46 protein-coding genes, 1 tRNA gene and 6 pseudogenes (1 of these 53 running past the window's edge) are annotated in these 57,671 nt (G+C 37.3%); 20 read left to right on the top strand and 33 right to left on the bottom strand.

Features of this window, described 5'->3' with window-relative positions; translation table 11 throughout:
* The 3 genes and pseudogenes from ACFIKU_RS06285 to ACFIKU_RS06275 all read left to right on the top strand — a co-directional run.
* A pseudogene (locus ACFIKU_RS06285) lies at nucleotides 1-108 on the top strand (YfjI family protein) (its annotated part extends 1,393 nt beyond the left edge of the window); the annotation flags it as partial.
* A gap of 536 nt (nucleotides 109-644) precedes the next feature.
* Nucleotides 645-857 carry a hypothetical protein gene (locus ACFIKU_RS06280; protein ID WP_375656991.1) on the top strand — a complete coding sequence of 71 codons (213 nt, stop codon included), beginning with the start codon at nucleotides 645-647 and terminating at the stop codon, nucleotides 855-857.
* Nucleotides 791-1,027 (top strand): annotated as a pseudogene (locus tag ACFIKU_RS06275) (type ISP restriction/modification enzyme); the annotation flags it as partial. The gene ACFIKU_RS06280 and the pseudogene ACFIKU_RS06275, both read left to right, overlap by 67 nt.
* 1,456 nt (nucleotides 1,028-2,483) lie before the next feature.
* On the opposite strand, the pseudogene ACFIKU_RS06270 reads toward ACFIKU_RS06275, so the two are convergent.
* The 18 genes and pseudogenes from ACFIKU_RS06270 to ACFIKU_RS06185 form a co-directional block, all read right to left on the bottom strand.
* Nucleotides 2,484-2,588: pseudogene (locus ACFIKU_RS06270) on the bottom strand (transcriptional regulator); the annotation flags it as partial.
* Between the two features lie 18 nt (nucleotides 2,589-2,606).
* Nucleotides 2,607-2,684 (bottom strand): annotated as a pseudogene (locus tag ACFIKU_RS06265) (Killer protein); the annotation flags it as partial.
* Between the two features lie 13 nt (nucleotides 2,685-2,697).
* Entirely contained in the window at nucleotides 2,698-3,630 is a 933-nt protein-coding gene (locus ACFIKU_RS06260) for a DMT family transporter (RefSeq protein ID WP_144755783.1), read from the bottom strand.
* 11 nt (nucleotides 3,631-3,641) lie between these two features.
* Nucleotides 3,642-4,385 (bottom strand): SDR family oxidoreductase, encoded by a 744-nt coding sequence (locus tag ACFIKU_RS06255; protein WP_375656990.1) that lies wholly within the window; start codon nucleotides 4,383-4,385, stop codon nucleotides 3,642-3,644.
* Nucleotides 4,386-4,537: 152 nt separating this feature from the next.
* Entirely contained in the window at nucleotides 4,538-5,296 is a 759-nt protein-coding gene (locus ACFIKU_RS06250) for an HAD family hydrolase (RefSeq protein ID WP_375656989.1), read from the bottom strand.
* Nucleotides 5,297-5,380: 84 nt separating this feature from the next.
* Complete coding sequence (locus ACFIKU_RS06245; protein WP_330167542.1) at nucleotides 5,381-6,211, bottom strand: hypothetical protein; 831 nt, start codon at nucleotides 6,209-6,211, stop codon at nucleotides 5,381-5,383.
* 23 nt (nucleotides 6,212-6,234) lie between these two features.
* Nucleotides 6,235-7,038, bottom strand: a complete 804-nt coding sequence (locus ACFIKU_RS06240; RefSeq protein ID WP_375656988.1) for an AfsA-related hotdog domain-containing protein — start codon at nucleotides 7,036-7,038, stop codon at nucleotides 6,235-6,237.
* 291 nt (nucleotides 7,039-7,329) lie between these two features.
* Nucleotides 7,330-7,950 (bottom strand): hypothetical protein, encoded by a 621-nt coding sequence (locus ACFIKU_RS06235; protein ID WP_375656987.1) that lies wholly within the window; start codon nucleotides 7,948-7,950, stop codon nucleotides 7,330-7,332.
* A gap of 86 nt (nucleotides 7,951-8,036) precedes the next feature.
* A complete protein-coding gene (locus ACFIKU_RS06230; protein ID WP_375656986.1) occupies nucleotides 8,037-8,525 on the bottom strand; it encodes a carboxymuconolactone decarboxylase family protein in 489 nt (162 codons plus the stop codon).
* A 3-nt stretch (nucleotides 8,526-8,528) separates the two neighbouring features.
* Nucleotides 8,529-8,630 (bottom strand): annotated as a pseudogene (locus tag ACFIKU_RS06225) (carboxymuconolactone decarboxylase family protein); the annotation flags it as partial.
* 32 nt (nucleotides 8,631-8,662) lie between these two features.
* Nucleotides 8,663-8,857: a hypothetical protein gene (locus ACFIKU_RS06220; RefSeq protein ID WP_375656985.1), complete on the bottom strand. Its 195-nt coding sequence runs from the start codon at nucleotides 8,855-8,857 to the stop codon at nucleotides 8,663-8,665.
* A 773-nt stretch (nucleotides 8,858-9,630) separates the two neighbouring features.
* Complete coding sequence (locus ACFIKU_RS06215) at nucleotides 9,631-9,915, bottom strand: type II toxin-antitoxin system RelE/ParE family toxin (RefSeq protein WP_375656984.1); 285 nt, start codon at nucleotides 9,913-9,915, stop codon at nucleotides 9,631-9,633.
* On the bottom strand, nucleotides 9,908-10,126 hold the full coding sequence (locus ACFIKU_RS06210; protein ID WP_005773872.1) for a TA system antitoxin ParD family protein: 219 nt from the start codon (nucleotides 10,124-10,126) through the stop codon (nucleotides 9,908-9,910). The genes ACFIKU_RS06215 and ACFIKU_RS06210 overlap by 8 nt, the downstream gene beginning before the upstream one ends.
* A 320-nt stretch (nucleotides 10,127-10,446) precedes the next feature.
* Nucleotides 10,447-10,701, bottom strand: coding sequence for a tail protein X (locus tag ACFIKU_RS06205; RefSeq protein ID WP_375656983.1), 255 nt, complete (start codon nucleotides 10,699-10,701; stop codon nucleotides 10,447-10,449).
* 13 nt (nucleotides 10,702-10,714) lie between these two features.
* A pseudogene (locus ACFIKU_RS06200) lies at nucleotides 10,715-11,158 on the bottom strand (phage tail protein); the annotation flags it as partial.
* Nucleotides 11,159-11,242: 84 nt separating this feature from the next.
* A complete protein-coding gene (locus tag ACFIKU_RS06195; protein ID WP_375656982.1) occupies nucleotides 11,243-11,368 on the bottom strand; it encodes a hypothetical protein in 126 nt (41 codons plus the stop codon).
* Between the two features lie 20 nt (nucleotides 11,369-11,388).
* Complete coding sequence (locus ACFIKU_RS06190) at nucleotides 11,389-11,514, bottom strand: hypothetical protein (RefSeq protein ID WP_375656981.1); 126 nt, start codon at nucleotides 11,512-11,514, stop codon at nucleotides 11,389-11,391.
* A gap of 20 nt (nucleotides 11,515-11,534) precedes the next feature.
* On the bottom strand, nucleotides 11,535-12,107 hold the full coding sequence (locus ACFIKU_RS06185; protein ID WP_375656980.1) for a hypothetical protein: 573 nt from the start codon (nucleotides 12,105-12,107) through the stop codon (nucleotides 11,535-11,537).
* 977 nt (nucleotides 12,108-13,084) lie between these two features.
* On the opposite strand from ACFIKU_RS06185, the gene ACFIKU_RS06180 reads away from it, so the two are divergent.
* Nucleotides 13,085-16,771 carry a right-handed parallel beta-helix repeat-containing protein gene (locus ACFIKU_RS06180; protein ID WP_375656979.1) on the top strand — a complete coding sequence of 1,229 codons (3,687 nt, stop codon included), beginning with the start codon at nucleotides 13,085-13,087 and terminating at the stop codon, nucleotides 16,769-16,771.
* Between the two features lie 1,202 nt (nucleotides 16,772-17,973).
* Here the strand turns inward: ACFIKU_RS06180 and ACFIKU_RS06175 are convergent.
* The 11 genes from ACFIKU_RS06175 to ACFIKU_RS06125 form a co-directional block, all read right to left on the bottom strand.
* Nucleotides 17,974-18,756 (bottom strand): ABC transporter ATP-binding protein, encoded by a 783-nt coding sequence (locus ACFIKU_RS06175; protein WP_375656978.1) that lies wholly within the window; start codon nucleotides 18,754-18,756, stop codon nucleotides 17,974-17,976.
* Nucleotides 18,743-19,627 carry an ABC transporter ATP-binding protein gene (locus ACFIKU_RS06170; RefSeq protein ID WP_375642587.1) on the bottom strand — a complete coding sequence of 295 codons (885 nt, stop codon included), beginning with the start codon at nucleotides 19,625-19,627 and terminating at the stop codon, nucleotides 18,743-18,745. The genes ACFIKU_RS06175 and ACFIKU_RS06170 overlap by 14 nt, the downstream gene beginning before the upstream one ends.
* Nucleotides 19,620-20,549 carry an ABC transporter permease gene (locus tag ACFIKU_RS06165; protein WP_375642586.1) on the bottom strand — a complete coding sequence of 310 codons (930 nt, stop codon included), beginning with the start codon at nucleotides 20,547-20,549 and terminating at the stop codon, nucleotides 19,620-19,622. The genes ACFIKU_RS06170 and ACFIKU_RS06165 overlap by 8 nt, the downstream gene beginning before the upstream one ends.
* Nucleotides 20,550-20,551: 2 nt before the next feature.
* The gene (locus ACFIKU_RS06160; RefSeq protein WP_375642585.1) at nucleotides 20,552-21,625 is read right to left on the bottom strand and encodes an ABC transporter permease; all 1,074 of its coding nucleotides are present in this window, start codon (nucleotides 21,623-21,625) and stop codon (nucleotides 20,552-20,554) included.
* A gap of 112 nt (nucleotides 21,626-21,737) precedes the next feature.
* Nucleotides 21,738-23,354, bottom strand: a complete 1,617-nt coding sequence (locus ACFIKU_RS06155; protein WP_375642584.1) for an ABC transporter substrate-binding protein — start codon at nucleotides 23,352-23,354, stop codon at nucleotides 21,738-21,740.
* A gap of 368 nt (nucleotides 23,355-23,722) precedes the next feature.
* The gene (locus ACFIKU_RS06150; RefSeq protein WP_375656977.1) at nucleotides 23,723-25,348 is read right to left on the bottom strand and encodes an ABC transporter substrate-binding protein; all 1,626 of its coding nucleotides are present in this window, start codon (nucleotides 25,346-25,348) and stop codon (nucleotides 23,723-23,725) included.
* 1,534 nt (nucleotides 25,349-26,882) lie between these two features.
* Entirely contained in the window at nucleotides 26,883-27,509 is a 627-nt protein-coding gene (locus tag ACFIKU_RS06145) for a DNA-3-methyladenine glycosylase I (protein WP_375656976.1), read from the bottom strand.
* Nucleotides 27,487-28,917, bottom strand: coding sequence for an exodeoxyribonuclease VII large subunit (gene xseA / locus ACFIKU_RS06140; RefSeq protein ID WP_375642599.1), 1,431 nt, complete (start codon nucleotides 28,915-28,917; stop codon nucleotides 27,487-27,489). Before xseA ends, ACFIKU_RS06145 begins: the two co-directional genes overlap by 23 nt.
* Nucleotides 28,918-29,314: 397 nt before the next feature.
* Nucleotides 29,315-30,946: an ABC transporter substrate-binding protein gene (locus ACFIKU_RS06135; protein WP_375642598.1), complete on the bottom strand. Its 1,632-nt coding sequence runs from the start codon at nucleotides 30,944-30,946 to the stop codon at nucleotides 29,315-29,317.
* A 910-nt stretch (nucleotides 30,947-31,856) separates the two neighbouring features.
* Nucleotides 31,857-33,488: an ABC transporter substrate-binding protein gene (locus ACFIKU_RS06130; RefSeq protein ID WP_375642597.1), complete on the bottom strand. Its 1,632-nt coding sequence runs from the start codon at nucleotides 33,486-33,488 to the stop codon at nucleotides 31,857-31,859.
* Between the two features lie 926 nt (nucleotides 33,489-34,414).
* The gene (locus tag ACFIKU_RS06125) at nucleotides 34,415-36,040 is read right to left on the bottom strand and encodes an ABC transporter substrate-binding protein (protein ID WP_375656975.1); all 1,626 of its coding nucleotides are present in this window, start codon (nucleotides 36,038-36,040) and stop codon (nucleotides 34,415-34,417) included.
* A gap of 1,093 nt (nucleotides 36,041-37,133) precedes the next feature.
* Here ACFIKU_RS06125 and ACFIKU_RS06120 point away from each other — a divergent pair.
* Entirely contained in the window at nucleotides 37,134-37,415 is a 282-nt protein-coding gene (locus tag ACFIKU_RS06120; protein WP_375656974.1) for a DUF6460 domain-containing protein, read from the top strand.
* Nucleotides 37,416-37,437: 22 nt separating this feature from the next.
* On the opposite strand, the gene ACFIKU_RS06115 is transcribed toward ACFIKU_RS06120, so the two are convergent.
* The 3 genes from ACFIKU_RS06115 to ACFIKU_RS06105 form a co-directional block, all read right to left on the bottom strand.
* Nucleotides 37,438-38,247, bottom strand: a complete 810-nt coding sequence (locus tag ACFIKU_RS06115) for a TIGR02186 family protein (RefSeq protein ID WP_375627249.1) — start codon at nucleotides 38,245-38,247, stop codon at nucleotides 37,438-37,440.
* A gap of 2 nt (nucleotides 38,248-38,249) precedes the next feature.
* Nucleotides 38,250-39,170: a sulfite exporter TauE/SafE family protein gene (locus ACFIKU_RS06110; RefSeq protein ID WP_375656973.1), complete on the bottom strand. Its 921-nt coding sequence runs from the start codon at nucleotides 39,168-39,170 to the stop codon at nucleotides 38,250-38,252.
* Nucleotides 39,171-39,348: 178 nt separating this feature from the next.
* Nucleotides 39,349-40,167 carry a hypothetical protein gene (locus ACFIKU_RS06105; RefSeq protein WP_375656972.1) on the bottom strand — a complete coding sequence of 273 codons (819 nt, stop codon included), beginning with the start codon at nucleotides 40,165-40,167 and terminating at the stop codon, nucleotides 39,349-39,351.
* Between the two features lie 511 nt (nucleotides 40,168-40,678).
* On the opposite strand from ACFIKU_RS06105, the gene ACFIKU_RS06100 reads away from it, so the two are divergent.
* The 7 genes from ACFIKU_RS06100 to ACFIKU_RS06070 all read left to right on the top strand — a co-directional run bounded on the left by ACFIKU_RS06100 (nucleotide 40,679) and on the right by ACFIKU_RS06070 (nucleotide 48,534).
* The gene (locus ACFIKU_RS06100) at nucleotides 40,679-41,425 is read left to right on the top strand and encodes an electron transfer flavoprotein subunit beta/FixA family protein (protein WP_375656971.1); all 747 of its coding nucleotides are present in this window, start codon (nucleotides 40,679-40,681) and stop codon (nucleotides 41,423-41,425) included.
* A gap of 51 nt (nucleotides 41,426-41,476) precedes the next feature.
* On the top strand, nucleotides 41,477-42,397 hold the full coding sequence (locus ACFIKU_RS06095) for an electron transfer flavoprotein subunit alpha/FixB family protein (RefSeq protein ID WP_375656970.1): 921 nt from the start codon (nucleotides 41,477-41,479) through the stop codon (nucleotides 42,395-42,397).
* Between the two features lie 3 nt (nucleotides 42,398-42,400).
* Nucleotides 42,401-44,065 carry a 4Fe-4S dicluster domain-containing protein gene (locus tag ACFIKU_RS06090; RefSeq protein ID WP_375656969.1) on the top strand — a complete coding sequence of 555 codons (1,665 nt, stop codon included), beginning with the start codon at nucleotides 42,401-42,403 and terminating at the stop codon, nucleotides 44,063-44,065.
* Between the two features lie 2,045 nt (nucleotides 44,066-46,110).
* Nucleotides 46,111-46,998, top strand: a complete 888-nt coding sequence (rsmI, locus tag ACFIKU_RS06085; protein WP_375656968.1) for a 16S rRNA (cytidine(1402)-2'-O)-methyltransferase — start codon at nucleotides 46,111-46,113, stop codon at nucleotides 46,996-46,998.
* Nucleotides 46,999-47,002: 4 nt separating this feature from the next.
* Nucleotides 47,003-47,371, top strand: a complete 369-nt coding sequence (locus tag ACFIKU_RS06080) for a YraN family protein (RefSeq protein WP_375656996.1) — start codon at nucleotides 47,003-47,005, stop codon at nucleotides 47,369-47,371.
* 70 nt (nucleotides 47,372-47,441) lie between these two features.
* Entirely contained in the window at nucleotides 47,442-47,687 is a 246-nt protein-coding gene (locus tag ACFIKU_RS06075) for a hypothetical protein (RefSeq protein ID WP_273723769.1), read from the top strand.
* Nucleotides 47,688-47,742: 55 nt separating this feature from the next.
* Nucleotides 47,743-48,534 carry a pyrroline-5-carboxylate reductase gene (locus tag ACFIKU_RS06070; RefSeq protein WP_375642509.1) on the top strand — a complete coding sequence of 264 codons (792 nt, stop codon included), beginning with the start codon at nucleotides 47,743-47,745 and terminating at the stop codon, nucleotides 48,532-48,534.
* A 391-nt stretch (nucleotides 48,535-48,925) separates the two neighbouring features.
* Here the strand turns inward: ACFIKU_RS06070 and ACFIKU_RS06065 are convergent, their stop codons facing one another.
* Nucleotides 48,926-49,987, bottom strand: coding sequence for an Mrp/NBP35 family ATP-binding protein (locus ACFIKU_RS06065; protein WP_375656967.1), 1,062 nt, complete (start codon nucleotides 49,985-49,987; stop codon nucleotides 48,926-48,928).
* 590 nt (nucleotides 49,988-50,577) lie between these two features.
* Between ACFIKU_RS06065 and rpmH the strand changes: the two genes are divergently transcribed.
* The 8 genes from rpmH to ACFIKU_RS06025 all read left to right on the top strand — a co-directional run bounded on the left by rpmH (nucleotide 50,578) and on the right by ACFIKU_RS06025 (nucleotide 57,360).
* A complete protein-coding gene (gene rpmH, locus ACFIKU_RS06060) occupies nucleotides 50,578-50,712 on the top strand; it encodes a 50S ribosomal protein L34 (protein WP_005864709.1) in 135 nt (44 codons plus the stop codon).
* Between the two features lie 117 nt (nucleotides 50,713-50,829).
* Nucleotides 50,830-51,222 carry a ribonuclease P protein component gene (rnpA, locus tag ACFIKU_RS06055; protein WP_375656966.1) on the top strand — a complete coding sequence of 131 codons (393 nt, stop codon included), beginning with the start codon at nucleotides 50,830-50,832 and terminating at the stop codon, nucleotides 51,220-51,222.
* A complete protein-coding gene (gene yidC, locus ACFIKU_RS06050; protein WP_375656965.1) occupies nucleotides 51,212-53,050 on the top strand; it encodes a membrane protein insertase YidC in 1,839 nt (612 codons plus the stop codon). Before rnpA ends, yidC begins: the two co-directional genes overlap by 11 nt.
* The gene (gene yihA, locus ACFIKU_RS06045; protein WP_375642513.1) at nucleotides 53,047-53,691 is read left to right on the top strand and encodes a ribosome biogenesis GTP-binding protein YihA/YsxC; all 645 of its coding nucleotides are present in this window, start codon (nucleotides 53,047-53,049) and stop codon (nucleotides 53,689-53,691) included. The genes yidC and yihA overlap by 4 nt, the downstream gene beginning before the upstream one ends.
* 138 nt (nucleotides 53,692-53,829) lie before the next feature.
* The gene (locus tag ACFIKU_RS06040; RefSeq protein ID WP_375642514.1) at nucleotides 53,830-54,522 is read left to right on the top strand and encodes a glutathione S-transferase family protein; all 693 of its coding nucleotides are present in this window, start codon (nucleotides 53,830-53,832) and stop codon (nucleotides 54,520-54,522) included.
* A gap of 1,175 nt (nucleotides 54,523-55,697) precedes the next feature.
* Complete coding sequence (gene dapB / locus ACFIKU_RS06035; RefSeq protein ID WP_375656964.1) at nucleotides 55,698-56,510, top strand: 4-hydroxy-tetrahydrodipicolinate reductase; 813 nt, start codon at nucleotides 55,698-55,700, stop codon at nucleotides 56,508-56,510.
* A gap of 28 nt (nucleotides 56,511-56,538) precedes the next feature.
* Entirely contained in the window at nucleotides 56,539-57,159 is a 621-nt protein-coding gene (locus tag ACFIKU_RS06030; RefSeq protein ID WP_375642516.1) for a 2,3-bisphosphoglycerate-dependent phosphoglycerate mutase, read from the top strand.
* Between the two features lie 116 nt (nucleotides 57,160-57,275).
* A tRNA-Leu gene (locus ACFIKU_RS06025) sits at nucleotides 57,276-57,360 on the top strand.
* The last annotated feature ends 311 nt before the right edge of the window (nucleotides 57,361-57,671 follow it).

Here is a 57,671-nt window from a genome sequence, read left to right as displayed (position 1 = left end):
TGTAACTATATACGTGAAATCTCTGGAGACAAGAGCTCACAAGGCGGTCGCCCTACCATACGCTATGAATGGAATCCCTTAGTGACAAGCCATAAAACATCACACTGAGGCAATTTGGAAATCTTATAGAACATTAACAATATAACAGTGAACTCTTCAAAGCACTCCCCATTATGAGTTTTGGGGGGGGCTTTTTGTACGTATTATTTTATTTTTTTAATCTAAAATAAAAATCATTATATTTCAATATGTTAATGTTTTAAAGAAACAACCTATATTAAATGCAATCCGTAAATACAATCTATAATATATATTTAAAGGGGTTTTGTAGGGGTTTTGGGGGTTTTAAGAACCTACAAAACCTATCAAAATACTCATTCTGATATTTTAAAGCACGTAGTACATTTATCTTGATGAATACGTGAAACGAACAGCAAATTTCACTACTTTGCTGATCTTATTCCATGTCATGGGCTGTGGATAAGTACCTTTTAAAAGCCTTTTTGAAAAAAAAATTCTGGTTTTGCAAGAATTTCACCTCATCTGACACTCGCTATTTATCCCAAATGGATTTAATTGGCTTCACTTTGATTCTTTTGAAGAGAATTAATCAGTAGAATATATTGTCATGGAGTCTATTCTTTATGTCTCACCCTCTTTATTCTGATAATGAACAATTCACTTTACGCTCTCTCTTACAAGCCTATCGTGATCAAGCGATATCAGAGCAAGAAAAGCAAGCTGCTTTTGAAAAGTTTGTCATTGCCTATTTGACGCAAGACCCGCTTCAGAAGCTTATGAGTATATTGTCAATGGTAGACCCGCTCTTGAATGGGTTATGGGGCGTCAATGTGTAAAGACTGATAAAAAGAGTGGCATTGTGAATGATGCCAATCGTTATGCCGTTGAAACCATTGGCAACCCTGCCTACCCTCTAGAGTTATTTCAAAGGGTTATTACCGTAAGTTTAGAAACCATGAAAATCGTAAAAAAACTACCAAAATTGGAAATTAGAGAAACTGAATAGACTTGGTATGCCACATAATGGGTATGTTAACCTTATAAGGGGTAAAAGGTCTTATACCTATAGGTTCTATACCCCCTTTATACATTGCTTACGTACAATCTTTAAAAGGATAATTTATCATGCGTTATTCTAAAAAGAAGAAACTTGCACTTTTAGATACTCTTATTTGGATTGCTTTAAGACTTTTAAGAAACCCACTCTTAAATAGAATTAGATTTTTTTACATTGCCTTTAAGAGGTTATACCGTAATCTAAAATGATAACTTTATCCTTTTCAAAAGCTTTGTTTAAAAAGAGTTATGTATATTCATTTTCTTATATTACTTATAGGTTTTGTAGGTTCTTAAAACCCCCAAAACCCCTTTTTATATATATTATAGATTGTATTTACGGATTGTATTTAATATAGGTTGTTTATTTAAAACATTAACGCATTGAAATATAATGATTTTTATTTTTAATTAAAAAAATAAAATAATACCTATAAAAAGCACCCCCAAAACTCATAACCTAATGATCTTGATAGCATTTCTTATGAGTTATAAACCATCTTTTGAAAGGCTTTAAAGGATCACATGATTTTCATAAAGCACGTTGTAATCATTCTCTAAATCATAAGGTTATCATTCAAAAGAACTGATAAAATTCATAAAAAGGATTTTGATAACGTAATCAGTTTTTAATTTCATATGCTTTTCATAAGACACGTTTTAATGACTCATTAAAATGATCACTTTTGTCAGTTCAATTTACTGACACATAACTGACAAGTTTTAATCAATTCACATCATTGGCTATCTTTAAAGATTGTACTCTTGATATAAGTTATGTTTTAAAGATATTAACATATTGAAATATATTGATTTTAATTTTTTACCATTCAAAAAAAATAATAGAGGGTCTAAAAAGAACTGACAAAACTGACATCACTGACAAAAGCCTATTAAAAGGAATTTTACTGATCTCTATAATTATCAATCTCTCTTTAGATGTTTTCATAACAGTCTATAAATTACAATTATCCTACTTATCGTTTCTCTTATGAAAATGAAAAATGATGCCATGGCTATAAAGCATATAACAGCTATAGAAAATGCGTAAAAACAGCAGCTTCAAATAACTAAACTGTAAATGAACGCATTGATTATAAAGAGAGCACCTATAAGAGGCTATTAAATTTTAAATGTATTATAAACAAAATTCACAAAAAAATTTAAATTCATTTAGTAAAAAAACTGATAGGTTATAAAGATAAAAATACGCATTATGAGAGCCTTTTTAAATATTATAGATGTATAATTCAAAACATAACGCAATCGTTTCATAAAGCCCATAATATAGCTTTAAACGCATATAAATATAAAAGAAGCAATTCATAATCATAAGATATTATCAATACACAACGTATTTAAAAAATACAAAAAAAGATAAAATATTATTTGACAATAAATACGTATTTTGTTATATGAAGACGATACGCTAATTTTTGTATTGTTATCCCCATTTCTTCTAAAAAAGCTACTTTTAGAACTTCACTAGAATGGGCGGGGTTATGCGTCATTTGTTTTCATTCCTTTCATCAATGGTAATCTTGATAATCAACAAGCTCCACATCTGTTCCGATAAAGCGAAAAATAACACGCCAATTTCCATTCATCTTAAAAAGTATATTACTCTTTATGCGCATTGGGAACGGCTTTTCTAGATCCTAGTAAGCTGAATATATAGCCTTGTCCGATTAGAACTCCAAAAATCGTAACAAAAACGCCTATGATTTGCATGATTTGAGGGATGAAGCCGAACAGAATTTGCACCAATAAGGCTGAAATAGGTACAAAATTGAAAAATATCGCCGTCTTACCCGGACCTCGGATCGCTATTCCAATATTCCAAAATAGGTAGGCTAAAACTGATCCTGCAACCCCCATCCAAAGGAGTGCGAATAAACTAGCGCCGGACATAGACATCGTTTCTTGAAGAGGGGATTCGAATAAAAAGGTTAGGACGCCAAGGGCGACGGTGCCAGAGAGCATCGTCCAGCTTGTTGTTTCAAGCGGGGTTGCGTTCTTGACAAATGACCGCGTGCCCACGGTATAGAACGCCCAACCAATGGAACCTAAAAGAATCATAATATCTCCTTTGGCAAAGGAAACATGGTTAGACAAAAATCTCCCATTTGTTATGACTAAATAGACCCCGAACATGCTAATGAGCATCCCTATAACCCTCTCACAGGTTGGGAAAGATTTATTCATGATAGCTTCAATAATATTAGCACTAATAGGGGTTGTCGCCATGATGAGGGAGGCTGTTATGGGATTTGACGTTTGCAAGCCAACAAATAAAGCGCCATTAAACCCTGCCACACCGATAATCCCTAGGAAAATATAAGAAATAAAATTTTGCGATAAAACATGCCACCGCAAGCCTTCTTTGAAAATCATAATTAAAAATATGGCGATTACGGCAATGAGAAACCGCTCAAAAGAAGCTGTCCATGGAGAAACAGTCGTTAAAGCTATCTTAGTGGCTTGGAAATTGGAACCCCAAAAAAAGGTTCCTACGAGGGTTAAGACAAGAGCTATTCTGGGCGTGATTTTCATTGGATAGATCCTTATACTTGGTACCAAAGTGGAGCATCGAGACGTATAGAAGAAATTTGTGCGGTATTAGATGAGGAAAGAATAAAGTTGACCGCGGAAGCAATGTCATCTGGGTGAAGCATTTTGGCAAGATTCTCTGGGAATCCTTTTAAATTGCGACGAAAATCCGTATTAACTTTATCAACTTGGATTGAACAAACACGAATATTTTGTGGCATTCCCCATAAGCGCAACCCACCAGTATAGCCCTCTACAGCAAATTTAGAAGAAGAATATGAAATTAAAGAAGGATTGTATTCTACACCCCATATGGATGAAATATTTATAATATCGGCGCGAATTTCCTTTTTTAGATAGGGTAAAGTAGCAGCTGTTATATAGAACATTCCTTTAATATTCACATCAAATGTTTCAGCACATTCTTGAGCATCAATTGTTTCTGGATCGCCACTATAACAAATGCCTGCTACATTAACTAAGACATCAAGACCACCAAATTCTGAGATAACCTTATGGACAGAAGAGTCAATGGCTTCTTTATCGCGGATATCAACAATCAATTTACATAAGCTTGCCGTATCGATGGAGGTTGGTAGTTCTATGTCAATGATGTCTGCACTTGCTACCTTATGACCATTTTTCAATAAGTTTAGAACAATTGCTTTACCGATGCCGCGAGCGCCTCCTGTGACTAAAATACGTTTCTGTTGTTGTGAGTAAATTCCGGTCGTGTTTTTTATCATTTCGTTTAGCATTTTCTATACCTGAAGTTGTAATCATTAATATTCAGCTAGTTTATTTTTAGCCATGCATTATGTATTACTGTATTATGTTTAATGTATTGAGTATTATTAAATTGTTTAAATAATAAGATAGCCTTAAAGTTTATTGTGATTAGGTTGAATAACTAAAGAACTGATATTTCATGTAAAAACGTCTCATTAAAAGGAAATACCTTTTTAGAGGAGAATGCTAGAGTTTGTGATTCTTTAGGTAGATTTAAACAGCGCCAACCATGCTTGTGAGCATACGCCTCAAGCAAAGGATCGCCAATAACAGCGACAGGATGACCTACAAGCTTCAGCATATGCTCATCGGAAATATCATCACCGTAGGCCCAGCAGTTCTTAAGGTCACCACCATGTTTTTCAATAAAATCCTGAATCGCAAGCGCTTTTCCAACGCCGATCGTTTGCGGAGGGACGAAACGGCCATTATATTTTTGCCCATCATGCAATAGTTTTGTGGCCAAGATGTAAGGTACACCTAGATGTTCTGCAATGGGGGCTAGAATTTCTATAAAAGAGCCGGATACTAAGACCGGCTCAATTTTTTGGCTATGATGGGATTTTAGTTCTGTTACTACTTCTTGGATTAAGAAAGTAGGATTAATCAACGCGCGCTTTGCCCAAGTTTCTGCACATCTTGTTACTTCTGCTACAGCACGTCCGGCAAAAAATTCATAAAAGCGACGGTTTATTACGCTGCGCGGACTCTGGTTATCATGGTGTGCACGTAAAATAGCAGTAGTATCTGCATATTCCTCTTGGTGAGCGTTGGTTGAAAAACCTAGCCAAGATTTATACCAGAAATCGTGGAAAGCGAGCATACTCTTGCTCCGAATAAGGAGGCCATCTACATCGAAGAATGCATACGCAAGGCTCATTATTAATTTCTCCCTTCAAAAAAAATTAAATACTTTATAATGTTGTTTGTTCTTTATAAGCATGGATATGATTTATTCGTAATATTAATCCTTTGTTGTGAATTCCCAGAAACCTGTTTTTTTGAGCTTTAGCTGCGCGTGGACATCCCCTCCTAAGCCATACCATCCGATCGCACCGCCTCGATTCATTTGATAACTCATCCAAAGCAAGACGATATTTACTATTCGATTAGCAGAGGGATCGTTCACAGATGGAAACGGATTGGGTAATATTGCTTGATAAAAGGCATGCCCATCAGCATCTGCCAGTAGTATATTGGGAAGACCAAGTGGGCCAGGTCGTGTAGGTGCATGGGGATTCAGATCATGTTGCCGTAGTGCCATAATTGTGTAAAGACTGTTAGGAATTAACCCCAAAAATTCAAAACGAAAATGTCCTGTTCGTTGGTCGTTAGGGACGGAAACTTCCATGGATCCTTTCGCTTTACACCATTGTTCAAGGGTTATCGGCGCAGTAATCTTTCTACCATCTTGGTTTCGAGCGTCTGGTATTGGTACTTCATGGAAGCCATAGCTTGGCAGATAAATATTTTTCGCATTGGGGCATTGCGCTGGTGCAAATATTACTGGATAATTATTGCATGGTAATGGTAAGGGCAGAGTATGTAATACAAGAGAGGCATCACTACTAGAAAGAGGATCTGAAAGTTCTTTTATGATATCGTAGGGAGCATTCTTGCCGAATTCAGGAGTTACAGTAGAGGTTGATACCAAAGCTCTTCCCCACTCTGAGGTAAGTTCTCCATGGGAATTCATGCGATTGATTTGTCCAATAACAATAAAATTTCCCTTTTCATCCATTACTTCGCTCGGGGGATAAGTCGGTCCTTGTGTAGTCAAACTTAGTTCGTACATTATTGTTTTCATAGATAATGCCTCTACGCAAGATAAACATTTTCAAGGTTCTCAGCTTTCCGCGAGACAGAGTCCCTACCTGTTTGCTTGTTAAGAAATTTAATCGCTTGTTTGTGTTCATTCTTCTTTAGTTTTTCTGCATGATAAGCAGTAAACTGAAAGGAAAGAGTAGCGGCGCTCGTGTCGCCTTGGTTAACTGATATAGTTATATCGAAGTGAAGGCGAGATAATCTGGATATATCGCTAGAGTTAATTCGATAGTTAAAAACAATGTCAAGAGGGAATACAAACCCTGTAAAATTGGCAGCCAGGCTATTTAACACGAAGTAATACGGCTCCGTCCAGTTATCTCCGATAAAATATTCCTCAGTAACTGCTAAAAACATTTGACGAGCTGCTTCAATCAACACCATACCTTGTATATGTTGTCCAGTTTGATGATCATTCATTAGTTCTGACCGTTCATCCAATATTAAGTGAGATTCAAAATTATGCTCATCTAAACGTTTCGGGTGAGAGATAATCGCATTTCTGATGTAGTGCTTATGACTTTTCAGGCGGCTAACGCGAAGTGGACGCTGTAGTAGAGGAGAAATATCAATCCCGTGGGCTGCGAGTGGATATAGTCCTTGGTCATAAAGAGCTTGAGCTTGAATTTCTGTTAACCCTTGACCGCTAACAAGTTGACTATTACTAGGTAAATTGGCAAAGGAATTTGTACGTATCATCTCTAAAATTTCCCCAAAAGTCTTAACGTTTTCATGTATACTAAATTCATGAAATTTATTGCCAACTATAAAAATTTTCTTATTAGATGTATTTTTCATTGTGCTCCCTGCCTCAAAATTATAACTAATTTTAACTCTCTTTTTATATCTCTTTGATTTATTTGAAATAAAAACATACTCTTCATAAAATTATTATATGGCTTTAAAAATCGGTAACTACGTTATTGATCAAATATAAGCAAAAATTTACCAAAATAATTACATGACTTAAAACATACATGGCTTTTCGGTAATATTATAGAAGAGTAAGCGCTCATTTTTAGTAATCACTACCCTCCACTCAAACCAAAAGCTGCAGCTTAGTTTTACAGCTATCGCCGTAGTTCGTTGTTAATTAATAAAGCGTTTGTAAATTTTTGTATAAAGTCCACCTTCTCCACCCGTGATAAAATCGTCTCCGGCCTTTTTAATTATCTCTTGATAGCGCGGAGAAGAAAAAAGGCTCTTATAGATCTCAGGATCAACAGAAAAACCGGAGAGAAACATAACACCCGGCTCTGTACTAATGATGGAATGATAAGCAATAAACTCTTCAACCTCAGATGCCTTGCGTACTACGTCAAAAATGGTTTTGTCTCGCCATTGGCGGTAGGAGGTAAAACGGCTTGGAGGAACCTCAATATGACGCAGCTGCAGATACGGTGTGCTAGGCAAAGACTGCTTGAGCACTTTTACCGATTCAACATAGGTCAAAAGTTGACGACGAAAGTCGTTCACAAGATCTTCTCCCAATAATTTTAATTCAAGCTCCCATATCCCCGGCAAGCTCTCAATCTGTTTTAATGAGGGCAAGGCTCTCAACTGCAGAACAGTCCTATTATCAAGAGATACAAACACCGTAGCCTGCTGCTCAGATTTTTCTGCTATGATCTGCCTCCATTTCTTAGCTACTGTAAGAGTTTGGTTTTCTTTAGGATATATTTCTGTAATTAAAAGATACGGTGTAGACATTAAATTCTCCTTGAAATTAAGAAAAAAATTAAATTCGTAAGTATCACGCTTTTGATAATAATGATGTTGCTGGCAAATAAATTTCTCTATGTCTCCTTGCGTGAGGCAAAAACTTCTTTAGCAATTTCAACGACATTAATCGCTGCAGGAAAGCCTGCATAAGGAGCAATGTGAATTGCTAATTCAATCACCTGTTCGGGCGTGCCACCTACATTAAGCAGACCCTGTATATGCAGCTTCAGCTGTGGAATCGCAGTTCCTAACGTTCCTAACGCTGCCACCGTTATAATTTCCCGTTCAAAGAAGTTGAGGATAGGCCGTGTGTAGATATCACCAAACCCAAACTCAACAACAAAACGAGCTAAGTCTGGAGCAATGCTACCCAGTGTCTTAATAATCATTTGTCCATCGGGGCCATCAATATGTTCTAGTGCCTTCAGTCCAGATTCGTAGCGATCCTCGCATACTAATGGCGAGCCGCAACTAGATATGAAGTCTAGTTGCTTTTCATCAAAGACCTCTTTTGCAGCAAAAACACTATTTAAGGCTGCTGGAAACCCTGCATAAAGTGCCAACTGTATCATTACTTCAATCAGCTCAGCAGGACTACACCCAATATTAAGAGCACTGGTAAGGTGGAATTTGAGTTGCCGTCTTGCATTACCGAGAGTTGCACAGATGGCAACGGTGGCAAGCTGCCGAATACGGCTTGTTAACGGCTTGTTAAGTGAGGTCGCTCATAAATTTCTCCATACACAAAAGAGATGATGAATTTTGCGAGATCAGGGGCAACATCGGCCATTTCTTCAAGAATTGAAGGAGTCTCGACCAATTCCATAGAGCGTAAACGCTCCACGCCCAATTCATAAGCATTTTTCTTATAATTTACAAATGTTTGTTCTTGCATATAATGGCCCCCTCCCCACGGAGCCTTAGTTGGATAAGGCTTTTACTTTCCTTAAAAACTAAACCTTCAATTAAAATGCAATACCTTATCTCCTCTTGCGGATTTGCATTGCATGAATCGTTATCGTGCTTTAATATCCTGGTCAATCATTTTTGTAAATTTATTTTATATTATTTTTCATTTTTTACATTATAGGCAATCCTTATGAAGCTATAGCAGATAGTAAGGGATTTTTCTATGGCATTAATATTACGTTGATGCAGCAGGCACGTGTAGCCTTTCCAGACGTTGTACTTAAGACTGAGCTAAAATTAGCAAATTAAACCCTTCTTATTCGTATTTGCGCAAGAGAACTGAGGTGTAACTTGTTGAGCGTAGAAACACCATGCATGATTATGTGCGCATTGAGCTATAGGACTTAGTTATATTTAGTATTTTGCGGCTTGAATTTACCGAGGAAAGTGCGAAGCGTTAAATTTATAACAGATGCTACTGACTTATCTCTAATCTAGTAAAGTTCTATCATGACAAAGCCATTTGTTGGGGTGTACGGAAGAGCTTTGTTTTTAACTCAAGTTAGAGGTATGTAATAGCAGATGAGTGCAGTACTCCTTTGCTGCAAAGTCCTCCAATCGGTTTAGCTAAAAATATTATGCCGCAATTAGCTGCCCAATATAGCTTGATCATGTCTATAAATTTTGGTTTAATACCTTTAGCACTGGAGAACTTTAGTAAAATTAATGCTGTGTGCCTCTATCAAGTTGTAAAATATATTATGCTTTAAGATCTCGGTAAAAATTTTCATGAGAGCCAAGAGCTAACAAGGTCAAAGTAATCATGTGATCTTCATAGCTGTAAGCAAGCAGCGTCAATTGCTTGGCCATTTTAAATTTATAGACAAAAACACCAGAAAGATCACCTGTTTTGGCTTGACCAATGGTGGGCGTTTTCATAATGACGCGAACAGCTTGGTCTAGATCTTGTTTTTGGTTGGCATGCAGTTTTTTGACAGTTTTTTTAAATGAATGGGTTTGTAAAACTTGCATAGATTCAGCCAAATTCGAATGCTGTTACATCGCCATCTGCATTTTCTTGTTGTCCAAGTAAGATTGCTTGAATAAATTGAAAGGAGAGATCTGGATTTTCTTCGGCTATTTTGCCCATACGCGACCAATATTCAATTTGCTTAGGAACCGAGCGGCTATAAACAGACGCGTAACGCTTAGCCTCATTAATGAGATCATCAGACAGTTTAACAGTTGTAGCCATGACTATACTCCTACCTTACAATAAGGTGGTAATATAGTTCAAAAGGTGTTAAAAAGCAACCTTTGAAACACAATAACCTTAGCAGATCTCTAACACAATTCCTTCTCTCACAGCCATCTTTCTTAATATCTGAAAGAAGAGAAAATAAAAGATAAATTTAGAACTAAATGATCGAGAATAAGCTCTAAAAAGGTTCGGGATAGGCAGAAAATAAGTTAAAAGAATCAACGGAATCAAAATTCCCGAACTTCTATATAATCTATTTATTTTATATAAATATAGCATTCCTACCCCGACGATAATAAAAGGGTGTGTACGCATTAATCCCATAGCCGCTTCACCATGCTTTGGGGATTAGACAACACAAATTCAGGTAAAGTAACCTTTAAGCCTCGCGGTAAAAGCACACCATATTTGGCAATCTCTGGATTGGCTTCCAATGTAGCTTCTAAATAGCCTTTGAGTAAACCAGCTTGCCTCCGGTCTCCTAACACTGCCATGGCATGGTGAAAACAGATAAGATCGAGACTCATATCCTCTAGCTCTACAACAACATGCTTTTTGGGTATATTCATAGAGTTTGTCCACTTGGTATTGTCCCACCTGGTATTGTCCTTGTGGTTTTCCCCCATTAAAAAAGGGCAAGAGCGTAATGGAATAGCGGATGCGCTGTGATTGACCAGAGCAACTGATATAGTCGTGGTCTTTCGTGATACTGGTGATCACCACGGGTCCATGGAGAAGGACACTATAGGTGGTATCATTGATCCAACGAAGCATCTGGACCGGCTTTGCTCTTTTGATCGTTGTGGTGATGGCGTCTATCGCTACCCGATCACCAAATTCTTCTGGAAACCAAACGCCATGAATGGTTTTGGCATCATTGCCATAGCCGGTAAATTGCAAACTGGGAGACCTGCCAAAACGCTCCATACAAACCCATGAGGCAGAAAACTCTTCTTCAAAGGATTGGAAATTAAGCCAGTCCACATAAAATTGATGCGGTCCTAACATCATCAAAGGATCTCTCATACACTCCCTCCCCTCATTGTGTTTCTCTTAATCACTCTGTGTCTCCCAAGCCATAGCGCCCCTCCCCTCATTGCCTTTCTGCCCTCATTCTGTTCCGCCATGCAGAGCATTGGCGCGTGCCCGTTGAATGGCGTGAGCAACCGCTCGACCGGTGGCAACAGGATCACGCGCGCCATTAACATGCACTGTGACATTTTGAGTGCGATACATAAGTTTGTGTGTCCCTCCTCTCATTCTGTCTCGCCATGCAATGCATTGGCGCGTGCGCGTTGAATGGCATGGGCGACCGCACGACCGGTGGCAACAGGATCACGCGCGCCATTAACATGCACTGTGACATTTTGAGTGCGATACATAAGTTTGTGTGTCCCTCCTCTCATTCTGTTCCCCCATGCAATGCATTGGCGCGTGCCCGTTGAATGGCGTGAGCAACCGCTCGACCGGTGGCAATGGGATCACGCGCGCCATTGACATGCACTGTGACATTTTGATTGTGGGTGATAGGGGAGCGCTCTTTGCCTTTTGCTTCTGTGAAAGGGGAACTTGCATGCCCCGCCCCCGCAAATTGTGCAATCGGTTGAATGGTTGTTTTGCCTCCCAAAAAACTTGGCAAAAACCCTCTTACATCAATGGACCCAATCCACCCCTTAATGCGGTGAGGTAAAGATTTACAAAAATCCGTCAATTGTGAGATGGTGCCCATAAAACCATCAACAATCCAACCCGCTAAATCTTCGCCAGCTTGTTCCATACCAGCCTTGGCACTCTCCGAGAGCTTTTCCTGTGTAAAAAAACTCTTCAACCATTGCCAAAAGTTGGAAAGGCTTTGTTTAAAGCCCTCCCACACGTTGCCAAACCACCTGCCAACAGCGCTAAGCCCTTGTTTAAACTTTTGCCAAGCTTGAGAAAAATCAAAAGCATTGGCAATGATGTTTTTCCAACGCGTCATGATAGTTGTATCAGCACCAAAAACAAACCAAGACGTGTACAAGCTATGGTAAATCGCAACACCCGTAGAGCAATATTAAAAGCCATCAGGGCAGCAATGGTGTTGATGATGACGCCCGTTAAAACGGGATGGGCATTGCCCTATGCCATTTTATAATTTTAGCTGCAAAATCCAATTTGACAAAATGCACATTTAATGGTAAAAAGTGGCCATAAAGATAATAAAGTACCATGTATTTCCATCTCTTTACACTTAGTACGAAGCCTAATGTCATGCTACATCCAACGGGGTTTTGTGTAACATGTAGCCTTTCGTAAATTGTGGATTATCAGCAGATTCTGTATATTTTATGTGTTCAAAGAGGGCACTGAACACTCAAAGAACCTTCAAAGCTCTGTCAGAGTCTTTTCTCATTTTTTCTGTCAAAAACTCATTTGATATACAATGTAGAAAACAACAATTAATTATCGCATATCTACCCTAATTTCACCTTTTCCCACTCAGTATAAAATATAAAGTCAAATTACACACAAAAATATTTATTCTTTATTGACTTTAAAAATTGAAAACCTCTTCTTTTTTGAAAATATAAAACTGTAAAAGCACTGCTCTTCTCTTTTACATTACGTTTTTTACTGTCTTTTTTATTCCGGCATTTCTTTACTCATACACCAGTGAATATTGGTATAAAAGAATATTTACAATCAATAAAAATATTATGAATGCAACTATCAACGCCTCATAATATTTCCATGAATATGAAAAACTTATTTTTAAAATATAATTAGATAAAAATACATTACGAAATAAATTTAGTTATTACATACTTAAATATAAATGCAACTTTAATTTTGACAAAAAAAGCAAAATAAAATATCCAAGTGCTGTGTTATTAAAATAAAAGCAATATCTATTTTCACTTCTTCTTATGAAGTTGCGGGGAAATGAATGTTAGGGGCTTTAAAAGGAGCAGACTGATGCCTAAAAAATTTCTTCTATCCTGCACAGCAATTGTGGCAGTTGTACTGTCTGGTATCCATCTTAATGCACAAGCTAAAAATCTTGAAATTTCAGAAAGTAAAAAAGAAGTTTCCAACGAAACCTATGAAATTATTCACGCAAAAAAAGGCGGACAAATTATCGGCAAGCATTTGACGATAATCGGAAACAAAAAAACAAACACCAATATAAGCACAAATACGCACGCTATAACAGCTGAAGGTTCTAACACTGCGATTGAATTACTGGATGGTACAACCATTAAAGGAACTGGTTCTAGCATTTTCTTCGGTCTTGTAGCAAAAGATGGTGCTACACTAAAAATGACTGGGGGAACTATTACAGTTTCCAACACTGGCGCTAAGTTCTTGAACAGTAAGAATGCTGAAAACAAGCTAAAAGATATAATAATATCAAGTGGCAAAGGCAAAGCACCACTAAATTTTGCAATAGTTGCAGACAAAGACAGTGAAGTCACTTTAGAAAATCTAAAGGTGAGTAAGGCAATGAATAGCGTTACTGCAAATAATAAATCTGAAATCACGATATTGGGAGGATCATTTGATGCCACAAAGGCAGCAATATCTGCTTACAATGGTAGTCGCGTAACTCTAACCAATAATGTTCAAACTACATCATCTCATGGTACTGGACTCCATGCAACAGATTCAAAAACCACAATCGAAATGACGGGTGGAAGCGTAATCACAGAAAAAATGGCGTTGGTTGCAGAAAACGGTGGACATATCAAAGTCACGGATGTTGCGTTAACAGCGACGAATGATAAAATCGGAACAGTTGTCGCCGGCGGTCCGAACAGCATGATTGAATTGCATGGGAATACAACAATTAAGAATGCTGTAATCGGTCTTCATGCACAAAACAGTGGAATGATTAAAATGATCGGAGGGACCATTACAGCTTCTGCAACCGGCGCTGGTTTCTATAATAGCAAGAGCGATGGAAACAAGCTAGAAAATGTGAAAATATCGAGCAGTAACGATAAAGACCCTGAAATCACAGGAATAGGTGCCGACAAGGAAAGTAACGTCACTTTAGAAAACGTAACAGTTACACGGGCAAAAAGTGGCATAGTTGCAAATAATCATTCTAAAGTAACAGTTTCTGGAGGATCATTTGAGGGAAAAAACGTAGGGGTATACGCTGGAAATGGCAGCAACATTACTTTAACTAGTAGTAAAAAAGGCAACGTTCAAGTTACATCATCATCATCGAATAGCAAAGGACTCTATACAAATGGTGTACATTCTACCATCACAATGACTGGAGGAACAGTAACCGGAGAATTAGCGTTGATCGCAGAAAACGGTGGACATATTAAGGTCACGGATGTTGCTCTAACAACAAATGAACATGGGGGCAAGGTCACGGATGTTCCTACAATAGGCGCAGGAGTTGATAGCGCTAATAGTATGATTGAATTATATGGCAATACAACGATTAAGAATGCTGCTGTTGGGCTTGTGGCAGGTAACGGTGGCGTAATTAAAATGATTGGGGGGACTATTACAACTTCTAAAACTGGAGTTGGCTTCGTGAACAGTAAGAGCCCCGAAAGTAAACTAGAAAATGTAATAATATCAACCGGTCAAGATAAAAATTCAGGCAAAGGAATACTTCTAGAGAAAGAAAGTGGACTCACTTTAAAAAATGTAAAAGTGACTCAAACAGGCAACAGCGTAATTGCAAATAATCGTTCTAACATAACAATCTCTGGAGGATCATTTGATTCAAGCTATGCAACAATATGTGCTCAAAATGGCAGCAGCATCACCTTAACGGACAATGCTCAAATTACGTCACATGATGAAGCAGGCCTCTATGCACAAGACTCAAAATCCACGATTACAATGACAACAGGAAGCGTGACAGGAAAATATACCGCCTTAGAAGCAGACATAGGTGGCCATATTACGGTTACAAATGTTGCTTTAAAAGCAACTAATAATGGCAGTGGTGTAGCTGCTGGTGCAGCTTCCTCTGGCTCTAACAGTGTGATCGAATTGCTTGGAAATACAACGATCAGTGACGTTAAAATCGGAATTGATGCGCAAAACGATAGCACAATCAAAATGATAGGAGGAACTATTACTGCTTCCGAAGCAGGCGTTCACTTGTTAAAAAACAAGAGCAATAACAAACTGAAAGATGTAACGATATTAAATAGTAAGGGCGATGCACTACTAATCAATGCAATAAATGCAAGAAGGAGTGCCATTACTTTAGAAAATGTAACCGTTCCGCAAGCAATCAATAGCATAATTTCAGATAATGGTTCTCAAATAACCGTTTCTGGAGGATCATTTAACGCAAAAGGTGCAGCAATATCTGCTATAAACGGCAGTACCATTACTTTAACTGATAATGCTCAAATTACATCATCTGACAACGCTGGACTCTATGCAAAAGACTTAAAATCCATCGTTACCGTAACGGGAGGAACAGTACAAGGTAAAACTACTGCATTATCTGCTGAAAATGGTGGGCGTATTAAAGCCACGAATGTTACTCTAATAACAGCAGATAGCAACGGATTCGGTGCGGAAAGCCAAGATGTTAGCAGTTTAGTTGAATTATATGGCAATACAACGATTAAAAATGCTGAGGTCGGACTTTATTCAGAAAATGGCGGGATGATTAAAATGATCGGAGGAACAGTGATTGCCGAAAATAGTGCATTTGTTGTAAATAATAATGGACATATTGATGTAACAAATGTTTCTGCAACAGCAGAAGATAGAGGTATGATATTTGGAAAATCTAAGAAGAATAAAACATCAGAAATCAATTTAACCAATACAAAACTTCACATTAAAAACGGTACTGGAATTAATGCAAATGAATCAATTGGTAAAGCCAATCTCAAAAATTCAGAAATCCGCGCCAATGTTTTATTAGTAACCGAAGCTTCAACGAAAAAAAATGATTTCACTTTTACACTAAACGCCAATCACTCCATCTTAGACGGCAAAGTGAACACCGAAAAAAAATTCAAAACAATCTTTGATTTGCAAAACAATACGAAATGGACATTGAAAACAAGTACAAATAAAAAAAGCCAGAGCGAAAAACTGCTTGATATTGCTCAAAGATCGCGTTCTGATGTTTCTGTCCTTAACATCAATGACAGCTCTATTGTTTTTGGAGAGCCAACAGAAGATCATTATCACACGTTGCACATAGGATCTGGCAGACCAAATACTAAAAAAGTCTACAATGCTAAAGGAAAAGCAGAAATTCATTTCAACGTCGAATGGAGTGATAGCACTGCCATAAACAAACAAAAAGCTGACCATCTTCTGATTGATGGTGATGTTTCAGGGACTACACTGGTTTATATTACTGGACATTTAGAAAAGAACAATATTAAAGCAGATACTTCTGCTCTTACCAGTGTGCGTGGTCTTTCACTCATTCAAGTTTCTGGGAAAGTAAATCAAAACTCTTTCAAACTTGCACAGGACTATATCACAATAAGTGGTTCACCTTATAAATATATACTGAAAGCTTATGGACCAAAATCAAACCACAGTAAAACAAATACTGAACAAAACCTTTTAGGAAAAAATAAAGATTTCTGGGATTTTCGCTTACAACCAGTACTGCTTGATAGCGACTCAAAAGTAAAAACCATCGTGCCATGAATACAAGCTATTTGATCATGCTCAGTGCTCTCTTGTATGCTGGATTGGCCGATATGGCTAAGCAAAGTGCAACTGTTAGCCAATATGCGAACATCTGTCTTGGAGAAAGAATAAGACAAACGGAATGGCTGCTTCTTATACGCCTATGAAGAAATAGGAGCCTTATTTTTTGATAAGTAGTGCTCCTAGTAAATATAGTTATAGCAGTGCTAATCTTCGCTATGCTGCTCTACAAGGAGCTGTTAATTTTGTCGCGCTAGAAGGGCAAAATATCTACAACACATTTTGATCTTGTAGGAACCTATAGACAACTTCTTTCACTCCAAAGGATATGCAAGACAGCAAGTAAGAGCATATTGAATAAATAGTCACTTTACTCACCACCTATGGCAGTATACAGCGTGACAGTGGTTTTTATCTTGATACTCTTTTATCCTATGAAATCCAAAAGGAGATATCACCAATTCCATCATTGACAAAACCGCAAAATTGAAATCAGCTATCCACAATAGCTTTTAAAAAACTGGTATATATCCGGAGCAAGTTTTTCAGATAGAATACGCTATTCGTTTTAAGACAAGACCGTAACAACAGACGTATTGTTATCTGTATACACTTTATCAAAAATGGCAACACAATATGCTGCCTTTTTTATTCATAAAATCTGTTTTTCTTTCAAAGAACCTATTTTTAAGAATAGAAAACAACAAAAATAGTTGTATCATTCTCATGTACTATTGAAAAATTTTCATAACAGCTTCTTCTTTTTTAAAGAATAAAACTTAGCGTTTTTGGACAAATAAAACCTAAAACTGTAAAAAAGACAGAAAAAACCAAAGACAATAAAAACTAAACTCTACAAAAGGGCCAATTTTTTCGGGAAATACGGCATCATTAATCACCTGTAATTGCTCACAAACTAAACATTCAAAGTTCTACAATAAAAACTTCTGAATATGAATTTATAATCAAAAAACAGTATAATAATATTAGAAAATAATACACGTTATGAATCTCTGCATGATTTATAAAGCAGTATTACCAAAAGAATTTTAAAATATACCGCTAAACCCTCTTTCAGTAAATTATACTAGAAAAATTTCACACTATATAAAATACAAAAACTCTCTATTACAACAAAGATACTAAATACTTCTCGAAACCTAAAACAGAAAAATGCATTTTTTCTTTTGAAAAATCGATCACACTCTTTGCTCTCTATGGACAATAGGCTCAATACTGGCTTCAAAAAACTCCTTTGTATAATCGTGTTGCGCATGTAGATTACGCAATTCATCATTGCTAAGCTCTTCAAGAATAATCCCTTTATGCATAATTCCAACACGTTCACAAATATGTGCAACAACAGCAAGATCATGGGATACCATCAAATAAGTAAGCTTTTTTCTCACGCGCAATGATTTCAACAAGTTTAAAATTTCAGCCTGCACCGATACATCCAATGCAGATGTTGGCTCATCAAGTAATAAAACTTCTGGCTCGATAATTAAAGCACGTGCAAGAGCAATACGCTGACGCTGCCCTCCAGACAACTCATGAGGATAACGATAAAGAAATGAAGAATCTAAACCGACAGAATCTAAAGCATCCTCCACCCGCTCTCTTTGATTATCCATCCCATGGATTTTGAGCGATTCAGAAAGAACCGTATGGACCATTTTTCTTGGATGCAGCGAAGCATACGGATCTTGAAAAACCATTTGAATACAGCGTAAAAAATCCTTACTCCTTTTCTTTTCAACTTCTTGTCCAGCAAAAAGGAACTTTCCACTATAATCTGGAATAAGCCCCACCAATGTATTCAAAATAGTTGACTTTCCACATCCGGATTCACCAATCAAACCATAAGCTTCACCACGCTTAATATGAAAATTAACATTTTTAACAACTGTTACGGCCTTATGCCTGTGCCCAAAAGTTACAGATAAATTAGAAACATCAATAATATTCTCATAATTTGTCATGAGGAACCTCCTCAACACCATTAACAATCGTAGGATTATATAACCAATCAGGATCACGCTCAGGAACAGCCAAAATCTCAACAGGATTATCAAGCCGTGGCAAACTCGCGAGCAATGCCTTTGTATAAGGATGACAAGCGTGAGACAAATCAGAAGCAGGCAACTCTTCCAACACACGGCCCGCATACATCACCAAAATACGATCACAAAAATCAGCAATCATATTCAAATCATGACTAATGAAAATAAGTCCCGTTCCAGATTTTGTCACAAGTTCATCTAATACAGATAAAACTTGTCGTCTGACCGTAATATCAAGTGCAGATGTTGGCTCATCGGCAATAATTAAATCAGGTTTTGGAATGAGCATCATTGCAATCATCACACGCTGCCCCATCCCCCCAGATATTTCATGAGGAAAGAGACGCATCACATGTTCAGGATCACGAATATGAACGGATTCTAACATAGATATGGTGCGTTCCCGCGCTTCAGCTTTTGAGACACGATAATGAATACAGTAAGCCTCCATAATCTGTTCCCCAATCCGTATTAATGGATTAAGTGAATATTTGGGGTCCTGTAAAATCATTGAAATACGCTTCCCACGGATTTTTCTCATCTGAGGTTCACTTGCGGCCAATAAATCAACATCCTCAAAGCGCATTTTTTTAGCTTTAACAATGGCTGCTTTTGGACTTAACCTTAGTATTGCACGCCCAGTCATCGATTTGCCAGATCCGGATTCACCAACAATTCCAATTTTTTCTTTTCCAACAGAAAAACTAACGCCACGCACAACTTCTGTAATGCCGCGCGTTGTAGGAAAAGAAATACGTAAATCTTCTACTTCTAATAATTTATTACCCATTGCGTGGATCCAATACATCACGAAGACCATCACCTAAAAGGTTGAAAGCAAGACTTGCAAATAATATTGCACAGCCTGGTATTGCCGCCAACCACCAATTTGTCATCATAAACTCCCGCCCTGAAGAAAGCATCGCACCCCATTCAGGACTTGGAAGTTGAGCTCCCAATCCTAAAAAGCCAAGACCAGCAGCCGTTAAAATAATTCCAGACATATCCAAAGTTAATCGTACAATCACTGAAGGAATACACATAGGCGCAACATGAAACAAAATAATTCGCCAAGAAGAGGCCCCCTGCAAGCGAACGACAGAAACATAATCAGAAGAACGTATTGTCAAAGTCTCAGCACGTGCTAAACGTGCAATTGGCGGCCATGCTGCAATTGAAATTGCAATAGAAGCATTTTCAATCCCTGGTCCCAATGCGGCTGAAAATGCAAGAGCTAAAATCAAACCTGGAAAAGCAAGAAAAATATCGACAATGCGCATGAGCACAGTATCAACCCATCCGCCCATATAACCAGATACAGTTCCAACAATAAGCCCTATTGGACCTACAATAACTGTTGTAAGAAAAACAACATAAAGAGTAATACGAGAACCAAAAATAAGGCGACTAAAAATGTCACGTCCCAATTCATCTGTTCCAAAATAATGCGCCATAGAGGGTGGCTGCAACCGATGTCCTAGATCATTACTAAGAAAATCATGCGTAGCAATCCAAGGAGCAAAAAATGCACATATGATAATAATACAAATAATAAGCAGACCGAATACAGCCGAAAAGTTATGAAAAAACTTAACCAGTGCATGATAAATTCTTTGTATGTTCGCTTGAATTATGGAGTTTGGAACAGGATCGTTTAACCAACTACCCAAAGAAGATGATGATTGCGATTTATGATGATTACTTACTGTCATATTCAACGTGTCCTTGGATCAAAAATGCGATAAAGCAAATCGGAAAATAAATTAATGGCGACAAAGATAAATCCTACAAGTAAAGTACATCCTACAACTGCATTCATATCCCCAGCTAAAAGAGCATTTGTCAAATAATGTCCAAAACCAGGCCAAGCAAAAACTGTCTCCGTTAAAACAGCCCCTTCTAATAAAAAAGCATAAGAAAGCGCAACAACGGTAATAATTTGCACAGCAGCATTTCGAAAGGCATGCCCCCAAACGGTTCTCGCCCACGATAATCCCTTTACACGCGCAGTAATGATATATTCCTGATTAAGCTGCTCAATCATAAACCCACGAGTCATACGGCTAATATAAGCCATAGCACCGAAAGCTAAGATCAAAGCAGGCATAATAATGTGACTAAAAACATTACCAAAAGCCTCCCATTGTCCTTGGCTTGCAGTATCCCAAAGGAAAAATCCTGTTTTTGGTTCAAAAGAATATTCATAAAGAAAGTCAATACGTCCTGGACCACCAACCCAACCAAGCTTGGCGTAAAATATTAACAACGCCATTAATCCAAGCCAAAACGTTGGAGTAGAATAACTTACAAGTGTAAAAACACGGACAACATAATCAATAAATGAATCGCGATACATTGCTGCAAAAACACCAAATGGAATTCCAAGACTTGTGCCAATAACAATAGCGACGGTTGCAAGCTCTAATGTTGCAGGAAATACACGCATAATATCGGCTAGAACAGGTCGTCCAGAAGTTAATGCATCTCCAAAGTCAAACAAAAATACATTATGAAGATACTTCCAATACTGGACAATCAACGGCTTATCAAGACCCAGCTTATAATACATTGCATCATAAGCTTCCTGACTAATATTATCACCAAGAATAGACAGAACTGGATCTAGAGGAAGAAGATGACCAAGAAAAAAAGTAATCGTCACCAACCCAAGCAATGTGATAAAAACCGAAATAAGAAGTTTCAATCCTTTGCATAAAAAATCCCATAAAAATAATTTTCTCTGCTTTTCTGATACAGCTCTTTCAGTCTCTGAAAGTGGCAAAACCATTATAAAAATCCCCTCTGTAGCGACAAAACATAAAGCAAATACCTTTTTTTATATAACGAAACAACCTCTTATTAAGCATGTTCTATAATCCTTCTCTATAACATGCTTCTTTTTATTTTTCTGCTTCATTGTAATAAAGTCTATAACTGTTCCAAATCCATTTTTTGACATCAGGTCCCATACCTACGGTATAATATGTCTGAAATAAATAAACCATAGGACCATGCTCTAACACATAATGCTGTAAAGTACGATATTGCATGATACGCTTATTGGGATCTTGCTCAAACAAAGCATCCATCACCATGTTATTAATGTTTTCATCATAATACCCAGCTCGCCAAGCTAAATACATATTGTGCTTTTTTGTAAATGTTGGATCAGGATTAAACACGTGATTTAATGAAGCAGGATGTCCATCAGGATCGGCACTGCCCCACCCCATAATAGCAGCATCATAATTTCCACCACGTACACGGCTCAACAATTGATTTTGTGCCATTTTTTCAATTGTAAGCTCAACACCAATTTTGCGTGCATTGGCTTGAATAGACTGTGCAACAGACGACATATAACTAAGGCTTCCAACTAAAAGATTAGCTTTAAATCCGTTAGGATAACCAGCCTCAGTAATCAGTTGTTTTGCTTTTTTCAAATCCAACTGAAAAGGCAAACCTTCTTTTTCATCTAGAGCACCTGGAACACCTAAAGACATATAAGTTGCCCGAGGAATAGCAATCCCTTTCAAAACAGTTTTTCCAAGACCTTCATAATCAACCAAATAACGAAGTGCCAATCTGACCTTTTCATTCGCAAAAATTGCATTCTTATTATTTAATGATAGGTAAATAATCTGGGGACGCAAAACACGACTAATTTTGACTGGGCCTCCTTTTTTTTCAAGATCTAAAATATCCTCTGAAGAAAGATCACGCACTATATCCACATCACCTTTTTCCAAAAGAAGTCTCTGACTTGATGAATCCGCTACATGTTGCACAACAATCTGCTTAATTTTAGGCACATCGCCCCAATAATGCTGTGTCGCCTCTAACACAACTTTATCTCCTGGAGACCAGCTCAACAATTTATAAGGTCCAACACAAGCTGAATGTGTTGCTAAATATTTGTTCCCCATATCACCGTTAATGCTCTGTTCTTCAATTGTTTTCCGATCAAGCAAAGCAGAAGCATAAGATTGTCCAATAACAGTCAATATGAGCTGAATAGGATAGGGTTTATCTAATTTTAATTGTAAAGTCTTATCATCAAGAGCCTGAATATTTGTTTCAACATTTTTTTTGGTAAACCCATAATCCATTAAAGATTGAGCATAGCTTAATCCTAATTTAATAATCCGTCGCATCGACCATACCAGATCTTGCGCTGTAGCCGTCCTTCCGTCATTAAACTTTAAATCATCACGAAGATGAAAAACTATTCTTTTGCCATTATCTAAAACGTCCCAGGATTTTGCCATAGCAGGGCGAATTTTTGTAGGATCATGCTCATCATATTGCACTAACGCGCTGCAAATATTCGTCAATAACTCACTCGTCACAACCTCAACAGTTTGCGCTGGATCAAAACTACTAATTGAATCAATATTCCATGCCATTACCAATATATTTTTAGATGAGGCACTGAATGCCGATGTTACAGCCCCATTTAAAAAAGCGATTGAGCTTAATAAAATAGAAAATTTTTTCAATATTCTTTGTTTTCCCATTTTATCTCTTCCTTTTGTATTCTTCTACCTTTTCACACAAAGTGATTGTGATTTTCTCTTTCATCTTTTAAATAGCATAGCATTCAGACATCAATTTCATTTAATCAAACTAAGCATCTATAAAATAATTCTCTCCTATATCAATCTATATTCGGGATGCAGAGAATCTGTAGTCATAAACAAAGATCCTCCCCAATATAACTTTCTATATCCATCCCTCCTTAATAAACAATCTCAACCATATACTGTACAAACATCCCTCACAATTTCATCCTTTAAAAAACTGAAGAGTTTTTATGTGGAAGAATATTTTCATCATGCAATTATGATTAAGCTCTTTTTAGCTTTGATACCGCTAAAAAGACACACTATTTTTCAATTGCACTATAAAAAATACGCGGTGCACTATTCCAAACCCACTTTTTGACATCAGGGGTCATCGCGACAACGCTATATTGTTGAAAGATAAACGCATAAGGTCCTTTTTGCATCAACTCACGTTGTAAATCAGCATATATTTGCGACCGTTTTTGCGGATCTTTTTGAAATAGCGCTTCTTCAACTTTTTGATTCATCTTGGCATCAAAATACCCATGCTTCCAACTAGGATAAGCTGTATTTCTAGCCTCAAGCCGATTATCTGGATTATAAATAAGACGTGAAGCCATTGTATGAGGATCCGCAGAATCATTATTCCATCCGACAAAAGCCGTATCAAAAGCCCGTGCATTTACTTTTGAAAATAGCTGTGTACCTGCTACACGTTCAATTTTAAGACGCACCCCTGCCTGTGCGGCACTATCTTGGAGTGACTGAGCAAGTAACAAAGTATAAGGAGTGTTTGACACGAGAAAATTTGCCTCAAATCCGTTTGGATAACCGGACTCTGCTAAAAGTTGCTTGGCTTTTTGAATATCAAGTTTAAAGGGTTGCCCTTCTTTTTCATCCAAAGCCCCAAAATTACCAAGAGGAATAAAACTTGCCCGTGGAATACCAATCCCTTTAAGAAGCTTCTTGCCAAGACCTTCATAATCTATGAGATAACGCATCGCCAAGCGTACTTTTTCCTTAGCAAAAATGGGATTCGTCGTATTAAATCCCCAGTACATCATAGTTGGCACTAACACTCTTTCAACTTTAACATCTGTTGTTTTTTGCAGATCTGCAAGATCTTCAGGTGTCAAATTACGAGCAACATCAATATCATGTTTTTGCAACAACAAACGTTGTGTTCCAGGCTCCGCAACATGGCGAATTAAAATCTGCTTCAGTTTAGGTGCTTGTCCCCAATAATGAGAGCTTGCACGCAACAAAATCGCTTCTCCAGGGCGCCAACTTTTTAACTGATAAGGACCAACACAAGCAGCATGAGTTTTCAAATACTGATTTCCCAAATCACCATCTTTTTCGTGTTTCATAATCGTCTTACGATCAAGCAAAGCTGTTGCACGACTCGCAACAATATTATTAAGAATGAGCTCTGCTGGATAAGGCTTATCAAATTTCATCACCACTGTTTTCTCATCAAGAGCTTGCAAAGCATCATCAACATTTTGTTCTGTAATTCCATATTCATTAAAAATTGCCGCATTTGCCATCTTCAATTTGACAATCCGCTTCATACCCCAAACAAGATCATTGGCATTGGCTGATCTGCCATCATTAAACTTTAAACCATCACGCAAATAAAAGGTAATCACCGTACTGTGATCATCACCTGAAACATCCCAATGCGTTGCTAAAGCGGGAACCATTTTAGCAGGATCATCTGTCGCAGTACTCACCAAGTTATCACAAACATTGTAGATAATTTCACTTGCATAAACATCATTGCTCTGGGCGGGATCAAACGTACTGATTGCATCAAGATTCCAAGCCATCACAAGAGTATTAGCCGGTGTTTTTGCTGAAGCCTGTTGTACAACTACCCCCAGTGCAATAAGAGCAGAAACAAGAGAACCACTACTTTTCAATATTTTTTTCTTCAAGTTCATAAATTTTCCCTTTATTTATTTTTTATCAATTAATGACACTGAAATCACATGGTAAATTTATAATTATACACATTGAACAAATACGTTCTAATCGCCTATACAGAGTCATCCACTTTATAAATTCATTGGTTTAAGCCTCAATAAAACCATAGCGTACATGAATAGATGTTTTGCTAACCAGCATTACATTCTTTTCATAACCTTTCTTTCCATATGATAATGCACTACACCAGTCCCCCATTAATCATCAATAAGCCTTGTAGCCTCCCCAAAATAGTGAGCTTTAAAAAAAATAATTGCCCCCTCAAACACTCAGTTTCAAGATGCAACACATCTTTACTACATGATCAAAGCTGCACTGAAATAACAGAACGACATAAGAAAATATCTTTTCTAAAACTCTACCCCCTCACAAAAATCTGCTTAATCTTTTGAAAACTAAGTATCAAAAGTTTTACGTTTTTACCAACAAAATCAAACGCGTTAACAAAGATAAAGGAAAAATGAGAAGAATCATTCCTTTCAAGCTTTATCTTTTGAGAAATAAAGCTTGAAATAAAAGAACACACACTAAAATGCATTCCCTCATTGATAAAAACAAAATTCATTAGACCCCCCCCCCAAAAAGACATAACGAATATAAACCCTTCTAAACTTTAGTGTGCAATTGCTTTACCACTATAAAAACAGAACAGAAAGCAACATATCGCAACAAAACTCTCGTTTCCAGCGGAAACATACAGAGATTCAATGAAGCAATGCAGTGAATACCAGTCTGTCTGAGCTTAAGTATCCTCCCAAAACTGGAGCTCACACGCAGCAAAATTCCTCTCTAATGGAGGGAAGCTATCAGATAATAAAACCCAACACAAGCAGCTTGAGTCATTTAACTTCAATTTTTCATCGCTGCATTTCATTTTTATTGCCTAGATAAGTATTGGGCAATCGACCTATATACAAATAAACCAACAGTTATACAGGCAAAGTAAAGCAATACAATAACAGCACCCCATCTAAAAACCACTTTGCATTTGTCAATAAACAGGAATAAAATATTCATTAGTTATAACGGTCATATCATTAACGGAAAGAACAACAGCTCTTCTGAACCATTATAAATGCCAAAGACTTTTGCACAACATTGGGAGCTCGTAAAGTGTGTGATAGTGCCGATTTTCTCCTTCATAAGCATCAAGATGGAGTGCACAATGGATTTACTATCATACCATTCACGAGCAGCGTCGCGAAATGGTCTTTGGTGTACTAAATGTTTCTTTAAAATATACAAGGCATCACTATTATCTAACTTCAGATACATAACAGTTAAGATATCACTCCTTTTTGCACCTATTTTTTCATCCTCAAAAATATACCCTTATCGTTTTTAATGCCAACAAAAGTAGAAAATCATGAATATTGTATAGTTTGTATATTTCGATTATCTTATACAGCGGAGTTGTATAATCTATACATTTATTAAATAATTCAATATTATCTTATTGATCATTACCCTTACAAAAGGAAGTTTGCCAATTTATCGACAAAAACATCCTTCAAGATGGTCATTAACAATCCCTACGGACTGCATAAAAGCATAACAAATCGTAGGACCAACAAATGTCCAGCCACGTTTCTTCAAGTCTTGAGAAAGACGAAGAGAAGCAGGGGTTATAGGATGGGCTGACAGTGTTTGAAAGTCTATCTTTTCATAACGCTCTGATGGTGGTGGCTGAAAAGACCAAAAATAGTGGGACAAACTCCCCCAATCGGTTATAATTTCTTGTGCTCTCAATGCATTATTAAGTACCGATTGAATTTTTCCTTGATGACGAACAATGCCTTTATTCTGCATTAACATTTTCACCTTTGGCTCACCATAATGAGCAATCTTTTCAAAATCAAAGTGATCAAATGCAATGCGAAAAAAAGAACGTTTTTTTAAAATTGTAAACCAAGAAAGTCCCGCTTGGAAACCTTCAAGACAAATTTTCTCAAACAAACGAATATCCTCAAAAACAGGCTTTCCCCATTCGGTATCATGATAAGCACAATAAAGTGGATCCGTTCCAGCCCATGCGCAACGAACTTTTCCATCCACTCCCTTAAGAAGACCTTCCGTAAGCATAGCATTAACCGTATTAAAAGAGAGTTCCTTGATCATCGCTTGGCGACTTTATCTGCTTGTGTTTTGACCGTTTAGAAAAAACAGGTTCTTGTGTTGCAACACTGATATCTCCATCAAAAAAGCGTAAATTTATTTGCCCTGTTTCAGGAAACTGAACCAACCGTTTGATAGGCTTATGATCTTTCCCCAAAGCCAAAACAAAACCACGCTCTAAAATATTTTGATACGAAGTGCTTTTTAAAAGCCTAGATGCAAGCTCCATTTGGGCACGTTGTTTTTCCACACTACGCACAAAAGCACGATGAAAGCGCGCCGTATATTCTTTTGTATTGCGTTGTGCTTTTTCAGTATTCAGTAAACGCGGTGAAAAACGTATAGCAAGCGCATGAAAAGAAATTTGTTTTTTATCGCAGCTCACATGAAGAGCGCGCAGCAATCGACTTGAAATTTCATCAAAACCACGCCGTGGTAGAGCAAAAAGTTGATCGACAGTCGGAAGCCCTCTTATAATAGCACGCAATTTCTGTTGATGAAAATCAAAATAACGCATCAATCCCTTGCGTAAACGGGCACCAAGAGACGCCACATACACTTCGAGATCAAGCTTAACAGGAACAGCCTTTTCTGCAGCTCCTGTGGGAGTTGGAGCGCGCCAATCAGCAACATAATCAATCAAAGTCCAATCTGTTTCATGCCCAACAGCAGAGATAACCGGAAGAGCAGAGGCATAAACAGCACGAACAACAGCTTCATCATTAAACCCCCACAAATCTTCTAAACTTCCCCCTCCCCGTGCAACAATAATAAGATCAGGTTTTGGAATAAGTCCTCCTGGAGCAAGAGCATTAAAACCTTCAACAGCAACAGCTACCTCTCTCCCACTTGTTTCCCCCTGAACACGTACAGGCCAAACCAAAATATGCAACGGAAAACGATCGGATATACGATGAATAATATCACGAATAACAGCACCTGTTGGTGATGTTACAACGCCTATAATTCGGGGCATATAAGGCAAAGGTTTTTTCTTTGCTTCATCAAACAAGCCTTCTTCTACAAACTTTTTCTTACGATTTTCAAGAAGTGTCATCAAAGCACCAACCCCTGTTGGTTCAAGAGACTCAATGACAATTTGATATTTCGATGACCCTGGATAAGTTGTAAGTTTACCAACAGCAATCACTTCCATCCCTTCTTCAGGAGGAAATGTGAGCTTTTCCATCACTCCACGCCAAATAACAGCTTCCAACCGTGCCTTATCATCTTTTAAAGCAAAATAAGCATGTCCTGAAGCATGAGTACCACGGTAACCTGATATCTCTCCACGCACCCGTACATAGCCAAACTTTTCTTCAACAACACGCTTTAAAGCCCCTGCTATTTCGGAAACAGTGAATTCTGCTACATTCGTTACACCTGTTTTTTCACTAAACAAACTTACCATTTTTCAATTCTTTACGCCCGTTTCTGTGAATCTTTTTGAAACAAAACATCTTTAAACTTTTGATTTATAGCTTTACCAAATACCCATAACACCAGCTAGAACAGCTTATATTTTTAATTTCAAACCGATTATCAAGGTTGTAAAAAACTTGAAGCCATTGTATGGGGATGTCCAGAGTCATTATCCCACCCGAAAATTGTATCAATAGAAGTTAAAATATTCAATCTTAACATCTACACAAACACATCTTTCATAAGAATTCCTAGAATAAAACTTTCTACATAACATAGTAATCTATTCCCGATAAAATTCAATGTATTGCAAAGTGTTAAAGAACTTTGCAATACATCAAATATATCATGATCATGTTTTTGTATTTTATAAACTTGATAGCCTCTTATTTTTCAATTGCACTATAAAAAATACGTGGTGCACTATTCCAAACCCATTTTTTGACATCAGGTGTCATCGCTACGGTATGATACGTCTGATAGATAAACGCATAAGGTCCTTTCTGCATAAATTCACGTTGCAAATCAGCATACATTTGCGCCCGTTTTTTTGGATCTTTTTGAAACAACGCATCTTGAACCTTTTGATTCATAGTTTCATCAAAATACCCATGGCACCAACTCGCATAGGCTGTATTTTTAGCCTCAAGACGATTATCAGGATTGTAAATAAGGCGTGAAGCCATTGTATGAGGGTCCGCAGAATCATTATTCCATCCGAAAAAAATTGTATCAAAGGTACGTGCAGATAGTTTTGAAAACAACTGCGTACCTACAAAACGTTCAATTTTAAAACGCACCCCCACCTTTTTTGCATTGTCTTGGAGAGACTGAGCAATAGGCAAAGCAAAAGGATAAGGAGATGCTCCTGCAAAAATACTGGCCTCAAAACCATCTGGATAACCTGCCTCTGTTAAAAGTTGCTTGGCTTTTTGAAGATCAAGTTTAAAGGGTTGTCCTTCTTTTTCATCCAAAGCCCCAAGATTACCAAGAGGAATAAAACTTGCACGTGGAACACCAACATCTTTGAGAAGAGTCTTACCGAGTCCTTCATAGTCAATAAGGTAGCGCATCGCTAAACGCACTTTTTCATTGGCAAAAATTGGATTTGTCACATTGAATCCCCATATGATCACGGATGGCTCTAACACTCTTTCAACTTTAATATCCGTTGTTGCTTGGAGATCTGCCAAATCCTCTGGCATCAAATTACGTGCAACATCAATATCGTGTTTTTGCAACAATAAACGTTGTGTTCCAGGTTCCGCGACATGGCGAATTAAAATCTTCTTCAATTTAGGCGCCTCACCCCAATAATTGGAGCTTGCACGCAACAAAATCCCTTCCCCAGGACTCCAACTCTCTAGCTGATAAGGACCAACACAAGCAGAATGGCTTGCTAAATACCGGTTTCCCATATCACCATTTTTTTCGTGTTTCATGAGTGTCTCACGATCAAGCAAAGCAAGAGTACGACTAGTGGCAAAATGGCTAAGAAGAAGCTCTGCTGGATAAGGTTTATCAAATTTCATCACCACCGTTTTGTCGTCCAGTGCTTGAAAAGCCTCATCAACGTTTTGTTCTGTGATACCATATTCATTAAATGTCGCCGCAGTAGCCATCTTCAATTTAACAACCCGCTTCATGCTCCAAATCAGATCATTGGCATTCGCAGGACGACCATCATTGAACTTCAAACCATCACGCAAATGAAAAGTAATCACCGTACTGTCATCATCACTTGAAACATCCCAACTCTTTGCTAACGAGGGAACCATTTTAGCAGCATCATCTGTAGCAGAAACGACTAAATTATCACAAACATTGACAAGAACTTCATTACCATAACGATCATTGATTTGTGCGGGATCAAATGTACTTATTGTATCAAGATTCCAAGCCATCACAAGCGTATCGCTAGGTGTTTTCGCTGAAACTTGTTGCACAAACATCCCCATTGCAAGAACAGCAGAAACAAAAGAACTGCCCTTTTTCAATATTTTTCTTTTCACGTTCATAGAATTTTCCTTTTAAGATTTAAGGTTATTGTATAACTTCCCATGTGACAACATGCAAAAATGATAAGATCATGATTAGAAAACACGCCTCCTAGAGGTAAAATATCAAAACCTCCAAGAGCAGCAGCCACTTTTCAAAAGCTCATTCCCCCAAACACGTATAGGACAAACGAACATATGCAACGCAAAACGATCTGATTAAAATAAAGCTATCACGCAAGATAGCACGCGATATCACGGCACTTATAATTCAGAGCATATCAGACCAAAACTCTTCTTTGCTTCATCAAAAAGATTTCTTCTTCAAGTTTCTTCTTGCGATTTTCTAAAAAGTATCATCAAAGCGCTACTCTCATTGCTTCAAAAAACTCAAAACAATTTGATATTTTGACAATCCTGAATAAATTTTTTCGTAACCCCATTTTCACCCTTCTTCAGAAGAAAATTGGAACTTTATTATAACTCCGTATCAAATAACAGCTTCGAACCTATAGATTATCATATTTTAAGTCATAAGGAATGTAACCTGAGGTATATGAGAAGAGTAGCTTGATGTTTCCCCACGTACCTGCATACAACAGTTTTTCTCACCAAAACATTTTAAAGTCCCCCATTTTTTCAGAAACACTAAATTTTGCTTTATTCGTTACATCTGTCTTTTGCAACAAACAAATTTATTATTTTTTTATACACATAAATTGAAATATCAAATATTAATATCTATATACGTGAAACTTATCGAGATAAATAACCTCTCTCCCCAATAGAACGTTTTGAAATAAAATTCTCTACACAACATAGTAATCCATTCCCGATAAAATTCAACGTATTGCAAAGTGTTAAAGAGCTTTGCAATACATCAAATATATCATGATCATGTTTTTTATATTTTATAAACCTTGATACCTTCTTATTTTTCAATTGCACTATAAAAAATACGTGGTGCACTATTCCAAACCCATTTTTTGACATCAGGTGCCATCGCTACAGAAACATATGTCTGATAGATAAAAGCATAAGGTCCTTTCTGCATAAATTCACGTTGCAAATCAGCATACATTTGCACCCGTTTCTTTGGATCTTTTTGAAACAACGCATCTTGAACCTTTTGATTCATAGTTTCATCAAAATATCCATGGCACCAACTCGCATAGCCTGTATTTTTCGCCTCAAGACGATTATCAGGATTATAAATAAGACGTGAAGCCATTGTATGGGGGTCCGCAGAGCCATTATTCCATCCGAAAAAAATTGTATCAAAACCACGTGCATAAAATTTTGAAAACAACTGCGTACCTACAAAACGTTCAATTTTAAAACGTACTCCAACCTTTTTTGCATTGTCTTGGAGAGACTGAGCAATAGGCAAAGCAAAAGGATAAGGAGATGCTCCTGCAAAAATATTGGCCTTAAAACCATCCGGATAACCTGCCTCTGTTAAAAGCTGCTTGGCTTTTTGAAGATCAAGTTTAAAGGGTTGTCCTTCTTTTTCATCCAAAGCTCCAAGATTACCAAGAGGAATAAAACTTGCACGGGGAATGCCAACATCTTTGAGAAGAGTCTTACCGAGTCCTTCATAATCAATAAGATAGCGCATCGCTAAACGCACTTTTTCATTGGCAAAAATAGGGTTCGTCGTATTAAAACCCCATATGATCATGGAGGGCGCCAACACTTTTTCAACCTTAATATCCGTTGTTGCTTGGAGATCTGCCAAATCCTCTGGCATCAGATTACGTGCAACATCAATATCGTGTTTTTCTAACAATAAACGTTGCGTTCCAGGCTCCGCAACATGGCGAATTAAAATCTTCTTCAATTTAGGCGCCTCCCCCCAATAATTGGAGCTTGCTCGCAATAAAAGAGCTTCTCCAGGACGCCAACTCTCTAACTGATAAGGACCAACACAAGCAGAATGGCTTGCCAAATATCGATTTCCCATATCGCTATCTTGTTCGTTTTTCATGAGTGTCACACGATCCAGTAAGGCAGCAGTGCGATTAGTGGAAATATTGCTAAGAATGAGTTCTGCTGGATAAGGCTTATCAAATTTCATCACCACAGTTTTGTCGTCCGGTGCTTGAAAAGCCTCATCAACGTTTTGTTCTGTAATCCCATATTCATTAAATGTTGCCGCATTGGACAATTTCAATTTCACAACCCGCTTCATACCCCAAACAAGATCATTGGCATAAGCAGAACGACCATCATAAAATTTTAAACCATCGCGCAAATGAAAAGTAATCACCGTACTCTGGTCATCACTTAAAACATCCCAACTCTTTGCTAACGAGGGAACCATTTTAGCAGCATCATCTGTAGCAGAAACAACTAAATTATCACAAATATTGTTAACCACTTCAACTCCATAACGGTCATTGAGTTGTGCAGGATCAAATGTACTTATTGGATCGAGATTCCAAGCCATCACAAGCGTATCGCTAGGTGTTTTTGCTGAAACTTGTTGCACAAACATCCCCATTGCAAGAACAGCAGAAACAAAAGAACTGCTCTTTTTCAATATTTTTCTTTTCACGTTCATAGAATTTTCCTTTTAACGTTTATTGTATAAATTCCCCATTCAGCAAAACGTGCTTAATAATTAAGTTTAGACGAACTGTAGGCTCCTAAAGACCAAACTTTAAAACCTTCAAGAACAAGCAGCTCTTGCCAATGCCTCCTCCTGTCTACATTTATAAGCCAAACCAAAACATACAAAAGGAAAACACTCTGATATACAATGAAAGCTCACCAACAACAGAGAGCTTATTCACGATACCATAACGCCTACTATTGGAGACTATAAAACCAGTATTTTTTCTATCTTGTTAAGCAAGCTTGTCTCTTATTTCTTCCAGCGTTTTGTATACCATCAAATAACTACCCCTTTCGGCTCAAGTACCTTAATAACAAAGAGCCTTCATAATAATTTGACGATTTCATAAAACAGGGAAATTCGTTAGTTTGCTAAGTGCAACAACTTTTATTCCTTCTTCAAAAGAAAATTTGATTTTTTTCATCACTCCCCATAAAATAACGCCCTCTAATTGGCATCTCATCATCTTTTAAAGTAAAAGAAAATATAAACACCATAAAAAACTGATATCTCTTGTGTACCCACCCATAACAAAACTTTCCTTTAACATCGCAAAACCTCTGCACCTTTAGCACTACTACATTCCGCGACATTTGTTGCTCTTAGTTCTTTTATGTTATACTCAGTTTTTAACAAATAAATTGACCACTTTCTAATTCAGAGAAATTGAAATATTCAATCTTAACATCCACACAAACACACCTCTAATGAGAATGAAAAACCTCTTTAAACGAATGTTATGAAAAGACATTCAACAATATATCACGCATTACCTATGATCTTCGACGTATTGCAAAGCTTGAAAATTTATACAATACGCCGAATATATCATGACGATGTCCTTTATCTATTGAACGGCATTGAAGACACGCTTATTTTTCAATTTTACTATAAAAAATATGTGGCGCACTATTCCAAACCCACTTTTTGATATCAGGCGTCATCGCGATAACAGTATATTTCTGATAGATAAACGCATAAGGTCCTTTTTGCATCAATTCACGTTGTAAATCAGCATATATCTGCGCCCGTTTTTGCGGATCTTTTTGAAACAACGCCTCTTCAACTTTTTGATTCATCTTGGCATCAAAATACCCATACTGCCAACTAGGATAAGCTGTATTTTTTGCCTCAAACCGATTATCTGGATTATAAACAAGACGTGAAGCCATTGTATGAGGATCCGCAGAATCATTATTCCATCCGACAAAAATTGTATCAAAAGCTCGGGCATAAAGTTTGGAAAACAACTGTGTACCTGCCAATCGCTCAATTTTAAGACGCACTCCTGCCTTTGCAGCACTATCTTGAAGTGACTGAGCAAGTAACAAAGTATAAGGAGAATTTGACACGAGAAAATTTGCCTCAAATCCGTTTGGATAGCCAGCCTCTGCTAAAAGCTGCTTGGCTTTTGCAATATCAAGCTTAAAGGGTTGTCCTTCTTTTTCATCCAAAGCCCCAAGATTGCCAAGAGGAATAAAACTTGCCCGTGGAATACCAATCCCTTTAAGAAGCTTCTTGCCAAGACCTTCATAATCTATGAGATAACGCATCGCCAAGCGTACTTTTTCCTTAGCAAAAATGGGATTCGTCATATTGAATCCCCAGTACATCATGGATGGTTCTAACACTTCCTTGATTTTAACATCTGTTGTTTTTTGCAGATCAGCAAGATCTTCAGGTGTCAAATTACGAGCAACATCAATATCATGTTTTTGCAACAACAAGCGTTGTGTTCCTGGCTCCGCAACATGGCGAATTAAAATCTGCTTCAGTTTAGGTGCTTGTCCCCAATAGTGAGAGCTTGCACGCAACAAAAGAGCTTCTCCAGGGCGCCAACTTTTTAACTGATAAGGACCAACACAAGCAGCATGACTCTTCAAATACTGATTTCCCAAATCGCCATCTTTTTCGTGTTTCATAATCGTCTTACGATCAAGCAAAGCTGTTGCACGACTCGCAACAATATTATTAAGAATGAGCTCTGCTGGATAAGGCTTATCAAATTTCATCACCACTGTTTTCTCATCAAGAGCTTGCAAAGCATCATCAACATTTTGTTCTGTAATTCCATATTCATTAAAAATTGCTGCATTACTCATCTTCAATTTGACAATCCGCTTCATACCCCAAACAAGATCATTGGCATTGGCTGATCTGCCATTATTAAACTTCAAACCATCACGCAAATGAAAGGTAATCACCGTACTGTGATCATCACCTGAAACATCCCAATGTGTTGCTAAAGCAGGAACCATTTTAGCAGGATCATCTGTCGCAGTACTCACCAAGTTATCACAAACATTGTCGATAATTTCACTTCCATAAACATCATTGAGCTGCGCAGGATCAAACGTACTGATTGCATCAAGATTCCAAGCCATCACAAGGGTATCGCTAGGTGTTTTTGCTGAAGCCTGTTGTACAACTACCCCCAGTGCAATAAGAGCAGAAACAAGAGAACCGCTATTTTTCAATATTTTTTTCTTCAAGTTCATAAATTTTCCTTTTAAATAAAGTTTATTATATAAATTTCCCACGCAACAAGAACATGCTTAATAATAAGGTTAGACGATCCATAGGCCCCTAAAACAAAGTATTAAAATTTTAAAACAGCACCACTTACCAACCTTTCCTCCTGTCCATACTTAACAAGCCCCAATATGCACCGAAAAATAATTTAATATATGATGAATGACATAACCCATCACAAATCTATTGATAATATTACAACGTCTACCATTGAAAGCTATAAAACAAAGATTTTTTCTCTCTTATCAGGCAAGCTTGTCCCTTCTTTATTCTAGCGTTTTTATGCCATCAAAGGACTATCCCCCGTTAGCTCAAAAACCTTAATAACAAAGAGTCTCATAATAATTTGATATTTCATAAAACAGAAAATTTTGCCCATCGGCCAACGTCAACCACCTCTACCCCTTCTGCAAAAGGAATTTTGAATTTTTCCATAATCCCCCGCTAAATAACGACTTCTAATTATATCTTATTTCCAAATAAAAGGAGCACGAGCACCACAAACCTCTGATATTCCCTCACGCGGACATACATAACAAAACTTTTTTCAATATCGTATTTTAAATATCTTTGCTCCTTTAACAACACTCAATTCATTGCTTATATTTTTTCAGAAAAAAAGATCTTTTCAATGCACTAAGGTTGAAATATCTGAATATAATACCTATATAAGCACACCCTTATTAGAATAGATAGTCTTTTTTTAAGTAAACTGTTTTGAAATATTATTTCTATACACGACAATAATAAGTTCGTTACAAAATCTTCAATATACTAAAACTCTCACTCTGATGCGAAATATCGAAACGTTATAAAATTTCTCTACAAATTCTCAGAAACGAAAGGATCTCCCTTCATTTAATAAAAGAAGCGCCATGAAAATATCGCAACAATGCAATAAAACATGTGCATATTTCAAAAACCAGCACCGTTAATCAGAATAAAGGTGATAAACTCAAAAAAGTAAGAAAAAATAAAAAAATGTTTTTGCTTTATGATAGTAACATCGCTGCACTATGATAATACAATAAGAAACACGATCTTCGAAAGTATATTAAAATGAAGCGGAAAAAAAGATTATTAGATTCTTTTCGTGCGTTTCTTGGAAGAAAATTAAGCAGCGTTAGTCTAAAATTGCTTATCCTGTCATTCTTCATTGGCGTCGTAATGAATTTTTTGGGATGGACACCCCGAAACCTCATACACAAAATAGTAGATTTTTTTAAATCACTATGGGAAGCAGGATTTATAACGCTTACAAATTTCTTCCATATAACTATGACGGGAGCTATTATTGTTGTGCCTATTTTTCTTATCTTACGAATTTTTCATAAAAAATAAAAGCCTTAACATTTTCCTTGCGTTAATCTTTTCGAAAAATCAAACGACATAAAAATCCTGTAGTAATAGCAATAATCACTGCAACAATACCATATAAAAAACGATACTTGTGCGCTGCATAAAAAATTGTATAAGCGATATGTGCTTTAACAATTTCAAGAGTCGTTGTTGCACTATCAATAAACTGTCCATCACGAAAAAGATAAGCACGAACTTTATAATGTCCAACCGGGATATTTGCTGGCAACCGAAAATGTGCTGTGAAAAGTGTGTCAGAACCAAAACGAACTCCACCTACTTCTTCATAATAAAGGCTTTTAGCTTTTTGCAACTTTATAAGTTCATCGCGAAAGATTTGTATTTTTTTCTGATCTTGTTCATCCGTCTGCAATGGCAAATAGAGTAATCCTAACCCCAAGCGTTTATAATCTTCAATGCTCGTAATATCGCCAATTTCACGCGTTGTGACCATAGAGTAAAAAAGTGGAACCTTTTTAAAAATAAGAGAATCTGTATTAACCCATACACCGGCATTGCGTTTTTTTTCTCGCATCACCATTGTCCGATCTTGTCCCTCTAAGCTTACAACAATATCATAACGGTTCTGTCGAGAATATAACGGATCAATATTTTCCAAAACACCAGCAATATAAAGATCACGACCAGCAAAATTTGCATCCACAGTAATCGTATTCGTTGTTACGATAATTTGGACAGTTTCGTGGTCAACTTGATCGATGAATGTAGCTGGCGTCCCAACATGTGACCATGTAGAAAAAGAAATAAAACAAAAGCAACCTGCAATGATGTATAAAGAAAATAATCTACCCATTTTTATCTCATAAGAATATCCAGAGAGAAAAGATTATCAGGGCGTATAAATAATTGAAAAGCAAGACGCATACACACAATCAACACTAAAAATGCAAGTGCCATACGCAATTGTTCAGCCTTTAACTTCCGTCCAACCCGTGTTCCATATTGCGCGCCAATACTTCCGCCAAGCATTAATAAAAAAGCCAAGACAATATCAACGGACTGATTAGTCATACTTTGCAAAACTGTCGTGAAAGAAGACACAAATGTAATCTGAAAAAGTGAAGTCCCAATCACCACACTGGTTGGAACACGTAGAAGATAAATCAATGCTGGTATCATAAAGAACCCCCCACCAATTCCCATAATAGAAGACAACAACCCCACAATGAGACCAATCCCTAAAACTGGAATGATGCTAACATATATCATAGATGTCCGAAAACGCATTTTTAAAGGTAAGCGATGAATCCAATTATGTCGACCAGCAAGACGAATATTGGTCTTTCCTGCCTTACGCTTGCGCATCATATCATACCAACTTTCAATGATCATCAAGCTTCCTACACTTCCAAGAAGAATCACATAAAGAAGCGAAATCATTAAGTCTAATTGACCTAACTTTTTCAAAACAGAGAAAACCTGAATCCCGATTAAAGAACCACCCCCTCCTCCAATCGCCAAAAGAATACCAAGTTTAATATCGAGCGTACGTCTTCTAAAATGTGTAATTGCTCCTGTTACAGATGACGCAATCATCTGGTTAGCACCTGTTCCAACAGCAATAGCAGGAGGAATATTATAAAAAATCAATAACGGTGTGATGAGAAACCCACCACCAATTCCAAAAAGGCCTGAAAAAAAACCAGCAACGACTCCCATACCAATCAAGATCAGCATATTGAGTGACATTTCAGCAATTGGTAAATAAATACTCACTTACAGAACCTTCAAGATAATTTGATGTTTTTTAACAATTAGAGAATCTTTCTCCAATTATACTCTTTTCCAATAATCTCTGTTGCGTATTTAAAAGGATAATTTTAGTTACTATAGCTTTCGCATAAACACGAATGCGCAATACATTTCACGTCTATTAACATCAACATCATAAAAATTAAAAAAAACGAGCTCCTTTTAAAAAGCTATAAAGACATAACGCTATAGCACCCACAAATACAACGGTTAAAAAACAAAGAACACTTTTTTTTACCAAATAAGATAAAAACGAGACATGTTCCCGAGACTGCGTCTTTAAAGAAGAAAAATCATTCTCAATGCAATGATTAGATGCCTGAGCACCCATCATACCCTTTTCTTCTATCACAGCACACTTTACTATTCCCTCATCCTTTTTAAAGAAAGATTTCAGAGCATCACTGGGCAAAGAGCTTCTATTTTCTTGCTGCAACGTATTTTCAACATTTGCTTGGAGTGGAGTTATGCCGTTTTGTTTCGAAAAATTTTGTACCTTTTGAAGGAATAAGCGTTCTTGATTTCCCTCACATTCCATATGAGCAAGTTTTTGTACAACAGAATCAGGTGATTTTAAACGAGACACCTGTTGTGTTAGCGCTGCTTCTTCTAAACTTTTTTTTTCACTCTGCAAACTTTGAACAATTGTTTTAATCTGCTCTAAAGACTGGAAAAGCTTTTTTTCTCTTTGTCGACGTATATAATGTTCAGCCAAAATGGCCCGACTAATATCATCTAAGTAAGATTTAAAATGCTCTTCTACAGAACTCTGCTGCATTAAAGAACGAGGCGAATGCTTCATTTGCATTTGTGCATAAACGGTGCGTAATTTTTGAGCAATATCCGACATCGTTACTTCTACAGGAGTATCCATTCTCTCTTTTTTTTCAACAAAAGAAAAGACTTTATCGTTCCTAACCTGTTTGGTCTCTTGGTCGATCGTATGACCCTTCGTATTCACAAACGCCTACCCCTCATTAACCATTTTAAAAAGAATCGAAACAAATGATGAGAAAGTGTGCTCTATTTTAGTAAATAGAGCTTTAAGAATTCCCAAAAACTTTTTTGTTAGAAATATTTTCCCCTAATCTTTATCCAAAATATTTGAAAGAAAGATCTTTAATTTTTCTGTCTTCAAGATTTGAAGAGCAAAATCATCCCCCATTTTTGTCTTTTTCACTTAATTTTTCATTGCATAAAGAACCTATTGCACCATCATAAACAAAGCATAAGAAAATAAAAAAATATTCTCACAAGACAGATTGATTTTTTTACTTTTTATTCAAGCAAATAAGGCAACTATGGCAATGAAAAAATATGAAGATTGAAAATGACGACGAGAAAGTACAAGTAAACGTAAAAAAGCTTATATGAAAGAGAACACAAATTATAAATGAGACTTCATTCTAAACAATTTGGTTTCTTATGAAGATTGCTATAAACTTGTGATCATAAAAACAAAGAGGATCATTATGAAGATAATTGTCGCTGTCAAACGTGTTGTTGATTATAACATCAAGATACGCGTCAAACCCGATAGTACAGGCGTTGATCTGTCTCACGTAAAAATGTCTATGAATCCTTTTGATGAGATAGCCGTGGAGGAGGCCATTTGCCAGAAAGAATCCGGTAAAATTTCAGAAGTTCTTCTTGTTTCAATTGGCCCAGAAGCAGCCAAAGAAACTCTACGAACAGGACTTGCAATGGGAGCTGATCGCGCACTTCTTGTCACAACGGATCAAACACTTGAACCCTTAGCAATTGCTAAGGTTCTCAAAACCATTGTTGATGAAGAAAAACCCGACATGGTCTTTTTAGGAAAACAAGCAATTGATGACGATAGCAACCAAACAGGACAAATGCTCGCTGCTCTTCTTGGGTGGGGGCAAGCAACTTTTGCCTCACATCTTAACATAGAAAATGGGCATGTTACAGTTACTCGTGAAGTTGATAATGGAACACAAACCCTTTGTCTTCCCCTTCCCATGGTTATGACCGCCGATCTACGGCTCAATGAACCGCGTTACACCTCTCTCCCCAATATCATGAAAGCAAAAAAGAAAATTATTGAACAAAAATCTCTTGCTGATCTTGGCGTCGATACGAAAGCACGCTTAACAGTTTTAAGCGTTGAAGAGCCAAAACCCCGTCAATCCGGTATTAAAGTGGCGAATGTAGTAGAGCTTGTCAGAGCCCTAAAACAAAAGAACTGCATTTAATATTTTCACCACTAGAGTAAAAGCAACACTCACATAAAAGGGCAAAAACTGATGGAAATTCTTTTATTGGCTGATTATAATACAGAAGAAACAGCAAAAACGCTCACCGCTGCACGCGCACTCAGTAATGATATCGATATTCTGGTTTGCGGAGAAAAAATTCAAACGATAGCGGAAAACAGTGCTAAACTTAATGGTGTGCGGCAAGTTCTTATTGCAAAAGCAGATTATTTAGCCCATCAACTTGCCGAGCCTATGGCAGATACAATTCTCACGCTAGCAAATGATTATGATGTGATCATGGCAGCATCCAGTAGTACTGGGAAAAATGTGATGCCGCGCGTAGCAGCTCTTCTTGATCTTATGCAAATTTCAGATATTACCGCTATTCTTTCACCAGATACCTTCAAACGACCAATTTATGCAGGCAATGCATTTGAAACTGTACGCACCAATGATTATAAAAAGATTATAACAGTTCGCACCGCTTCTTTCACCCCAACGCCTTCCCAAAATAATTCTGCTCCCATTAAAACTATAACACCAGCTCCCAATCCAAAGCTTTCTTCTTTCGTAAAAGCAGAAACCAATAAAAGTGATCGTCCTACTCTTACCTCTGCACGTGTTATTATATCAGGCGGGCGTGGTCTTGGTTCTCAAGAGAAATTTATGGCTCTTCTTCTTCCTCTTGCAAACAAATTAGATGCTGCTTTAGGTGCCAGCCGCGCAGCAGTGGATGCAGGCTATGCTCCCAATGATTGGCAAATTGGACAAACAGGAAAAGTCGTTGCCCCTGAACTCTATATCGCCGTTGGCATTTCCGGTGCAATCCAGCATTTAGCCGGTATAATGGATGCACAAATTATTGTTGCCATTAATAAAGATGAAGAAGCTCCTATAATGCAAATTGCCGATTACACCCTTGTAGGTGATCTCCACCAAATTATTCCAGAATTGGAGAAAGCTTTATAAGCCATGAAAGCACTTCTGCATGACCAACGTGAAAGTATGGAGTTTGATATAGTCATTGTCGGAGCAGGACCTGCAGGGCTTTCTGCTGCAATTCGTTTTAAACAAATTAATCCTGAGCTTTCTGTCACAATTGTTGAAAAAGGAACCGAAGTTGGTGCACATGTTCTCTCTGGTGCAGTTGTTGACCCCATTGGTATCGATACACTCTTACCAGAATGGAGAAATGACAACGACCATCCCTTCACAACCCCGGTCACCCAGGACCAATTTTTTTTTCTAAAGCCTCAAAAAGCGACACTATTACCCAATATTTTGTATCCCAAAATCTTATCAAATAACGGATGTTATATCGTTTCTCTTGGGAACGTCTGCCGCTGGCTAAGCAAAAAAGCTGAAGCGTTGGGTGTTGAAATCTATCCTGGTTTTGCGGCAACAGAACCCATCATCCAAAAAGATAACAGAGCTATCATTGGTGTTCTCACCAGTGATATGGGGCTTAACAAAGATGGAACCCCTGGAAAAAATTATATGCCTGGTATGGCTTTATTGGCAAAATACACTCTGATTGCGGAAGGCGCCCGCGGCTCAATTGCAAAACAACTGATACAACATTTTAATCTTAGCAAAAATCGTGAACCACAAAAATTTGGTCTTGGTCTCAAAGAGCTCTGGGAAATTGCCCCCCAGAAACACCAACGCGGTTTAGTACAACATTTCACTGGTTGGCCCTTAGACAATAATACCGGTGGCGGTGGCTTTATTTATCACCAAGAAAACAATATCATTTCTGTCGGTTTTGTTTTACACTTAGATTACAAAAATCCTTATCTTTCTCCCTTTGAAGAATTTCAACGTTTTAAGACACATCCAAAGCTCTATGAAATCTTCAAAGGTGCAAAACGTCTTTCCTATGGTGCACGTGTTATCAGCGAAGGAGGTTGGCAATCTGTACCAAAACTCACCTTTCCTGGTGGGGTGCTTATTGGCTGCTCTGCTGGATTTGTCAATGTTCCTCGTATCAAAGGATCACACAATGCCATCTTATCTGGCATATTAGCTGCCGATAAAATCACTACTGCTCTTGCACAAGGACGTGCCCATGATGAGGTTAAAGAAATCGAAGAGCAGTGGCGAAAAGGGCTCATTGGCAAAGATCTTTATAAAGTGCGAAATGCCAAACCGCTATGGGCAAAATATGGGACAAAATATGGAATTAAACTTGCCGGTTTTGATATGTGGTGGCAACAACTGTTCGGATTTTCCTTATTTAAAACACTCTCCCATGGAAAGGAAGATTATACATGCCTTGAACCAGCAGAAAAATTTCAACCCATTGCTTACCCAAAACCAGATGGCGTTGTAACCTTTGATCGCCTTTCAAGTGTTGCCCTTTCCAATACGCACCATGAAGAAAATCAACCTTGTCATTTAAAAATAGCCTCATTAAAAAAACATAAAGACTCTGAATATGCAATCTATGGAGGACCCTCTACACGCTATTGTCCCGCCGCTGTCTACGAGTGGCTAGAGTATAATGATCATCTGACTTATATGATCAACGCTTCAAATTGCATACATTGTAAAACATGCGATATCAAGGATCCTAACCAAAATATCACTTGGATCTGTCCGCAAGGTAATGAGGGGCCCTTCTATCCCAATATGTAATTCCCCAATGTATAATCATTGTTCATTCTCCTAAAATTAAAATATACAAAACGCAATGGATGAAAATATTTCCCTCAAATCAGAAATCTATCAATCACCTTCCTGCATACGTTTTTTCACAATGTAAAAAGGACTCTATTCTCATATAAAATACTCTCCCCACCGCATGACTTTTTTCAATAAAAAAACATAACATATTTTTATCAAAAATTTTTTATCTCAATGACAAAACAATAATGAATATATCTTGATAATTCTGGGATAAAGAAACTGCCGCAGTTCTCGAAAACCTGAAGGAAAATAAACCGCTCTACTTTACCCCTTCCCCCACATGATCCAAAATTCTTTTAGCCCCCTCATAAGAAACATCAGTCGTTTTAACTAGCTAAGAGCAAAACCCATGAAACTGCGCTTCAAGTTTATTTTTTCTCCTACACTTTGCCAAGTAATGCTCACTAAAGAAAACCACGAATGAATGTAGAAAAAACATTGCGAGATAACGAGATGAAGGGCATGCTTGTTCAAGCCATTTCAATGTTTCTACTGATAATGATACGAAAAAATCTTTAATCTTACATCAGCCTTTTATTTTTTCCTCAAGGATAATCGCCTTGCATAACCTTTACCAATATACTGCAATGAATGTGTGCAAATACCGTAAGAATAAGCAGATGCCAAGCCATGGAGACTATCGCTATTAGCAAAACATCTGATAAAAATCAAAATAGCTTCATGACCACTCTATGACGCGTTTTATAGAGTGGTTTTTTTATAAAAGCTTGTGCTTTCGCTGTTGCTTGTAAATCAACATCTAGATTGAACACAAGCGGTTATATTGAAAAGAAAGATTAAGGTAAATGAAAGCTCTGCGCGCCGCTCCAGCTTTTGTAGCTAGAACAAAAATATTGCGTATTCTATTTGAGTAATCTCCGAAACGAAAATACAGCTTCATTTAGCAAGAATATGAAATCTGAAAGGAAGAAACCTGTTTTTCTCTTTACTATCATCTGTCCATTCGGCTTTAGAACTTTCAAAAGCATCACAATATCTTTTAAAAAAGAGAGATCACGTATTGTCCCCGCTTTTATTACTTACATTTGTTTATGGGAGCATATCCTTCAGAAAAAATAAAGTATCCAAAATTAAAGCAGACTTGTGTTGTTCAATCATGGGTTTGTTTTTGAGAGATAGCTCTCAACACATATCGGACAACTATTTTGCGACACTATTCAAAAAAGGTATAACGTACTCCTGTGAACGAACAGTTCCATATTTACGCAATAAAAAGTACAAGCTAACAGCATCATTTTTTCTGCGATCCCCAATGATGCGATAATCTTTGCTTTGAGACGGTTCCGAAATGCACGAAAATGATTTTGATTAATTGGCTATAAGATGCGTTGAGATGATTTTACGATATTTAAAACTCCTAATCAATATGCAAAATGATAAAATATTCATTAAAAATCAAATATTTAAGATAAAAACTAGCCTTAAAGATCTAAGGTGCCCATTATACTGTTAAAACTGTAGGGAATATGACAAAATAAAATATTTCGCTGATAAGGGCTTATATTTGATCAATGATAATAATACAGTTTGGTTGTTTGTGTTCCAAAAGGAGCCGTTTACATTTGCTCAGAAAAACAGTTTGGATATCAATAGAATATTTGAAAGATAGGCGTTACGGAAATAATCTAAAAAGCTTAGCTTTTAAAAGAGCACAGCCAAGCATGAGATGATAGCATGGGTAAAATTGTTTTTTGGTTGTCGAAGGAAAAACTTTATAGAAAATCATGGGACTGCTAGAATATTGGTTACATCTGGAACTTATTTTACTGGAAAAGATAGTGCGGATCAAAATAGATAATAATGTTAGATTAAGACATTAAAGATGAGATTATCTTATTGTAATGTAATCGATTATTCGAGTAAGATAAGCCTTTATAATGATAAAAAATGTTCTGGTAAAAAATGAGCCAAAATGGCTGATCAGTATGGATAAAAATCTTGTGGAGAAGGAAATTTGATGAAAAGAAAAGAGCATGTGTGAAAAAGCATATTTTATAGGTGCGCATGCTTATTCTGCACCCGTTATAGAATCAGGGCTTTATCTTGTGGCAACACCTATCGGAAATCTTGCAGATATTACGCTTCGTGCTTTGCAAGTGCTTGCAGGGATTGATATTTTAGCGTGTGAGGATACGCGAGTAACACGTGTTTTGTTGGAACGTTACGGTATTCAAAAAAAACCTTTTCTCTATCATGAATATAATGCGCAAAAAGCGGGTCCGAAGCTCTTAGCGGCTTTAGCAGAAAACAAAACAGTAGCACTTGTTTCAGATGCCGGAACACCACTTATTTCTGATCCCGGATTTCGATTGGTGGAAGAGGCCCGTAAAGCTGGTCATAAAATTATTCCCATTCCTGGAGCATCCGCTCTTTTAGCCGCTCTTATACCGACAGGACTTCCTACTGATAGCTTTTTTTTTGCAGGTTTTTTGAGTGCGCGAAAGCTACAGCGCCGAAAACGGTTGGAACAATTAAAAGAGATTCCAGCAACTTTGATTTTTTATGAATCACCGCATCGTCTTGTTGAAACTTTACAGGATATGGTCACACTTTTTTCAGCTGATCGACCTGCTGCCATTTGTCGTGAATTAACAAAAAAGTTTGAAACAGTAGATGTTTCCAATTTGGGGGACTTATTAGAAAATTACAGAAAACAAACCCATATTCGTGGGGAAATTGTTGTACTTGTTGGAGAATCATCTTCTTCTTTAAATGTGATAAGTGATCAAGAAATTGATGAAATGCTCTTAGAACGTGCACGGACACATTCTGCTGCTCAAGCAGCAGCTTTTGTTGCAAAAAAAACCGGTTTTAAAAAGCAGAAACTTTTTCAGCGATTAATCTTTTTAAAAAATGCGTAAAATGATACAAAAAAAACGTAGACAAAAGTCTTTTTATCGAGGGATTCGTGCAGAAAAATTGGCCGCTTGGTGGCTACGTTGCAAAGGTTTTCACATTGCCGAAAGGCGTTTTAAAACAAAATGTGGAGAAATTGATTTAATTGCACGACGCAGAAATCTTGTGTTAATCGTTGAAGTTAAAGCACGTTCAACTTTGGCTGAAGCAATGGAAGCGGTTTCCCGAATGAATGAAAAGCGAATTGAGTCCGCTGCCGATATTTGGCTCGCACGGCAAAAAGATTATGCCCTTTTGTCTGTACGCTTTGATTTGATTGCAATTTTACCTTGGCGTTGGCCACAGCATATCCCTGCATTTTTTACATCTGATCAATAAAAAACATTTCGTTTTTATGTACATATGCGTTAAAAAGTGTGTAATAATTGAGCGCTATAAGGAGCAAAATATGGATGATTATGAAAAGTTTGCAACAGGTTTGCTCATTGTTTTTGGAGCGCTGATTATTGGTGGTTTAATGGCAATGCATATTGTACTTATGAATAAACCAGGTTTTTTATTTGCATTAGCCGCAGCTGTTGTTGGTTGGTTTTCTGCTTTTGCCGTTCTCTTTGACAAGCCTAAAATCTATTTGGTCTTGATTATTTTTGCTATGCTATGTGTTGCTTCTTCAATTAGCGTTTATGTTAGTTAAAATACTTGAGATGTTGATTAAGATTCCTTTTAAATTGTAAAATTGAGAAATAAAAATGAGACTTGGCTTTTTGGGAACGGGTACAATCAGTGCTTCAATGGTGAATGGCTTAATGACAAGCACGTTTGATGTTTCTTCCATTGTTGTTTCACCTCGCAATGCACAAACAGCAGAGCGCCTTTCAAACACTTATGACAAAGTTATGATTGCTGAAAATAACCAAGCATTGCTCGATGTTAGTGATTGTGTTTTTCTTTGCTTGCCCAACCAAATTGCAGAAGACGTTTTGCGCTCTCTTCGTTTTCGTCCAGAACAGCTGGTTATTTCCGTACTTGCTATGGCAAAAGCAGCAGAAATAGAAGAGTGGATTAATCATAAAGTTTATCGTGCTGTTCCATTACCTTTTGTTGCAGAATGCAAAAATCTGACACCAATCTATCCCGATCATCCCTTTTTACGCACTTTATTTGATGCATTGGGAGGCACATTGGTGCTGGATAAGGAAGAACAGTTTAATCTTTTTATGACAGCTGGTTCACTTATGGGAGTATATTTTAATTTTATAGAAACAGCCCATCAATGGTTTATAACACAGGGGTTAAAAAAACAGCAATCAGCAGAATTCCTTACCATGATGTTTGGAAATCTTACAGATGAAATGCGTAAAATTATAACAACGGATCGTTCTATATCTCTCGATTTTGCACTGCTTGAAAAAGAGTTTTCAACAAAGGGTGGAACAAATGAATTTTTGTCAAATTACTTTTCTCAACAAGGGGGAAGAAATGCTTTAACAACGGCTCTTGAAGCTACTTTGCAAAAAATGAATGCTTCTAAAAAGACTTGATCAATATTTTTATCATCTCAATAAGAAAGAGCTAAGTGTTGGAGATTTATATCACAAAAACTCATATCAAAAAATGCTTTTACATCTGAATAAGATACCCTTTTATGAAAATAATTGATTTTTAAAATATTTTTTACAACCTTTTACAATTTTTCTAAATTATTTTTATTTTCTGTCTTCTTCTTTTTGCGTCAAGTCCAATATTTTTCTACCTCACGGCTCTAGCTCTTCAATTTGGTTTCCCTTTAGGTTATCTGAATACATGAATAATTTTTTGTTTATTTAACCTATATACTCCATTCACACATTAAAACTTCCCCTTATAAAGAAGCAACTATTTTTATGTCTTTCATGATTGTGTTTTAATAAACTCTCTTAAACATCCCCCCATTCAAAAGAGTTTATTTTTTATTTGATCAACAATTTTACGATATAGTTTAGCATGCTCTTCACTAGGCTTAGCAACAAAAATAGGGATTCCCTCATCTGAAGAAAATCGTAAAGCTGCATCAAGCGGTATTTCCGCTAAGAAAGGGACTTCTCGACGTTCTGCTTCTGCCCGTGCACCACCATAGCCAAAAATATCATAGCGTTTTCCCGTATCAGGAGCGATAAAATAACTCATATTCTCAATGAGTCCTAATATAGGAACATTGACTTTCATGAACATTTCTATTGCTTTACGCGCATCCACTAAAGCAAGATCTTGGGGTGTAGAGACAACCAACGCACCTGTTAATTGTACCTGTTGGGCAAGCGTTAATTGTGCATCCCCTGTACCGGGCGGCATATCAACGACTAAAACGTCCAGAGAGCCCCATACAACATCTCGTAACAATTGCGTTACAGCTGCCATAACCATAGGACCACGCCATACTACCGGCTTTTCTTCCTCAACCAAAAATCCCATCGACATCAATTTAAGTCCGAATTTTTCAAGAGGTTGAATCTTTTTTTCTCCAATAAGCTGTGGTTTTTGATTAACAAGTCCTGTCAAACGTGGCAAAGATGGACCATAAATATCAGCATCCATCACCCCCGTCTTGAAACCAGAAGCTTGTAAAGCTAAGGCGATATTTATTGCCATCGTAGATTTTCCGACCCCTCCTTTTCCAGAAGCAACAGCAATCACATGCCGCACACCTTCTATGGGCACTTTGATCGGTAAGAGATTCGCTCTCCGTCTAGGAGCTGCCTTTGTTGTTTTTTCTGCTGTAAGTGTGACAACAACAGATTCCACTCCCTCCAAAGCACATACCACCTTTTCAGCAGAACGGCGCAATGATTCCCATTCTTTCACACCTCCATCAGGAACTGTAATGGAAAAGAAAACCTTACCATCAACAATCAATATTTCTGAAAGAAGACCCAAGGACACAATATCGCTTTCAAGATCTGGTCCTTTGATTGTACGTAATACGTTGCGGACAACCTCACTTGTAATAGGATCCACGTTCTTTCCTCTCTATAAAAATAGCAGCCAATACAAGCATATGAACGAAAAATATTTACAGGTTCATCACCTGATAATTTTCTACTTTACTCAGAATTATAAAGTATACATTACTTATATCTTATCTTTTAAAAAAGATGAAACCATCCTTAAATAAAGAATCTCAAACATAAAATCTGCTATAAAATCCTATCAATCATGTTTGTGCTATAACCACTTTAATGAATGCTATGATAAAAATTTTGTAAAAACAAAAACTGAAAAAAACTCTTAATATTAAAGGATACTTTAAATTGAGCATGCAGTAATCAGTCACACTTTCTGTAGTTCTTTAACGCCCTAGTCATTTATGTTCTGTAGACTCAATCGTTATTTTCTTACACTCTCACAGTATTGTAAAAAAGTGTCACAGACAGTTATTAAGGTGTTTTGTATTCTTTCAAGAGAGAGAAGAACAATCTAAGATTGACTTTTTTTATATTTTTCCTTATGGGTTAACCGCCGTATGATAGGATAAAATTGTTCATCTCGCGCATAACTGCTCATAAAACGAAGATTAAGAAGGGCCGCACTCCGCGGTATTTAAATAAATGAAACGTACTTACCAACCCTCTAAACTTGTCCGTAAACGCCGCCATGGGTTTCGTGCACGCATGGCCACAGCTGGAGGACGTAAAGTTATTGCTGCAAGACGTGCTCGTGGACGTAAGCGGCTCTCTGCTTAACCATTTAAATTTTCACAACCGTTGAGGATTTCTCACCGTTTCTTCGTTGTGAAACTTTTATTATGAACCTCTAATGCCTGCTTGCAGGCATTTAGTGAAATTGCGAAATGTTCTTTTATGAAGAAAAAACATCCCTGCCGTATTCGCAAAAGAGCAGACTTTTTGGCTGCCCGTACAGGAGAAAAGCGACGTGGTCCTTTATTTTTGCTCGAAGTTAAATCTCGTGAACAAACAACAGAAAGAAAAGATTCTCTTTTTGCACGTGTAGGCTTCACTGTGACCCGTAAAAACGGTAATGCTGTGAAACGTAATCGTATTAAAAGGCGCTTGCGTGAAGCTGTGAGAGTTGGTGTAACAAACCACATGGAAGCAGGAACAGATTATGTCATTGTAGCGTACCGTGATGTGTTACATGCGCCTTTTACATCCTTGATTAGTGAATTAAATCAGCGGATAAAACCAAAAATAAAACATCAGCAACAACAACAAGGGTGTACGGATGGAATATAACCGCAATTTCTTTATCGCTATTGGCTTATCTTTCGTAGTGCTCATCGCATGGCAGTTTCTTTATGTTGCTCCTAAACAAGCAAAGTTACAAAAACAACAAGTTATCACACAGCAATTGTCAAAACAACAATCAGCCCTTTCGAATACCACGACGAATTTTTCTGACGATACCTCAACGCATCACGCAACATCTATCATCGAACAGCCAATGACCCCTGAAATCCGGAAAGCTGTATTGGCCAAAACAGAGCGTATTGTGATCAAAACCAATGAACTGGAAGGCTCTATTAATCTTGTTGGTGCACAATTTGATGACCTTCACCTCAAAAAATATCGTTTAACAGTCGATAAAAAATCACCGGAAATCGATTTGCTGAATCCGAAAGGTTTCAAAACAACCTACCTTGCTGAATTTGGTTTTGCAAGTGCGTCTTTGCCAGCAAAAGCTTTGCCACAATCGGATACAAAATGGCAAGTAGAGGGAAACAATACAATCCTGACTCCTTCAACACCCATCACTTTAATTTATAATAATGGACAGGGACAAATCTTCCGGCGGACCCTTTCTGTTGATGATCATTTCATGTTTACCATTGAGGATTCTATCAGCAATGAAAGTGATCAACCAATATATCTCTCGTCCTATGCCCGCGTTGCACGTGCAGCACCACCAGAACATACAAATGCAACCTATTTACTTCATGAAGGTATGATAGGTATTGCAGGAGATTCGCTCAAAACTGAAAAATATAAAACCTTAGCAGAGCTTGACCCAAATCCTGATAATGGGCAAAAGAGCATGACTTTCTCCAAAGTAACAGGAGGTTGGATTGGTATTACCGATAAATATTGGGCTGTAGCAGTTATTCCCCCGCAAAATAAAGAGTATACAAGCCGTTTTATTTATTTTGATCGTTTGCAAACGCATTATCAGTCTGACTTGCTAGGATCGCCTTTAACGATTGCCCCAAATGAAACAAAAACTGTTACAAATCATCTTTTTGCTGGTGCAAAACAAGTTGAAATTATTAATAATTATCAAAATGATCTAAAAATTAAAAAGTTTGCTCTTTTAATTGATTGGGGCTGGTTTGATTTCATCACCAAACCAATGTTTTCCCTCATTGATATTCTTTATAAACAAACAGGGAATTTTGGTATCGCCATCCTTCTTGTCACAGTGCTCTTAAAAACTCTTCTTTTTCCTCTAGCCAATAAATCTTATAAATCTATGGCACGCATGAAGCTTTTACAACCGCGGTTGCTAGAAATAAAAGAAAAATATCCCGATGACCAAACCAAACAACAAAAGGCAATAATAGAACTATATAAAACCGAAAAAATTAATCCCCTTGCAGGCTGTTGGCCAATGTTGGTTCAATTCCCAATATTCTTTGCGCTTTATAAAGTTCTTTATATCACCATTGAAATGCGCCATGCCCCTTTCTTTGGCTGGATTAAAGATTTAGCGGCACCCGACCCAACTTCTCTTTTTAACTTGTTTGGTCTCTTGCCATATACAACGCCAACATTTCTTATGATTGGTGCATGGCCTTTGATTATGGGAATAACGATGTTTTTACAAATGCGTATGAATCCCTCTCCTCAAGACCAAACCCAAGCAATGATATTCACATGGATGCCTGTTGTCTTTACTTTTATGCTCGCCTCTTTCCCTGTTGGTCTCGTCATCTATTGGGCATGGAACAATATATTATCAATCATTCAGCAAGGTATCATGATGAAGCGCCAAGGAGTTAAAATTGAGCTTTTTGATAATCTGAAAGCCATCTGGAGAAAATCACCTAAAAAAGAAGTGCATGAATGACTAGAGATTTTTCCCTTTCTGGAATTTTTTCTCGCAATTGGATTTTTATTCGTGGTGTGCCAGCAATACGTTTTCTCCCCCCCGAAGGACCACCAGAAATTGCATTTGCAGGACGTTCCAATGTTGGGAAATCATCTTTAATCAACGCACTCGTTCAACAAAAAAGCTTAGCACGTACCTCAAATACACCAGGACGGACTCAAGAGCTTAATTATTTTGTCCCCGATGGCTTCAGTGGGCAACTAGGAGATCTTCCTCCTCTAGCATTAGTAGATATGCCTGGCTATGGTTTCGCTGCTGCTCCTAAAAATCTTGTTGATGCGTGGACGGATTTGATTTTTAGCTATTTACGGGGGCGCACAACATTAAAACGTGTATATATCTTGATTGATTCACGGCATGGAATAAAAAATAATGATGAAGATGTTCTTGCTCTCCTTGATAAAGCAGCCGTTTCTTATCAAATTGTTTTGACAAAAAGCGATAAAATCAAATCAAATGGCTTGGAAAAATTAATTATGAGCACACAAACAAAGCTTCTCAAACGTCCAGCAGCTTATCCTGAGCTTCTTGTAACCTCTTCAGAAAAAGCTCTCGGTTTAGAAGAATTACGTGCTGCCATTTTGCAAACCATCGCATAAGAGAACAATTCCTATCATTAACAATTTATTAATTATAATTGCTAGCAAATACTAATGATCTTGTACTTCTAGTCAAGCATCTTTATAAAAATAATTACTTGAAAGAATTCTCATCAACTCTATTTGATAGTGTAAATTATGCTGACACTTTTTCACTCTCCCCTATCCGCTGCCTCGCGCTTCATACGCCTCATTCTTGGGGAATATGGTGTCGCCACTCAACTGATTGAAGAATACGAATGGGCAAGAAGACACGAATTTCTAGCCCTCAATCCCGCTGGTCATGTTCCTGTTTTTCTTGATGAACACGAGGTTCCATTATCAGGTCCTCTTGTTATCTGCGAATATTTAGACGAAACACATGGAAGTTTACGACAAGACAATAAGCTCTTTCCGGAAAATCCTTTAGATCGTGCGGAAGTACGCCGTCTCAATGACTGGTTCTTAAATAAATTCGAAAATGAAGCAACGCGCCATATCGTACGAGAACGAATCCATAAACGTGAAATGCCACTTGCCATTGGCGGTGGTGCTCCTAATTCACAGATTTTACGCAATGCACGCGCCAATATTTTGCCACATATGAACTATCTCAATTGGCTCTGTGCCTCTCGCGATAGCTTAGTCGGTTCTGCCTTGTCCTATGCAGATCTAGCAGCAGCAGCCTCTATTTCTGTCCTTGACTTTCTAGGGGAAATTGACTGGGAACAATCTCCTGCTGCCAAAGATTGGTATATGAGAATTAAATCACGCCCTTCTTTTCGTTCTCTTTTAACAGATCGCGTCCGCGGAATTGTTGCAAGTGCTCACTATGCAGATCTTGATTTCTAGCCTTTTCTCACAAACAAAGGTAGGAGCGATATTTTATCTAAAAGATATTTATAGGTTTATGAATTTTTATGCGTGCGTATAAACAATATAATAATACATTGATTTATAATCATATTAAACAGAGAATAAGAGCCATTATTATTGAATCACAAAAATCACTTTCTTGTCGTGCCACAAAAAAGAAAGGCTCTCTTTAAATACAAGGGCTATAGCATCATTGGAAGCTAGACAAATAAAATAACAATACTGAACGTATGTTATACTCTATTCTCCACAATATATGAAACAACGTATTGTATAACATATATACCATTTGCTCTATAATAAACAAAGCCTCCTCATGCGTTTTTACAACATAAGAATTTTTTCAACTGACTTTCCTAAAAGATGAAGAATCTGACCAACTCTCGTGTTTAAACAATCCAACTTCTTGTTCATCCCTTGCCCCCTTTCACGTGATTTATTTATAACATATTGATATAAAATGATAAATAATTATTTTTACCTTTAATCATCAATTCCAAATACCTTTTTCTCATTACCTTCATCACATTTAAAACAATCAAAATCGCTTTCTTATGTGTCACAAATGGAATTGGTGCGTAAAAAAATATTAAAGAAAAGAATGAAAATGCCTAAGTGCCAAGAATTGTTACAACATTAAAGGCTAACAAAAAGTATGATAGTGTTGATTTGCTCTTTTATGAAGCATAAAGATAGTAGCGCAGAATAGATTTTATATTATTCATGGATACTCTCATCTAATACCACTCACGAGCACTATCATAAAATAAGTTTAGAAGAATTGATAAATATTTCTTTAAGAAAAGCGCATGAACTGACAACATAGGTGTATTTTGTTTGGGAGATCTTGTTTTGCATGAAGAACGCTCCCCCCCCCTTAAAGAACGAAAGAAACAAAAGCATAAAATAATACACAATCTCCATTAGGTTTCATAAGCAAACCTTATTTAGGAATATTTATCACACACTCTAATGAAAAACATCTCTATTTAAATTTGTAGATCTTATATCACTTGCTCTAAACAACAGTGTTTTACAGCACAACAAGATAAATTAAATCAAGAAATTTTTTTCCTATAAAGAAAAGAACCATTGGAAAGAAGGAAAAAATTTGCCTATACTGCACAGTGAAGTATCATAAGGAGATAAGAATGCGCCTTACAGTTGTTGGTGCAAATGGAAGAATGGGACGTGAACTCATTACAGCAATCCAGCAGAGGAGAGATGTAGAGCTTTGTGCTGTTCTTGTACGCAAAGGCTCACCGTTTGTAGGAAAAGATGCCTGTGCTTTAATTGGTTCAGATTCTCTTGGGATTGGCATCACTGACGATCCCGAAAATGCCTTTTCTAATACAGAAGGTATTTTAGATTTTTCACAACCAGAAGCCAGTATTCTTTATGCTGACTACGCTGCTCAAAAAAGCCTTGTCCATATTATTGGCACCACAGGATTTAGCAAAACAGAAGAAGAAAAAATTGCAGATTTTGCGAAATATACAACAATTGTCAAATCCGGAAATATGAGCCTTGGAATAAATCTTTTAGCCAACCTTGTAAAGAAAGCCGCTAAAGCATTAGAAGCCGATGATTTTGATATCGAAGTTTATGAAATGCATCACGCTAACAAAGTTGACGCCCCTTCTGGAACAGCCCTGCTTCTTGGCCAAGCAGCAGCTGAAGGGCGCAATGTTATGCTGCAAGATGTGCGTGTCAACGAACGCAATGGTCATATAGGTAAACGCAAAAAAGGCACCATTGGCTTTTCCTGTTCACGTGGTGGAACAGTTGTTGGAGAACACAGTGTCATTTTTGCCGGTTCCCATGAGCGCATTGTTCTTTCACATACAGCGCAAGAACGCTCTATCTTTGCCAATGGTGCATTAAAAGCAGCTTTATGGGCACAAAATCATGAAAGCGGTCTTTATTCAATGTTCGATGTTTTGGGATTGAACGATGAATTTTAAACAATCAATAGAATAGAGGCAATTCATAATGGGACGCATACTTACACTAATTCGTCATGGACAAAGTGAATGGAATCTCAAAAACCTTTTTACCGGTTGGAAAGATCCCGATTTAACAGAAAAAGGCCATGCAGAAGCGATAGCAGCAGGAAAAAAACTGAAAGAATATGGTTTGAAGTTTGATATCGCTTATACATCTGCCTTACAGCGTGCTCAAAAAACCGCTCAGCACATTTTAGAGCAAATGAGACAATCAGATTTAGAAGTGATAAAAAATCCCGCATTAAATGAACGTAATTATGGTGATCTTTCTGGTTTAAATAAAGATGAAGTACGCCAACAATGGGGGCAAGAGCAAGTGCAAATGTGGCGCCGCTCCTATACGATTGCGCCCCCGAATGGAGAAAGCCTACGCGACACCGGTGCACGCATCTGGCCTTATTATCTTTACCATATCCAACCTCATATTTTGCGCTCCCAAACTGTTTTGATCGCAGCGCATGGAAATTCTCTTCGTGCTCTTATTATGGCGCTTGAAGGTCTCTCTGGTGAGGAAATTATATCTCAAGAAATAGCGACCGGCATTCCTATTATTTACACATTTAATCCGGATTCAACAATTTTATCAAAGACAGTCCTCACACCTTAAACTTCTAAAATCATGATCTCCCCCCTTAAAATTCAATTCAATCGTTTTAAGCTGAAAACATAAATTCTATAATTTTATTGACAGAATTGTTTCATACGCTTAGATGAATTTTATGAGCCCAGATGGCGGAATTGGTAGACGCGCAGGTTTCAGGTACCTGTGCCGTAAGGCGTGGAGGTTCGAGTCCTCTTTTGGGCACCATGCTCTTTTTTATCCAAAATAATTTATTGATTTTCCATATGTTTTTTTAAGTGAGGGATACGTAAATAAAAGTTGGGGAATAGGATTTTGTAGCGTGTTCTCAATTATTGCGAATCAAGATTTCTTTTCGGGGTATTTTTTTAGCCGTACCTGCTGCCCAAAGGGTCTCTAAAATTCTAAGATGTTCTAACTTTTTGTTATCCATTTTTTAAGGTGTGAGAAGCTATTCTCTATGGCGTCCACAAAACGGGAAAAATCTATTACAAACATAAAGGCAATAAAGGCTATCAATTTCATGAGGCGTGACATCA

This window comes from Bartonella sp. CM120XJJH, assembly GCF_042194715.1.
GTDB lineage: Bacteria > Pseudomonadota > Alphaproteobacteria > Rhizobiales > Rhizobiaceae > Bartonella.
Note: the sequence above shows the minus strand (reverse complement) of the source record. Positions and strands in the feature narration are given on the sequence as shown.

What these genes read in the sequence shown, in the direction of transcription:
- ACFIKU_RS06280 (WP_375656991.1), top strand. Translation starts at nt 645, where the DNA reads ATGTCTCACCCTCTTTATTCTGATAATGAACAATTCACTTTACGCTCT.
- ACFIKU_RS06260 (WP_144755783.1), bottom strand. Translation starts at nt 3,630, where the DNA reads ATGAAAATCACGCCCAGAATAGCTCTTGTCTTAACCCTCGTAGGAACC.
- ACFIKU_RS06255 (WP_375656990.1), bottom strand. Translation starts at nt 4,385, where the DNA reads ATGCTAAACGAAATGATAAAAAACACGACCGGAATTTACTCACAACAA.
- ACFIKU_RS06250 (WP_375656989.1), bottom strand. Translation starts at nt 5,296, where the DNA reads ATGAGCCTTGCGTATGCATTCTTCGATGTAGATGGCCTCCTTATTCGG.
- ACFIKU_RS06245 (WP_330167542.1), bottom strand. Translation starts at nt 6,211, where the DNA reads ATGTACGAACTAAGTTTGACTACACAAGGACCGACTTATCCCCCGAGC.
- ACFIKU_RS06240 (WP_375656988.1), bottom strand. Translation starts at nt 7,038, where the DNA reads ATGAAAAATACATCTAATAAGAAAATTTTTATAGTTGGCAATAAATTT.
- ACFIKU_RS06235 (WP_375656987.1), bottom strand. Translation starts at nt 7,950, where the DNA reads ATGTCTACACCGTATCTTTTAATTACAGAAATATATCCTAAAGAAAAC.
- ACFIKU_RS06220 (WP_375656985.1), bottom strand. Translation starts at nt 8,857, where the DNA reads ATGCAAGAACAAACATTTGTAAATTATAAGAAAAATGCTTATGAATTG.
- ACFIKU_RS06210 (WP_005773872.1), bottom strand. Translation starts at nt 10,126, where the DNA reads ATGGCTACAACTGTTAAACTGTCTGATGATCTCATTAATGAGGCTAAG.
- ACFIKU_RS06205 (WP_375656983.1), bottom strand. Translation starts at nt 10,701, where the DNA reads ATGAATATACCCAAAAAGCATGTTGTTGTAGAGCTAGAGGATATGAGT.
- ACFIKU_RS06195 (WP_375656982.1), bottom strand. Translation starts at nt 11,368, where the DNA reads ATGTATCGCACTCAAAATGTCACAGTGCATGTTAATGGCGCGCGTGAT.
- ACFIKU_RS06190 (WP_375656981.1), bottom strand. Translation starts at nt 11,514, where the DNA reads ATGTATCGCACTCAAAATGTCACAGTGCATGTTAATGGCGCGCGTGAT.
- ACFIKU_RS06185 (WP_375656980.1), bottom strand. Translation starts at nt 12,107, where the DNA reads ATGACGCGTTGGAAAAACATCATTGCCAATGCTTTTGATTTTTCTCAA.
- ACFIKU_RS06180 (WP_375656979.1), top strand. Translation starts at nt 13,085, where the DNA reads ATGCCTAAAAAATTTCTTCTATCCTGCACAGCAATTGTGGCAGTTGTA.
- ACFIKU_RS06175 (WP_375656978.1), bottom strand. Translation starts at nt 18,756, where the DNA reads ATGACAAATTATGAGAATATTATTGATGTTTCTAATTTATCTGTAACT.
- ACFIKU_RS06170 (WP_375642587.1), bottom strand. Translation starts at nt 19,627, where the DNA reads ATGGGTAATAAATTATTAGAAGTAGAAGATTTACGTATTTCTTTTCCT.
- ACFIKU_RS06165 (WP_375642586.1), bottom strand. Translation starts at nt 20,549, where the DNA reads ATGACAGTAAGTAATCATCATAAATCGCAATCATCATCTTCTTTGGGT.
- ACFIKU_RS06160 (WP_375642585.1), bottom strand. Translation starts at nt 21,625, where the DNA reads ATGGTTTTGCCACTTTCAGAGACTGAAAGAGCTGTATCAGAAAAGCAG.
- ACFIKU_RS06155 (WP_375642584.1), bottom strand. Translation starts at nt 23,354, where the DNA reads ATGGGAAAACAAAGAATATTGAAAAAATTTTCTATTTTATTAAGCTCA.
- ACFIKU_RS06150 (WP_375656977.1), bottom strand. Translation starts at nt 25,348, where the DNA reads ATGAACTTGAAGAAAAAAATATTGAAAAGTAGTGGTTCTCTTGTTTCT.
- ACFIKU_RS06145 (WP_375656976.1), bottom strand. Translation starts at nt 27,509, where the DNA reads ATGATCAAGGAACTCTCTTTTAATACGGTTAATGCTATGCTTACGGAA.
- xseA (WP_375642599.1), bottom strand. Translation starts at nt 28,917, where the DNA reads ATGGTAAGTTTGTTTAGTGAAAAAACAGGTGTAACGAATGTAGCAGAA.
- ACFIKU_RS06135 (WP_375642598.1), bottom strand. Translation starts at nt 30,946, where the DNA reads ATGAACGTGAAAAGAAAAATATTGAAAAAGGGCAGTTCTTTTGTTTCT.
- ACFIKU_RS06130 (WP_375642597.1), bottom strand. Translation starts at nt 33,488, where the DNA reads ATGAACGTGAAAAGAAAAATATTGAAAAAGAGCAGTTCTTTTGTTTCT.
- ACFIKU_RS06125 (WP_375656975.1), bottom strand. Translation starts at nt 36,040, where the DNA reads ATGAACTTGAAGAAAAAAATATTGAAAAATAGCGGTTCTCTTGTTTCT.
- ACFIKU_RS06120 (WP_375656974.1), top strand. Translation starts at nt 37,134, where the DNA reads ATGAAGCGGAAAAAAAGATTATTAGATTCTTTTCGTGCGTTTCTTGGA.
- ACFIKU_RS06115 (WP_375627249.1), bottom strand. Translation starts at nt 38,247, where the DNA reads ATGGGTAGATTATTTTCTTTATACATCATTGCAGGTTGCTTTTGTTTT.
- ACFIKU_RS06100 (WP_375656971.1), top strand. Translation starts at nt 40,679, where the DNA reads ATGAAGATAATTGTCGCTGTCAAACGTGTTGTTGATTATAACATCAAG.
- ACFIKU_RS06095 (WP_375656970.1), top strand. Translation starts at nt 41,477, where the DNA reads ATGGAAATTCTTTTATTGGCTGATTATAATACAGAAGAAACAGCAAAA.
- ACFIKU_RS06090 (WP_375656969.1), top strand. Translation starts at nt 42,401, where the DNA reads ATGAAAGCACTTCTGCATGACCAACGTGAAAGTATGGAGTTTGATATA.
- rsmI (WP_375656968.1), top strand. Translation starts at nt 46,111, where the DNA reads ATGTGTGAAAAAGCATATTTTATAGGTGCGCATGCTTATTCTGCACCC.
- ACFIKU_RS06075 (WP_273723769.1), top strand. Translation starts at nt 47,442, where the DNA reads ATGGATGATTATGAAAAGTTTGCAACAGGTTTGCTCATTGTTTTTGGA.
- ACFIKU_RS06070 (WP_375642509.1), top strand. Translation starts at nt 47,743, where the DNA reads ATGAGACTTGGCTTTTTGGGAACGGGTACAATCAGTGCTTCAATGGTG.
- rpmH (WP_005864709.1), top strand. Translation starts at nt 50,578, where the DNA reads ATGAAACGTACTTACCAACCCTCTAAACTTGTCCGTAAACGCCGCCAT.
- rnpA (WP_375656966.1), top strand. Translation starts at nt 50,830, where the DNA reads ATGAAGAAAAAACATCCCTGCCGTATTCGCAAAAGAGCAGACTTTTTG.
- yidC (WP_375656965.1), top strand. Translation starts at nt 51,212, where the DNA reads ATGGAATATAACCGCAATTTCTTTATCGCTATTGGCTTATCTTTCGTA.
- yihA (WP_375642513.1), top strand. Translation starts at nt 53,047, where the DNA reads ATGACTAGAGATTTTTCCCTTTCTGGAATTTTTTCTCGCAATTGGATT.
- ACFIKU_RS06040 (WP_375642514.1), top strand. Translation starts at nt 53,830, where the DNA reads ATGCTGACACTTTTTCACTCTCCCCTATCCGCTGCCTCGCGCTTCATA.
- dapB (WP_375656964.1), top strand. Translation starts at nt 55,698, where the DNA reads ATGCGCCTTACAGTTGTTGGTGCAAATGGAAGAATGGGACGTGAACTC.
- ACFIKU_RS06030 (WP_375642516.1), top strand. Translation starts at nt 56,539, where the DNA reads ATGGGACGCATACTTACACTAATTCGTCATGGACAAAGTGAATGGAAT.